General features: G+C 72.7%; 50 protein-coding genes and 1 pseudogene (2 of these 51 running past the window's edge). 29 read left to right on the top strand and 22 right to left on the bottom strand.

Features of this window, described 5'->3' with window-relative positions:
- A protein-coding gene (locus KV381_RS01265) for a M20 family metallopeptidase (RefSeq protein WP_218784269.1) crosses the window boundary here: on the top strand, positions 1-1,133 show its 3' portion. Its footprint begins 67 nt before the window's first position; the window shows 1,133 of its 1,200 coding nt (coding positions 68-1,200); the start codon falls outside the window, past its left edge; the stop codon is at positions 1,131-1,133.
- Positions 1,134-1,196: 63 nt separating this feature from the next.
- Here KV381_RS01265 and KV381_RS01260 read toward each other — a convergent pair whose 3' ends face one another.
- Positions 1,197-2,204 (bottom strand): ABC transporter substrate-binding protein, encoded by a 1,008-nt coding sequence (locus KV381_RS01260; RefSeq protein ID WP_218784268.1) that lies wholly within the window; start codon positions 2,202-2,204, stop codon positions 1,197-1,199.
- Positions 2,205-2,353: 149 nt separating this feature from the next.
- Between KV381_RS01260 and KV381_RS01255 the strand changes: the two genes are divergently transcribed.
- Entirely contained in the window at positions 2,354-3,142 is a 789-nt protein-coding gene (locus tag KV381_RS01255) for an ABC transporter ATP-binding protein (protein WP_098027272.1), read from the top strand.
- A gap of 158 nt (positions 3,143-3,300) precedes the next feature.
- On the opposite strand, the gene meaB is transcribed toward KV381_RS01255, so the two are convergent.
- The 3 genes from meaB to KV381_RS01240 are packed head-to-tail and all read right to left on the bottom strand — an operon-like array spanning position 3,301 to position 8,405.
- Entirely contained in the window at positions 3,301-4,305 is a 1,005-nt protein-coding gene (gene meaB / locus KV381_RS01250; RefSeq protein ID WP_218784267.1) for a methylmalonyl Co-A mutase-associated GTPase MeaB, read from the bottom strand.
- A gap of 12 nt (positions 4,306-4,317) precedes the next feature.
- On the bottom strand, positions 4,318-6,543 hold the full coding sequence (gene scpA / locus KV381_RS01245) for a methylmalonyl-CoA mutase (RefSeq protein ID WP_218784266.1): 2,226 nt from the start codon (positions 6,541-6,543) through the stop codon (positions 4,318-4,320).
- Positions 6,543-8,405, bottom strand: coding sequence for a methylmalonyl-CoA mutase family protein (locus KV381_RS01240; protein ID WP_218784265.1), 1,863 nt, complete (start codon positions 8,403-8,405; stop codon positions 6,543-6,545). Before KV381_RS01240 ends, scpA begins: the two co-directional genes overlap by 1 nt.
- A gap of 267 nt (positions 8,406-8,672) precedes the next feature.
- Between KV381_RS01240 and KV381_RS01235 the strand changes: the two genes are divergently transcribed.
- Both KV381_RS01235 and KV381_RS01230 read left to right on the top strand, forming a co-directional pair.
- On the top strand, positions 8,673-9,200 hold the full coding sequence (locus KV381_RS01235) for an SHOCT domain-containing protein (RefSeq protein ID WP_218784264.1): 528 nt from the start codon (positions 8,673-8,675) through the stop codon (positions 9,198-9,200).
- Positions 9,201-9,279: 79 nt separating this feature from the next.
- Positions 9,280-10,077, top strand: coding sequence for a tyrosine-protein phosphatase (locus tag KV381_RS01230; RefSeq protein ID WP_030088486.1), 798 nt, complete (start codon positions 9,280-9,282; stop codon positions 10,075-10,077).
- A gap of 68 nt (positions 10,078-10,145) precedes the next feature.
- Here KV381_RS01230 and KV381_RS01225 read toward each other — a convergent pair whose 3' ends face one another.
- Entirely contained in the window at positions 10,146-10,550 is a 405-nt protein-coding gene (locus tag KV381_RS01225; RefSeq protein ID WP_218784263.1) for a hypothetical protein, read from the bottom strand.
- On the bottom strand, positions 10,547-11,125 hold the full coding sequence (locus KV381_RS01220) for a hypothetical protein (protein ID WP_098026979.1): 579 nt from the start codon (positions 11,123-11,125) through the stop codon (positions 10,547-10,549). Before KV381_RS01220 ends, KV381_RS01225 begins: the two co-directional genes overlap by 4 nt.
- Before the next feature lie 220 nt (positions 11,126-11,345).
- On the opposite strand from KV381_RS01220, the gene KV381_RS01215 reads away from it, so the two are divergent.
- Positions 11,346-11,750, top strand: coding sequence for a DUF1992 domain-containing protein (locus KV381_RS01215; RefSeq protein ID WP_030088481.1), 405 nt, complete (start codon positions 11,346-11,348; stop codon positions 11,748-11,750).
- 32 nt (positions 11,751-11,782) lie between these two features.
- Positions 11,783-12,280 (top strand): GNAT family N-acetyltransferase, encoded by a 498-nt coding sequence (locus tag KV381_RS01210; protein WP_193463984.1) that lies wholly within the window; start codon positions 11,783-11,785, stop codon positions 12,278-12,280.
- Positions 12,281-12,365: 85 nt separating this feature from the next.
- Here KV381_RS01210 and KV381_RS01205 read toward each other — a convergent pair whose 3' ends face one another.
- The gene (locus tag KV381_RS01205; RefSeq protein ID WP_030086379.1) at positions 12,366-12,746 is read right to left on the bottom strand and encodes a VOC family protein; all 381 of its coding nucleotides are present in this window, start codon (positions 12,744-12,746) and stop codon (positions 12,366-12,368) included.
- Between the two features lie 188 nt (positions 12,747-12,934).
- Between KV381_RS01205 and KV381_RS01200 the strand changes: the two genes are divergently transcribed.
- Complete coding sequence (locus KV381_RS01200) at positions 12,935-13,468, top strand: DUF6328 family protein (protein ID WP_107407766.1); 534 nt, start codon at positions 12,935-12,937, stop codon at positions 13,466-13,468.
- 6 nt (positions 13,469-13,474) lie between these two features.
- Here KV381_RS01200 and KV381_RS01195 read toward each other — a convergent pair whose 3' ends face one another.
- The 3 genes from KV381_RS01195 to KV381_RS01185 form a co-directional block, all read right to left on the bottom strand.
- Positions 13,475-14,287, bottom strand: a complete 813-nt coding sequence (locus KV381_RS01195) for a VOC family protein (RefSeq protein WP_030086383.1) — start codon at positions 14,285-14,287, stop codon at positions 13,475-13,477.
- A 109-nt stretch (positions 14,288-14,396) separates the two neighbouring features.
- Positions 14,397-15,311: a cation diffusion facilitator family transporter gene (locus tag KV381_RS01190; RefSeq protein WP_030086385.1), complete on the bottom strand. Its 915-nt coding sequence runs from the start codon at positions 15,309-15,311 to the stop codon at positions 14,397-14,399.
- A 53-nt stretch (positions 15,312-15,364) separates the two neighbouring features.
- A complete protein-coding gene (locus tag KV381_RS01185; protein ID WP_030086387.1) occupies positions 15,365-15,706 on the bottom strand; it encodes a DUF6479 family protein in 342 nt (113 codons plus the stop codon).
- A 229-nt stretch (positions 15,707-15,935) separates the two neighbouring features.
- Here KV381_RS01185 and KV381_RS01180 point away from each other — a divergent pair, with 229 nt between their 5' ends.
- The 8 genes from KV381_RS01180 (at position 15,936) to KV381_RS01145 (ending at position 25,849) form a co-directional block, all read left to right on the top strand.
- A complete protein-coding gene (locus KV381_RS01180; protein WP_030629781.1) occupies positions 15,936-16,325 on the top strand; it encodes a hypothetical protein in 390 nt (129 codons plus the stop codon).
- A 62-nt stretch (positions 16,326-16,387) separates the two neighbouring features.
- The gene (locus tag KV381_RS01175) at positions 16,388-16,975 is read left to right on the top strand and encodes a (2Fe-2S)-binding protein (protein WP_030086391.1); all 588 of its coding nucleotides are present in this window, start codon (positions 16,388-16,390) and stop codon (positions 16,973-16,975) included.
- On the top strand, positions 16,972-17,973 hold the full coding sequence (locus KV381_RS01170) for a xanthine dehydrogenase family protein subunit M (RefSeq protein ID WP_030086393.1): 1,002 nt from the start codon (positions 16,972-16,974) through the stop codon (positions 17,971-17,973). Before KV381_RS01175 ends, KV381_RS01170 begins: the two co-directional genes overlap by 4 nt.
- A gap of 78 nt (positions 17,974-18,051) precedes the next feature.
- Entirely contained in the window at positions 18,052-20,151 is a 2,100-nt protein-coding gene (locus KV381_RS01165; protein WP_030086394.1) for a xanthine dehydrogenase family protein molybdopterin-binding subunit, read from the top strand.
- Positions 20,152-20,346: 195 nt separating this feature from the next.
- Entirely contained in the window at positions 20,347-20,805 is a 459-nt protein-coding gene (locus KV381_RS01160; protein ID WP_030086395.1) for an ATP-binding protein, read from the top strand.
- A gap of 162 nt (positions 20,806-20,967) precedes the next feature.
- Positions 20,968-22,380, top strand: coding sequence for an NADP-dependent succinic semialdehyde dehydrogenase (locus tag KV381_RS01155; RefSeq protein ID WP_086777331.1), 1,413 nt, complete (start codon positions 20,968-20,970; stop codon positions 22,378-22,380).
- Between the two features lie 45 nt (positions 22,381-22,425).
- Positions 22,426-24,804, top strand: a complete 2,379-nt coding sequence (locus tag KV381_RS01150; protein ID WP_218784262.1) for a phosphoketolase — start codon at positions 22,426-22,428, stop codon at positions 24,802-24,804.
- Positions 24,805-24,889: 85 nt separating this feature from the next.
- Positions 24,890-25,849 carry a D-2-hydroxyacid dehydrogenase family protein gene (locus tag KV381_RS01145; RefSeq protein ID WP_030629791.1) on the top strand — a complete coding sequence of 320 codons (960 nt, stop codon included), beginning with the start codon at positions 24,890-24,892 and terminating at the stop codon, positions 25,847-25,849.
- A 28-nt stretch (positions 25,850-25,877) separates the two neighbouring features.
- Here KV381_RS01145 and KV381_RS01140 read toward each other — a convergent pair whose 3' ends face one another.
- Positions 25,878-26,993 carry a chemotaxis protein gene (locus KV381_RS01140; RefSeq protein WP_193463988.1) on the bottom strand — a complete coding sequence of 372 codons (1,116 nt, stop codon included), beginning with the start codon at positions 26,991-26,993 and terminating at the stop codon, positions 25,878-25,880.
- Between the two features lie 117 nt (positions 26,994-27,110).
- Here KV381_RS01140 and KV381_RS01135 point away from each other — a divergent pair, with 117 nt between their 5' ends.
- The 4 genes from KV381_RS01135 (at position 27,111) to KV381_RS01120 (ending at position 30,624) form a co-directional block, all read left to right on the top strand.
- Positions 27,111-27,605: a DUF1269 domain-containing protein gene (locus KV381_RS01135; RefSeq protein ID WP_030629795.1), complete on the top strand. Its 495-nt coding sequence runs from the start codon at positions 27,111-27,113 to the stop codon at positions 27,603-27,605.
- 58 nt (positions 27,606-27,663) lie between these two features.
- Positions 27,664-28,227, top strand: a complete 564-nt coding sequence (locus KV381_RS01130; RefSeq protein WP_030629798.1) for a hypothetical protein — start codon at positions 27,664-27,666, stop codon at positions 28,225-28,227.
- 13 nt (positions 28,228-28,240) lie between these two features.
- Positions 28,241-29,590, top strand: a complete 1,350-nt coding sequence (glsA, locus tag KV381_RS01125; protein ID WP_218784261.1) for a glutaminase A — start codon at positions 28,241-28,243, stop codon at positions 29,588-29,590.
- A gap of 254 nt (positions 29,591-29,844) precedes the next feature.
- On the top strand, positions 29,845-30,624 hold the full coding sequence (locus KV381_RS01120; RefSeq protein WP_218784260.1) for an alpha/beta fold hydrolase: 780 nt from the start codon (positions 29,845-29,847) through the stop codon (positions 30,622-30,624).
- A gap of 212 nt (positions 30,625-30,836) precedes the next feature.
- Here KV381_RS01120 and KV381_RS01115 read toward each other — a convergent pair whose 3' ends face one another.
- Both KV381_RS01115 and KV381_RS01110 read right to left on the bottom strand, forming a co-directional pair.
- Positions 30,837-31,658: an endonuclease I family protein gene (locus tag KV381_RS01115; protein ID WP_030086419.1), complete on the bottom strand. Its 822-nt coding sequence runs from the start codon at positions 31,656-31,658 to the stop codon at positions 30,837-30,839.
- Positions 31,659-31,913: 255 nt separating this feature from the next.
- A complete protein-coding gene (locus tag KV381_RS01110) occupies positions 31,914-32,465 on the bottom strand; it encodes a GH25 family lysozyme (protein ID WP_030086421.1) in 552 nt (183 codons plus the stop codon).
- A 159-nt stretch (positions 32,466-32,624) separates the two neighbouring features.
- Here KV381_RS01110 and KV381_RS01105 point away from each other — a divergent pair, with 159 nt between their 5' ends.
- The 3 genes from KV381_RS01105 (at position 32,625) to KV381_RS01095 (ending at position 35,398) form a co-directional block, all read left to right on the top strand.
- Positions 32,625-32,837 (top strand): hypothetical protein, encoded by a 213-nt coding sequence (locus tag KV381_RS01105; RefSeq protein ID WP_030086423.1) that lies wholly within the window; start codon positions 32,625-32,627, stop codon positions 32,835-32,837.
- A 128-nt stretch (positions 32,838-32,965) separates the two neighbouring features.
- Entirely contained in the window at positions 32,966-34,120 is a 1,155-nt protein-coding gene (locus KV381_RS01100; protein WP_030629801.1) for a methyltransferase, read from the top strand.
- A 99-nt stretch (positions 34,121-34,219) separates the two neighbouring features.
- Positions 34,220-35,398 (top strand): acyl-CoA dehydrogenase family protein, encoded by a 1,179-nt coding sequence (locus KV381_RS01095; protein ID WP_030086427.1) that lies wholly within the window; start codon positions 34,220-34,222, stop codon positions 35,396-35,398.
- A gap of 51 nt (positions 35,399-35,449) precedes the next feature.
- Here the strand turns inward: KV381_RS01095 and KV381_RS36285 are convergent, their stop codons facing one another.
- Positions 35,450-37,048: a hypothetical protein gene (locus KV381_RS36285; protein ID WP_230543891.1), complete on the bottom strand. Its 1,599-nt coding sequence runs from the start codon at positions 37,046-37,048 to the stop codon at positions 35,450-35,452.
- A gap of 419 nt (positions 37,049-37,467) precedes the next feature.
- Here KV381_RS36285 and KV381_RS01085 point away from each other — a divergent pair, with 419 nt between their 5' ends.
- From KV381_RS01085 to KV381_RS01075, 3 genes and pseudogenes are all read left to right on the top strand, one after another.
- Positions 37,468-38,454 carry an alpha/beta hydrolase family protein gene (locus tag KV381_RS01085; RefSeq protein ID WP_103538363.1) on the top strand — a complete coding sequence of 329 codons (987 nt, stop codon included), beginning with the start codon at positions 37,468-37,470 and terminating at the stop codon, positions 38,452-38,454.
- 16 nt (positions 38,455-38,470) lie between these two features.
- Positions 38,471-39,976, top strand: a complete 1,506-nt coding sequence (locus KV381_RS01080) for a transglycosylase SLT domain-containing protein (protein ID WP_193463990.1) — start codon at positions 38,471-38,473, stop codon at positions 39,974-39,976.
- A gap of 309 nt (positions 39,977-40,285) precedes the next feature.
- A pseudogene (locus KV381_RS01075) lies at positions 40,286-41,235 on the top strand (hypothetical protein).
- A gap of 15 nt (positions 41,236-41,250) precedes the next feature.
- Here the strand turns inward: KV381_RS01075 and KV381_RS01070 are convergent.
- The 4 genes from KV381_RS01070 to KV381_RS01055 form a co-directional block, all read right to left on the bottom strand.
- Entirely contained in the window at positions 41,251-42,435 is a 1,185-nt protein-coding gene (locus KV381_RS01070; RefSeq protein WP_199786686.1) for an alpha/beta hydrolase, read from the bottom strand.
- A 116-nt stretch (positions 42,436-42,551) separates the two neighbouring features.
- A complete protein-coding gene (locus tag KV381_RS01065; RefSeq protein ID WP_030086441.1) occupies positions 42,552-43,703 on the bottom strand; it encodes an NAD(P)/FAD-dependent oxidoreductase in 1,152 nt (383 codons plus the stop codon).
- Between the two features lie 49 nt (positions 43,704-43,752).
- Positions 43,753-44,448 carry a TetR/AcrR family transcriptional regulator gene (locus tag KV381_RS01060; protein ID WP_030629814.1) on the bottom strand — a complete coding sequence of 232 codons (696 nt, stop codon included), beginning with the start codon at positions 44,446-44,448 and terminating at the stop codon, positions 43,753-43,755.
- A 91-nt stretch (positions 44,449-44,539) separates the two neighbouring features.
- Entirely contained in the window at positions 44,540-45,217 is a 678-nt protein-coding gene (locus tag KV381_RS01055) for a TetR/AcrR family transcriptional regulator (RefSeq protein ID WP_218784259.1), read from the bottom strand.
- 117 nt (positions 45,218-45,334) lie between these two features.
- Between KV381_RS01055 and KV381_RS01050 the strand changes: the two genes are divergently transcribed.
- Positions 45,335-46,261 (top strand): SDR family oxidoreductase, encoded by a 927-nt coding sequence (locus tag KV381_RS01050; protein ID WP_218784258.1) that lies wholly within the window; start codon positions 45,335-45,337, stop codon positions 46,259-46,261.
- Positions 46,262-46,268: 7 nt separating this feature from the next.
- Here KV381_RS01050 and KV381_RS01045 read toward each other — a convergent pair whose 3' ends face one another.
- On the bottom strand, positions 46,269-46,712 hold the full coding sequence (locus KV381_RS01045; RefSeq protein WP_218784257.1) for a hypothetical protein: 444 nt from the start codon (positions 46,710-46,712) through the stop codon (positions 46,269-46,271).
- 138 nt (positions 46,713-46,850) lie between these two features.
- Here KV381_RS01045 and KV381_RS01040 point away from each other — a divergent pair, with 138 nt between their 5' ends.
- The 3 genes from KV381_RS01040 (at position 46,851) to KV381_RS01030 (ending at position 51,742) form a co-directional block, all read left to right on the top strand.
- Positions 46,851-47,747: an oxygenase MpaB family protein gene (locus tag KV381_RS01040; protein ID WP_086779825.1), complete on the top strand. Its 897-nt coding sequence runs from the start codon at positions 46,851-46,853 to the stop codon at positions 47,745-47,747.
- Between the two features lie 48 nt (positions 47,748-47,795).
- Complete coding sequence (locus KV381_RS01035) at positions 47,796-50,024, top strand: serine/threonine-protein kinase (protein ID WP_218784256.1); 2,229 nt, start codon at positions 47,796-47,798, stop codon at positions 50,022-50,024.
- Positions 50,025-50,122: 98 nt separating this feature from the next.
- Positions 50,123-51,742, top strand: a complete 1,620-nt coding sequence (locus KV381_RS01030) for an NAD(P)/FAD-dependent oxidoreductase (RefSeq protein WP_086777126.1) — start codon at positions 50,123-50,125, stop codon at positions 51,740-51,742.
- A 9-nt stretch (positions 51,743-51,751) separates the two neighbouring features.
- On the opposite strand, the gene KV381_RS01025 is transcribed toward KV381_RS01030, so the two are convergent.
- The 3 genes in view from KV381_RS01025 to KV381_RS01015 are tightly spaced (at most 59 nt apart) and all read right to left on the bottom strand, a layout consistent with a single transcriptional unit that may run on beyond the window.
- The gene (locus KV381_RS01025; protein ID WP_030086455.1) at positions 51,752-52,726 is read right to left on the bottom strand and encodes an alpha/beta fold hydrolase; all 975 of its coding nucleotides are present in this window, start codon (positions 52,724-52,726) and stop codon (positions 51,752-51,754) included.
- 4 nt (positions 52,727-52,730) lie between these two features.
- Complete coding sequence (locus tag KV381_RS01020; RefSeq protein WP_230543894.1) at positions 52,731-55,148, bottom strand: polysaccharide lyase 8 family protein; 2,418 nt, start codon at positions 55,146-55,148, stop codon at positions 52,731-52,733.
- A gap of 59 nt (positions 55,149-55,207) precedes the next feature.
- Positions 55,208-56,244, bottom strand: the 3' portion of a protein-coding gene (locus KV381_RS01015; protein ID WP_030086459.1) for an SGNH/GDSL hydrolase family protein. It continues 115 nt past the right edge of the window; 1,037 of the gene's 1,152 nt are visible here — the last part of the coding sequence; its start codon lies off the right edge, out of view; it ends in the stop codon at positions 55,208-55,210.

The raw sequence follows: 56,244 nt of genomic DNA, 5'->3' as shown, positions 1-56,244 counted from the left end.
AGCGGATGCGCGCCCTCAGGACCGCCGTGCGGGAGACGGTCGGCGGCCACGCCCCGGCCCTGCTCGACCTGAGCCGGCGCCTGCACGCCGAGCCCGAGACCGCCTTCGAGGAGCACAAGGCCGCCGCGCTCTGCTCCGAACTCCTCGCCGCGCACGGTTTCGAGGTCACCGCCCCCGCCCACGGTCTGGACACGGCGTTCCGCGCCACGATCGGCTCCGGGCCCGTCACCGTGGCCATCGCCTGCGAGTACGACGCCCTGCCCGGCCTCGGTCACGCCTGCGGGCACAATCTGATCGCCGCCGCCGGAATCGGCGCGGCCCTCGGCCTCGCCCCCCACGCGGACGAACTCGGCCTGACCGTACGGGTCATCGGAACGCCCGCCGAGGAGCGCGGGGCGGGCAAGGCACTGCTGCTGGACGCCGGGGCGTTCGACGGGGTCGACGCCGCGATGATGGTGCACCCCTGCCCCTTCGAGATGGCCGACTTCCGCTCCTTCGCGCTCGGCACCCTCGACGTCACCTACACCGGCCGCGCCGCGCACCCGAGCCTCAATCCGCACGAGGGCCGCAACGCCGCCGACGCGCTGACCGTCGCCCAGGTCGCCCTGGGCCTGCTGCGCCAGCAACTGCCCCCGCAGTGGCGGGTGCACGGCATCACCACCGCCGCCGGGACCGCGCCCAACGCGATACCCGACCGGTCCACCGCCACCTACGAGATACGGGCGCTGGCCGCCGAGGACCTGCGCGAGCTGCGGCAGCGGGTCGAGGACTGCTTCCGCGCCGGGGCGCTCGCCACCGGCTGCGAAGTGACCCTGGAGCGGCCGGAGCCCGACTACCTGGACTTCCGCGGCGACCCGGAGCTGATCCGGCTGTGGACCGCCAACGCCCGCGAACTGGGCCGTGCCGAACCGGTCGAGCGCCCGCCGTTCGCCTGCACCGACATGGGCAACGTCTCGCACGTGGTGCCGTCCATCCACCCGGTGCTCGACATCAGCGGGGGAGCCTGCGGACCGCACGAGGCCGCGTTCGCCGATGCGGCCGTCTCCCCGGCGGCCGAACAGGCGCTGCTCGACGGGGCGGTGGGCATGGCCTGGACGGCGGCCGACTTCGCCGCCGCGCGCGGTTCCGCCTGACGGGGAGCGGCGAAGCCGTGCGGCCCGGCCGGGAACTCCCGGCCGGGCCGCACGGCGTGCGGATCACTTGGCGGAGAGCGCCTTGACGTAGTCGGCGAGGACGACGTCGGCCGCGAGCGGGCCGCCGCGCGTGGACCACACCGAGCCGTCGACGGTCACCGCGTGACCGTTCTTGACGGCGCCCAGCTCCTTGTAGGCGGGCTTGGACCGGACGTCCTTGAGGGCCTTCTCGCCGTCCGAGGTCAGCGTCGACAGGAACAGCCAGTCGCCGTCGATCTCGTTGATCTTCTCCAGGCTCAGCGACGGGGTGTGCGCGTTGCCGTCCTTGTTCTGGGACTCGGGCCGCTTCAGCCCCATCTCCAGAGCGACGCCGCTGGCGAACTGCTTGTTCTCCATCCAGCTGGGCCCGTCCGGGTTCCAGCGGACGATCGAGACCTCGGCGCCCTTGTTCTCGCCGAGCTTCTCCCCGGCGGCCTTGGCGGCCGCCTCGTGGTCGGTGATGAACTTGTTGGCGTCGTCGAGCTTGTTGACGGCGTTGCCGATGCCCCGGAAGAACAGCTTCCAGTCGTCGGTCGGCGCCATCGTCACCAGCGTGGCCGGGGTGATCTCGCGGAGCTGCTTGAGCACCTGCTCGTCCTGCATGTCACCGGCGAGGATCAGGTCGGGCTTCGCGGCGACGACCTTGTCCATGACCGGCTGGAGGAGGTTGCCCACGATGTCGATGCCCTCGACCTTGTCGGCGAGGTAGGCCGGCGGCTTGTCCAGGCCCTGGCCGTTGGTGATGCCGACCGGCTTGATGTCCAGCGCCAGGACCGCGTCCAGGTCCTCCTGGGTCAGGGTGACGATGCGCTGGGGCTCCGCCGGTATCTCCACGGCCTTGCCGGTGGCGTCCTTGACCGTACGGGTCGCGGAGGAGGCGGAGTCCGCCTTGCCGGCCTTGTCCCCGGAGGACTTGCCCGAGTCGGAGTCCGTTCCGCAGGCCGTCAGGAGGAGGGCCGCGGCCCCGAGCGTGGCGACGGCGCGCGCCGCTCTTCGGGCGACGGTACGGGCGGGGCGGTGGTGCAGGTTCATCAAGGGCTCCGGGTTCAACGGGACATGAAGCGGTGACGGCCGTACGGCCACACGGATGCGGCCGTCGGCTCGTGAGCGAGCTAAGGTTAGCCTTACTTTAGCGGCATCGGGCAAGATGATGCCCCATTCCTTCGGAAAGGCCGGTCCTCGTGGAAATCCGTGTCGAACAGCTCACCGCTGGATACGCCGGTCATACCGCCGTGGATCAGGTCGATCTGACGGTCCCCTCGGGGCAGGTCGTGGCGATCGTCGGACCCAACGGCTGCGGCAAATCGACCCTGCTGCGCTCCATGGCCCGCCTCCACCAGCCCCGTTCCGGCGCGGTGTTCGTCGGCGACGCCGACATCTGGCAGCTGCGCCAGCGCGATGCCGCCCACCGCATCGCCCTGTTGCCCCAGTCCCCGCAGGCCCCCGAGGCGGTCACCGTGGCCGGACTCGTCCGGTACGGACGCCACCCGCACCAGGGGCTGTTCCGCCAGTGGTCGCGGGAGGACGAGGAAGCCGTCACCCGCGCCCTGGAGGCCACCGGCACCGCCGCCCTGGCCGGACGCCGGATCGACCAGCTCTCCGGCGGTCAGCGGCAGCGCTGCTGGCTGGCCATGGCCCTCGCCCAGGAGACCCCCGTCGTCCTGCTCGACGAGCCCACCAGCGCCCTCGACATCGGCCACGCCGTGGAGGTCCTGGATCTGGTCCGCGAGGTCGCCGCCGAGGGCCGCACCATCGTCATGGTCGTCCACGACCTCGCCGCCGCCGCGCGGTACGCCGACACCCTGGTCGCCATGCGCGACGGGCGGATCATCGCCACGGGACCGCCCCGCGAGACCGTGGACGCGGCCCTGGTCCAGGAGCTCTACGGCATCGAGGCGGAGATCCTCACGGCGACCTCCGACGGGGCGCCCGTCGTCGTACCGACCGTGCGTACGCCCGCCGCCGCCTGAGCCGCGGGCACCCGCGCCGGGCGACCGCGCAAGCGCAGCCCTCCGCCCGAAAACGCCGAGGGGCCCCTCCGTCCGGGGGCCCCTCGGTCCATGTTCTCGCTACAGCTACAGCTACAGCTACAGCTACAGCTACAGCTACAGCTACCGCGCCGACGCGTTCAGGTGGACGTGCCCGCACCGCCGCCGCGGAACGCGCCGAGAATCTCCTCGGCGGCCATCGTCGCCGTCAACGTGCCCTCGCGGACCCGCTGTTCGAGCTCCGGCGCGAGCTTCCGCACCGCCGGATGGCTGTGGAGACTGTCCAGCAGATCGTCCCGGACCATGGCCCAGGTCCAGTCCACCTGCTGGTCGCGCCGCTTGGCCGCCAGCCGGCCCGTCGACTCCAGGACCGTACGGTGCTGCTCCAGCCGGTCCCACAGGGTGTCCAGCCCGAGCGACTCGCGGGCGCTGCAGGTGAGCACCGGGGGCGTCCAGGCCGCGTCCGCCGGATGCATCAGCCGTAGCGCGCCCGCCAGTTCACGGGCCGCCGAGCGGGCGTCGCGTTCGTGCGGGCCGTCGGCCTTGTTCACCGCGATGGCGTCCGCCAGCTCCAGGACACCCTTCTTGATGCCCTGCAACTGGTCGCCGGTACGGGCCAGGGTCAGCAGCAGGAACGTGTCGACCATGTTGGCCACCGCCGTCTCCGACTGCCCGACGCCCACCGTCTCCACCAGCACCACGTCGTAGCCCGCCGCCTCCATCACCACGATGGACTCCCGGGTCGCCTTGGCCACCCCGCCCAGCGTGCCCGCCGTGGGGGAGGGACGGACGAAGGCGGCCGGGTCCACCGCCAGGCGTTCCATCCGGGTCTTGTCGCCCAGGATGGAGCCGCCCGTACGGCTGGAGGACGGGTCGACCGCCAGCACCGCCACCCGGTGCCCGAGCCCGGTCAGCATCGTGCCGAGCGCGTCGATGAACGTGGACTTGCCCACGCCCGGCACCCCGCTGATCCCGATCCGCCGGGCCGCCCCCGCGTGCGGCAGCAGCCGGCTCAGCAACTGCTGGGCCAGCACCCGGTGTTCGGCCCGTGTCGACTCGACGAGCGTGATCGCGCGCGCCACGAACGCGCGCTTCCCGTCGAGCACTCCCTGCACATAGCCGTCGATGTCGATCTTCGCAGCCATCCGGTCAGCGGCTCACAGCTCGTGGCCGAGCGCGGCGCCGAGCCGCGTCACCAGGTCGTGGGCCGCGTCCGGGATCACCGTCCCCGGCGGGAAGACCGAGGCGGCGCCCGCCTCGTGCAGGGCCTCGATGTCCTGCGGCGGGATCACCCCGCCCACCACGATCATGATGTCCTCGCGCCCCTCGGCGGCCAGCTCCTCGCGCAGCGCCGGCACCAGGGTCAGATGCCCGGCCGCCAGCGAGGAGACGCCCACGATGTGCACGTCGGCCTCGACGGCCTGCCGTGCCACCTCGCCCGGCGTCTGGAACAGCGGGCCGACGTCCACGTCGAAGCCCAGGTCGGCGAAGGCCGTGGCGATCACCTTCTGGCCCCGGTCGTGGCCGTCCTGGCCCATCTTGGCGACCAGGATGCGCGGACGACGGCCCTCCGCCTCCTCGAACGCGTCGACCAGCGCACGGGTCCGGTCCACGGAAGGGGACTCTCCTGCCTCTTTGCGGTACACACCGGAGATCGTACGGATCTGCCCCGCATGCCTGCCGTACACCTTCTCCAGCGCGTCCGAGATCTCCCCGACCGTCGCCATCGCCCGCGCCGCGTCGACCGCCAGCGCCAGCAGATTGCCTTCCAGGCCCGGGCCCGGGTCGCGCTCGGCGGCGGCCGTCAGCGCCCGCAGCGCCTCCTGGCACGCCGTCTCGTCGCGCTCCTCGCGCAGCCGCCGCAGCTTCTCGATCTGCTGGGTGCGCACCGAGGAGTTGTCGACCTTGAGGACGTCGATCTGCTCGTCGGTCTCCACCCGGTACTTGTTCACCCCGATCACCGGCTGCCGCCCGGAGTCGATCCGCGCCTGCGTCCGCGCCGCGGCCTCCTCCACCCGGAGCTTGGGGATGCCCGCGTCGATGGCCTTCGCCATCCCGCCGGCCGCCTCCACCTCCTCGATGTGCTGCCAGGCCCGGTCCGCGAGGTCGCGCGTCAGCTTCTCCACGTACGCGCTGCCGCCCCACGGGTCGATGACCCGGCAGGTACCCGACTCCTGCTGGAGCAGCAGCTGGGTGTTACGGGCGATCCGCGCCGAGAAGTCGGTGGGCAGCGCCAGCGCCTCGTCGAGCGCGTTGGTGTGCAGCGACTGGGTGTGGCCCTGCGTCGCGGCCATCGCCTCCACGCACGTACGCGTCACGTTGTTGAACACGTCCTGCGCGGTCAGCGACCAGCCCGAGGTCTGCGAATGGGTGCGCAGCGACAGCGACTTGGGGTTCTTCGGGTCGAACTGCTCGACCAGCCGCGCCCAGAGCAGCCGGGCCGCGCGCAGCTTCGCGACCTCCATGAAGAAGTTCATGCCGATCGCCCAGAAGAACGACAGCCGGGGTGCGAACGCGTCCACGTCCAGACCGGCCTCCTGCCCGGCGCGCAGATACTCCACCCCGTCGGCCAGCGTGTACGCCAGCTCCAGATCGGCCGTCGCCCCGGCCTCCTGGATGTGATAGCCGGAGATCGAGATGGAGTTGTAGCGCGGCATCTTCTGCGAGGTGAACGCGAAGATGTCGGAGATGATCCGCATCGAGGGCGACGGCGGGTAGATATAGGTGTTGCGGACCATGAACTCCTTCAGAATGTCGTTCTGAATGGTCCCGGCCAGCATCGAAGGCGGTACGCCCTGTTCCTCGGCGGCCACGATGTACAGCGCCAGCACGGGAAGCACCGCGCCGTTCATCGTCATCGACACCGACATCCGGTCCAGCGGAATGCCGTCGAACAGCTGGCGCATGTCGTAGATCGAGTCGATCGCCACCCCGGCCATGCCGACGTCACCCGTCACCCGGGGGTGGTCGCTGTCGTAGCCCCGGTGGGTCGGCAGGTCGAAGGCGACCGACAGACCCTTCTGTCCGGCCGCGAGGTTGCGCCGGTAGAAGGCGTTGGACTCCTCGGCCGTGGAGAAACCGGCGTACTGACGGATCGTCCAGGGCTGGTTGACGTACATCGTCGGGTAGGGGCCGCGCAGATACGGGGCGATGCCCGGGTAGCTGTGCAGCGCGTCCAGACCCTCCAGGTCCTCACCGGTGTAGAGCGGCTTGACCGTGATCCCCTCGGGCGTCTCCCAGAGCGGGGCCTCGGCGCCGTCGGCCGCCTTGGTCACGGCCGCCTGCCACTCCTCGGCGGAACCGGCGGGCGGCGCGGTGGACGCCAACGGCAGGTCGGAGAAGTCGGGAACGGAGGTGGTGCGTTCCGTGGACGGTGTCGGCATCACGCCACTCCCATGCGGTCGAGTACGGAGGTGAGAACGGCGACCGCGTCGCAGCCCGCGAAGACGTAGGCGTCGACGTCGGCGTACTCGCCGGGGCGCCCCGCGAGGAACACCTGCGCCGCGCCCGCCGACTTCAGCGCACCGGCCACCGCGTCCGCCTGCTCGGCGTAGAGCGCGTCCGAGGAGCACAGCACGGCGACCGACGCCCCGGAGGCGGCCAGCGCACCGGCGGCCGTCTCCGCGTCCACGGAGACCGGATCGTGCACCGCCTCGATGCCGCCCGCCCCGAAGAGGTTGACGGCGAACGAGACCCGCGCGGTGTGCGCGGCGGCCGGGCCGAGCGCGGCGACGAACACCTTCGGGCGGCTTCCGGTCGCCGCGAGGTGCGCGTCCGACCGGGCGCGCAGCCCCTCGAACGCCTCGTCCCGCCGGACCCGGGGCAGACCGCCCGGAGCCCCGGCGTACGGGTCGGGGGCGGGCTCGCGCTCCACCGGGCGCTCGCCGGGCATCGGGAACTCGCTGACCCCGGTGATCGGCTCCTTGCGGCGCGCCAGCTTCGCACTGCGCGTCGCCCACGTGGCCGCCAGCCGCTCCGCGACCAGTCCGGAGCGCAGGGCGGCGGGCAGCCCGCCCGCCCGCTCGGTCTCCTGGAAGAACGCCCACGCGGCCGCGGCGAGTTCGTCCGTCAGCCGCTCCACGTACCAGGAGCCGCCCGCCGGGTCGATGACCCGCGCCAGGTGCGACTCCTCCATGAGGATCGTCGAGGTGTTACGGGCGATCCGCCGCGCGAACGCGTCCGGCAGGCCCAGCGCGTGATCGAACGGCAGCACGGTCACGGAGTCCGCGCCGCCGACGCCCGCGCCGAGCGTGGCCAGCGTGGTGCGCAGCATGTTCACCCACGGGTCGCGGCGCGTCATCATCACCGGCGAGGTGACGGCGTGTTGCCGCTGCGCCCCGGCGGCGGGAGCCCCGGAGGCCTCGGCGACCCGCGCCCACAGCCGGCGCGCCGCCCGGAGCTTGGCGATGGTCAGGAACTGGTCGGCGGTGGCCGCGTAACGGAACTCCAGCTGCCCGCAGGCCGCCTCCACGCTCATCCCGGCAGCGGTCAGGGCCCGCAGATGGGCGACGCCGGTGGCCAGCGAGAGCCCCAGCTCCTGGGCCGCCGAACCGCCCGCCTCGTGGTACGGCAGCGCGTCCACGGCGATGGCCCGCAGCCCCGGGTACTCCGCGTCGCACCGCTGCGCCCAGCGCACGGCGGGGGCGAGATCCGCCTCGACGCCCGTCCGGGCCTCGTGGCCGAGCGGGTCGGCGCCCAGCGTGCCGCGCGCCTCGTGCCGGGCGACGCCGCGTTCCTCGTACAGCCGCAGCAGCTCCGTCGCCGCGGCGTCCAGATCGGCCGGGGCGTCGAGCGCGATGGGCGCCAGATCGAGGTACACACCGTCCAGCGCCCGCGCGAGCCCGTCGACGGGGACGCCCGCCGGGCCGCCCACCGTGAGCCAGAGCGAGGTGACCCCGTTCTCCAGATCGCCGAGCAGCGCCTCGTTCAGCCGGGCCGGGTCGGACCGGGCGTGGCGCTGGCGCACGTCCCAGCCGCCCGCCGCGTTCCCCTCGGCCCTGCTGCCCCGGGTGAAGGGGGCGAAGCCGGGGAAACCGGTGTCCGGAGACTCGTCGCTCGCGGTGTAGAGGGGGCGGGTGGTGAGCCCGTCCTCCAGTGTGGTGGACAGCGCTTCCTCGGCGGCCGAGCCCGTGACTTCCTTGCCCGACTTGCGCAGTACGCCTTCGACGAGGCTCTGCCACTGGTCATGGGAAGGGTCGGGGAACGCGGCGGCCGGAGAGAGCCCGTCAGCAGGCTGGACCGTCATGCTCAGATGCTAGGCCAGTGCGCGGAATGAGCAGCAGGGGCACGTGCTGTGACCTTGCCCTCTCGGGTATGCACTTGATCCTTTACATGCGGTCGCGTAACCGGAGCGGCGGACGGCGGGCCGCAACACGACGGTCCTCGACATCGGGATGAATCGGGACAGAGGTGCATATTATGTGCGAAGTTTCCTGATTTGTTATGTCATCCCTGGAATGCCGTATCCACCCCGGCGCCGCTGTGGCCGCCGGGATACGGAGAGGACGCGACCGTGGCCGTCGGACCTGTGGAATACCTCGTCATCGCCTTCCCCGGCAGTCGCTTCACCGGGGCGGTCGCCCCCGCCCTCGCCGACGCCGTGTCGTCCGGCGCCGTACGCGCCGGTGACCTGGCCTTCGTCCGCCGGGCCGGGGGCGGCGCGCTGACCCCGGTGGGTCTGCGGGAGCTGGACCCCGGGGGAGTGGTTCCCGCCGATGCGGAGGAGGGCGGGGCGGCGGTGGTGCTGGGCGCGGAGGACGTCGAACGGCTCGACGGCGCGGTGCCCACGGGCGATGTCGTCGCGATCGTGGTCCGGGAGGACCTGTGGACCACCCGGCTCGCCCGCACGGCCCGCGAGGCGGGCGGCGCCTTCGTCGCGCACGAGCGCCTCACCGCGGGTGGCGCCGGCGAGGCCGGTGAGGAGAGCGCCGCGGGGGACGACATCATCACCCGACTGGAGCGGCTCGCCGAACTGTGGAAGCGGGACGTCCTCACCGACGACGAGTTCGTGGAGCAGAAGACGAAACTCCTGTCGGACTGACGTCCTTTCCTCGCTGCATGCGTCGTTGATCCTGATATACGGAATTCTTGGAATTCATCGGGGAAAGAGGCAGTTCATCGTGCAGACCGCCCGGACCGTTCCGGCCGCCACCGTTGTCAATCTGCGCGACCTGGGCGGCATCGCCCTGGGCCGTGACCGCCGGGTGCGGCAGGGCGTGCTGTTCCGCTCGGGGCAGCTGAGCGAGCTCGACCCGGCGAGCGACCGGGCGGTGTCGGCGCTCGGCATCCGCACCGTCGTGGACCTGCGCACCGCCGACGAGCGCCGGTGGGCCCCGGACCGGCTGCCGGACCGGGCCAGACTCTTCGTCGCCGATGTGCTGGGCGACCACCCGGGCGTGGCGCCCGCCCGGCTGCGGTCCCTGCTGGCCGACCCCGTCGAGGCGGAGCGGACGCTGGGCGGGGGCCGGGCCGAGGAACTGTTCGCCGAGACCTACCGGAAGATGGTCCTCTCGCCCGGCGCGGCGGCCGCCTACCGGGCCTTCCTGGAGACGGTGGCCGACTCCGGCGCCCGTCCGGTGCTCTTCCACTGCACGGCGGGCAAGGACCGTACGGGCTGGGCGGCGGCGGTCCTGCTGATGATCCTCGGAGCGGCCCGGGCCACGGTGCGGTCGGACTTCGTCGCGGTCAATCCCGCCGTACGGGCCGCCTTCGCCCCGTACGTGGCGAAGTTCCTGGACGGCGGCGGCGACCCGGCCGTGGCCGCGGCGATCATCGAGGTCCGCCCCCGCTATCTGGACGTGGCGCTCGACGCCATGGACGAGCGCTGGGGCGGCCTCGACGGCTATGTGCGCGACGGACTGCGGATGCCCGACGCGGTACTGGCGCGGCTGCGCGACGGCCTGGTGATCCACGGCTGAGCCGTAGCGACGCGAGCGCGGGAAGGGGCCGGTCCGGTGGGACCGGCCCCTTCCGTACGCGCTTCGGGCTAGAGGCGTACGAGGCGTTCCGTCAGGTCGCGGTAGTGCTGGAGGGCGATCCGCAGATCCTCGGTCTCCGCCCCCGCGGGCGCGTCGCGCTCGCCCTTGCCCGCCCGCAGTCGCCGCCCGCGTTCCGCCAGGGCGGCCCCGAGGCCCGCCACCACCTCCTCGAAGGTGGCGTCGGCATCCCGCACCGCCCGGTGCGGATCCGCCACGAACCCGGCCACCGCCTGCTGGATCCGGGTGGTGAACGCCTCCTGCTCCTCGGGGGCGAACAGCGGCCGCCCGGGGTGCGGGCCGCCCTCGGCGGGGCCCGGGTTCCGCACGGGCGTTCCTGTGTCCAGAGGCCCGGCGCCCACGGGGCGGTCCGTGCTGTCGGGCGTCTGCGTCGTTTCGTCCGTCGTCCGCGTCATGATGTGCCGCGTCCCTTCACCAGATGGCGGTTGCCGTGCTCACGCCCCGACGGGCCGTCCGTGAGCAGGGAGTCGAAGAGCCCGCGGGCATCGACCAGCGCCTCGCGCATCTCCTCGGTGCTCGCGTCCCCGCGTCGCGCGGAGTGCACCCGCCGATAGCCGTGGACGTGCGCGGCATGGTGGACGGAGAGCGCGTCCGTACGGTCCTCGAAGTCCTCGCCGGCCGGGAAGCCGCGCTCGCGCGACAGATCGGCCAGCAGCTCGTCGGCTTCGGCGAGCGACCGCTCGGGCGATTCGACGAAGAGTTCCTGGGCGCTCGCCCAGCGGGCGGCGTAGCGTGCGCGGGCCTCGTCGGTCAGCGGGTGCTTCTCCAGCCGCCCGTGCCGCTTCACCCGGTCGCCGAGCTCCCGCTCGGCCGCCGCGGTGTCGCCGTCGTGCCGGGCGACCACCCGCTCGTACTCCGGTCCGAAGCGGCTGCGCAGCCCCCGGCCGCCGACCGGGCGTCCACGGAGCAGGAGGAACGCGGCGATGGCCGCCACGACGACCACGGCGATGATGATGATCGCTGTCGTCACGGCTACCGCCCCCAACGTTCATCGGCCGGTACGTAGCTCTGCTGTCGCACAGTGGTCAACCCCTTTCGGTCCGGGCCCGGCGGCAATCGCCGGGCGGTGTGCAGGAGTTCGTGTACCCCCGGTTGTCCGTTCGAGGCCGCCGCCCTCCGGCGAAGGTCTCCGCGCGGCGCCCTGGGTAGGGTGAAGGAGTCGGATCGGCTGCGGGTCGGAGGGACACGTGATGACGGAGCGCAAACCACCGGGAGTCAGCTTCGAGTCCTGGGTCGACCGGCAGATCCACGAGGCGGAACAGCGCGGCGACTTCACCGCGCTCCCGGGCTTCGGCAAGCCGATCGCCGGTCTTGAACGCCCGTACGACGAGACCTGGTGGATCAAGCAGAAGATGCAGCGGGAAGGCGTGTCGATGCTGCCGCCCGCCCTGGCCCTGCGCAAAGAGGCGGAAGACGTTCCCGCCGCGGTCTCCGCCGCCCGCACCGAGGCCGAGGTGCGGCGGATCCTGACCGAGGTGAACGAGAAGATCGAACAGGCGATCCGGCGGCCGCCCGAGGGCCCGCCGCTGGGACTGAAGCCCTTCGACGTGGACGGGACCGTACGCCGCTGGCGCGAGGAACGCCGCCCGGCCTAGGGCTTGTCGTCACCGTGCCGCATACTCGCCGTATGGGATCGGGCGGAACAGGGCGGCGGCGCGGGCCCGCCGCACGGCGCGCCGATGTGGTGGTCCGCCGCGCCGAGGCGGGCGACGCGGGCCGCCTGACCCGGCTGGTCCGCACCTCACGCGCCTACGAGGGCCCGTACGCACCGATGGTCGAGGGCTACCGGGTCGGGCCGGACTACATCGCCGTGCACCGGGTCTTCGTCGCCGCGGACGGCGACACGGGACAGATCCTCGGCTTCTACGCGCTGCTCCTGGACCCGCCGGAACTGGACCTGATGTTCGTCGCCGACTCCGCCCAGGGCCTCGGCATCGGCCGGCTGCTCGTCGGCCATCTGTGCGAGGAGGCCCGGAGCGCCGGGCTGACGGGCGTCCGGATCGTCTCCCACCCGCCCGCCGAGGGCTTCTACCGCAGCATCGGCGCCGAACCCGTCGGCACGGTCCGCGCCGCCCCGCCCGCGGTGATGTGGGACCGCCCCGAGTTCCTGCTGCGGATCGGCTGAGGCGCGCCGCCCCGGGACGACCGGAGCCCGGCCGCACGGGTGCGCGGCCGGGCTCCGGGACCGGACGGGGTGGTGCGGGCGGTGATCAGCCGCCGTACGGGCGGGTGATCAGCTCCATCCCATGACCGTTCGGATCGGGGAAGTACACGCCCCGCCCGCCGTCGTTGTGGTTGATCTCGCCGGGAATCTTCTGATGGGGATCGGCGTAATAGTCGATTCCCTGCTCCCGGATCTTCGCGAACGCGGTGTCGAACTCCGCCTCCGAGATGAGGAAGGCGTAGTGCTGCGGGGTGATCGAAGCGGCGGGAATCGTCGCGAAATCCAGCGTGACGCTGTTCGCGAGAACGACCGGAATGAACGGCCCCCACTCTTCTCCGACCGGCAGGCCCAGCAGATCCGCCAGGAATTCCGCGGACTCGCGGTTGTTCCGGCAATGGACGATGGTGTGGTTCAACTCGACTGACACGGTGGAATGCCTCCAACGGGCATCTCACGGGCTACCTCCACGCCTCACCCGGCCGGTGACCGACGCGCGATGCCCTGCGGTGATCATAGGCGGGCCGCGTCCCGCCGGTCCACGGGGTTACGCCCGTGACCGCGGGGAACCCGTGGGATCCGGCCATGGGCGCGCCGCCACGCAGGAAGGGAGGTCACGTGACATTCAGCAGAGGCCGTCAGGAGACCCAGGAGGAGCGGGCGGACCGGCAGTGGGCCGAACTCCTCCAAGAACTGCGCGTCGCACAGACCGGCGTCCAGATCCTCTTCGGCTTTCTGCTCGCGGTGGTCTTCCAGTCGCGTTTCGAGGACCTGGGGGACACCGACCGGACCATCTACGTGATCACGGTCATGCTGGGCTCCGCGACCGCCGCGTCGCTGATCGGCCCCGTCTCGTACCACCGGCTCCTCACCGGCCGTCGGATGAAGCCCGAGACGGTCATCTGGGCCTCCAGGATGACGGTCCTCGGCCTGGTGCTGCTCTTCTGCACCATGTGCTCGGCGCTGCTGCTGATCCTCCGCGTCGCCCTGCACAACCAGCTGGCGCTGTGGCTGGTCGGTGCGATGGCCCTGTGGTTCCTGGCCTGCTGGTTCGTCTTCCCGGTGTGGGCCCTGGCCCGGGGAAGCTCGGCCCGGGACGAGAGCGAGGACGAGGACGAGTCGGAAGACGGTCCCGGGGCCGGGGCTTCCTAGGGCGTGTCAGGCCGGGCTGCGCAGATCGGTCACCGCGAACAGCGCGCCGTTCGGGTCCCGCAGCGTGACCTCGGTACCCCCGAAGCCGGTGCGCTCCTCGACGAGGGACCCGCCGTGCCGTTCGGCGGCGGAGACCGTCGCCGCGAGGTCCGTCACCGGGAACTGGACCTGCCAGTGCGGGCGCACCACCGGTTCGGCCGCACTCTCCTCGGCCCCGGAGCTGATCCGGGCCAGCGGATGCCCCCCGCACCGCACGATGACCTCGTCGCCCTCGTAGGCCACATCGCAGCCGCCCGGACGTCCGCTCGCCCAGTCGAGTACCTCGCCGTAGAAGATCGCCGCGTCGAAGGCGTTACGGGTCCGCAGCCGCAGCCAGGCATGCGCGTGGTCGGCCGGGGCCGGCGGCGAGGCGGAGGGTTCGGTGCGCTCCCAGAGGCCGAACGCCGCCCCGTCCCGGTCCGACGCCAGCACCCCGCGCCCCTTGCCGAGCGTCAGCGGCCCCACCGCCACCGTCCCGCTGCGCTCACGGATCCGGCCGGCGGCCACGTTCGCGTCCTCCACCGCGAAGTACGGCGTCCAGGCCACCGCGACCTGGAACGCCGTGGAGACGGCGAAGGCACCGGCCACCGGCACCTCGGCGCGGTAGGCCACGGCATAGTCCGACCCGAGCCGCCCGGGCCGGAACGACCAGCCCAGGACCTGTGCGTAGAACCGCTCGGCGGTCTCCAGGTCCCTGGTCATGAGGGTGACCCAGCACGGTGCGGCCGAGCCCGTCAGCGGGGCCGCCGATGAGGCCGTACGGGGATCGCTTCCGGTCATGGTCCACTGCCTTCTTCGGGGAGCGGCGTCCTGCCCGGCCGCTGTGGTCCGGCAACCAGCCTCGAACGGCCCGCCCGGTCCCGCAACGCGGGCCGTGGCGCCTTCCGGGTCACAGACCGGCGCGCGGCGGCGCGTTCGTGATGTCCAGGAAGACCTGGTCGGCCTGCGGCCACCGGTCGGCCATCGCCTCCCTGATCCGCATCGAGACCTCCTCCACCCGTTCGCTGTCGATACCGGGGGCGAGGTCGATCCGGGCGGCCACCAGGACCGAGTCCATGCCCAGCCGCATCGTGAGCAGCTCGGCGACGTTGTCGATCTCGCCCTGGCGCATCAGGAAGGCCACCAGATCGCGTCGCAGCCGGGGATCGACGGCCTCGCCGATCAGCTGGTCGCGGGCGTCCCGGCCGAGCCGGAAGGCCACGTAGACCAGCAGCAGCCCGATGCCCAGCGAGGCCGCCGCCTCCCAGACCACGCTCCCGGTGGCCAGATGCAGCCCCATGCCCGCCATCGCCAGGGTGACGCCCAGAACCGCCGTGCTGTCCTCCGCGATGACGGTGCGCAGCGCCGGATCCAGTGCCCCGCGCTTCTCGCCGCGCGCCTGGTGCAGGGCCCGGGTCAGCGAGGTGGCCTCGGCGACGAAGGCCACGCCGAGCACGATCAGTCCCGCCGTGTACCCCTCGGGCGGATCGTGGTCGCCGCGGCGGAGGGCGGAGAGACCTTGGTAGAACGAGAAACAGCCGCCCATCACGAAGATCCCGACAGCGGCGAGCAGCGCCCAGAAGAAGCGCTCCTTGCCGTATCCGAACGGATGACGGGCATCGGCGGGACGGCGGCTGCGCCGGAGCGCGGCGAGGAGGAAGACCTCGTTGAGGCTGTCGGCGACCGAGTGCGCGGCCTCGGACAACAGGGCGGGGGAGCCGGAGGCCAGCCCGCCCACGGTCTTGGCCGCCGCGATCACGAGGTTGGCGGCGAGCGCCACCAGGACGGTGAGCCGGGTACGTCGGTCGGCCGCCGAGCCGGCCATCACAACCTCCTGAGCAGAGGGGGCCGCCGGGACGCCCCCGCGGGACGGGCCGGTCAGCCGTTCGGCCGCTCCTCGTCGGGCGGCAGCGGGCCGTTGCCGTGGTCCTTGAGCTCGTACGGCGACAGGGCGTGGCCGTCCGCGGGGAACTGATCGGAGGAATGCGGGTCGCGCTGTTCGACGTGGGTGCGCCGCTCGGGCTTCTCCGGCTGCTCATGGGGCTGGGGTGGCGGCGGTTCGGCGTCGTGCTTGCGCTTGCTGAGGATGAAGCCGCCGATCAGCAGGGCGACGACGGCCAGCGCCACGATGGGCATGACGATCCCGAGGGCGCCCGTGGTCGCAGCGAGCGGGACCTCGGCGGACACCTCGGCCGCGGTGACTGCATTCAGAACATCCATGCAATGCGCATACCCCGAGAGGAGGGCATCAGTCAGCTATTCACATCAATTCATGTTTTATGGGTATCTCGCGGGAAACGCGTTTCAAGACCGGGGGCCAGGACAGCCCTCCTGCCCGCCCTCCAGGTGTTCCAGGCCTCTTTCGGGCGCTTCCCGTGTCGCCGTCGGCCGGATGCGGGGTCAGCCTGGAGTGGTCCCGAAGGCCGGCACCCCAGCGGAAGGAACCACGGTGAACAGCACCCCCGAGCAGAGCGGCGAGGATCACCCGGCGGGCCGGGAGGTGGTGGTCTCGCTCGGCCGCTGCGCCACCCAGGACGCGCGGACCGTGTTCGACGTGCTCGCCACCGCCTTCGCCTCCGACCACCCGATGGGCGAGACGCCCGCACCGGTCTCCGGCCCCCGCCCCACCGCCTGGGTCACCACCGTCGACGTGTCCGAACCGCGGGCGGACGTCACCCCCGCCCGCCTCACCGCACCGGTCACGGTGGACGCCCAGGGCGGCTACTGGGCCGTCGACCGGCTCCGGACCCACCTCACCGGAGCCTTCGCGGTGAGCGTCGTCGGCACGGCCGCCGGGGACCAGGAGCAGGAGGTCAGGCTGCGGCTGGAGAGCCGCTGACCGGGCCCGAACCAGACCCGGCCGGGGCGACCCGGCCGTACGGCGAAGCGAAAGGCGCGCGCATGGATTCCCTCGCTCTCGGAGCGGACCTCGAACCGGAACCGGTGGTCGACGAACACTCCGCCGTGACGCTGTACGTCAACGGCGAGGAGACGACGCTGACCGTCGACCACCGTGCCACCGTCCTGGAGACGCTGCGGGAGGACTTCGGACTCACCGGCGCCAAGAAGGGCTGCGACCACGGCCAGTGCGGAGCCTGCACGGTCCTCGTCGACGGACGCAGGGTGAACAGCTGTCTGCTGCTCACCGTCGCCCGGAACGGCGCCACGATCACCACCGTTGAAGGGCTCGCCGACGGCGAGAGCCTGCACCCGGTGCAGCAGGCGTTCGTCGAGCGGGACGCCCTCCAGTGCGGCTTCTGCACCCCGGGCCAGATCTGCTCGGCCGTGGGCATGCTCCGCGAGGCCGCCGACGGCCACCCCTCGCACGCCACCGCACCGGATTCCCCCGCCGCCGCCGGGCCGGACGGGACCGCCACCGGAGCGGTCGTGCTCGACGCCGACGAGATCCGGGAACGGATGAGCGGCAACCTGTGCCGGTGCGGGGCCTACCCCCGGATCGTCGAAGCCATCGAGGACGTGATCGAGTGAAACCGTTCGGCTATGCGCGCCCCGCCTCCACCGACGAGGCCGTCCGGCTCTGCGCGGCCGGCCCCGGCGCCCGCTTCCTGGGCGGCGGAACCAATCTGGTGGACCTGATGAAACTCGGCGTCGAGACGCCCCGGATCCTCATCGACGTCGCCGGGCTGCCGCTCGACCGGGTGACCCGGACGGCCGAAGGCGGCCTGAGCATCGGCGCCACCGTGCGCAACAGCGACCTCGCCGCCCACCCCGACGTCATCGAGAGCTACCCCGTGCTGTCCCAGGCGCTGCTGGCCGGGGCCTCCGGCCAGCTCCGCAACACCGCCACCACCGGCGGCAACCTGCTCCAGCGCACCCGGTGCCGCTATTTCCAGGACGTCTCCAAGCCCTGCAACAAACGGCTCCCCGGCTCCGGCTGCCCCGCGCGCGAAGGCGCCCACCGCGACCTCGCGATCCTCGGGCACTCGCCGGAGTGCGTGGCCACCAACCCGTCCGACATGGCCGTGGCCCTCGCCGCGCTCGACGCGACCGTGCTGCTGCTCGGCCCCGAGGGCGAACGGGCCGTCCCCCTCACGGAATTCCACCGTCTGCCGGGGGAGAACCCCGACCAGGACACCGTGATCAGGCCCGGCGAGCTGATCACCGAGGTGCTGCTGCCGCCGCCGGCGCCCGGCACGGCCTCCCGCTACCGCAAGGCCCGCGACCGCGCCTCGTTCGCCTTCGCGCTGGTCTCCGTCGCCGCCACCGTCCGGATGGACGCCGGCCGCGTCGAGCACGCCACGCTGGCGTTCGGCGGGGTCGCCCACCGGCCCTGGCGGGCCCGCCGGGCCGAGGCCGAGCTGCGCGGCGCGCCGGCCACGCCCGCCGTCTTCCAGCACGCCCTGATCGCCGAACTGGCCGAGGCCCGGCCGCTGCGCGACAACGCGTTCAAGGTGGACCTCGCCCGCCGCCTCGCCCAGGACGTGCTTGGCGAACTCACCGCCCGGCAGCCCGCACGGACCGGCTGAACCGCCGGGACCGGCCGAAACCGCCCGGGGCGGCCACCCGTGACCGCCCGCACCCCCGACCCCCGAGGACCCATCGCCATGACCACCCGAGCCCCGCAGTTCCCCGGTGCGCCCGTCGTCCGCAGAGAGGCCCGGGACAAGGTCACCGGCAGCGCCCGCTACGCGGCCGACCGCACACCCTCCGGCTGTCTGTACGCCTGGACCGTCCCGGCCACCGTCGCGGCCGGTCGCGTCACCGCCGTACGGGCCGTCGACGCCCTCGCCGTACCGGGCGTCCACGCCGTCCTCACCCATGACAACGCGCCCCGCCTCCAGGAGCCCGACGACCCGATCCTCGCCGTGCTCCAGGACGACCGGGTCCCGCACCACGGCTGGCCGATCGCCCTCGTGATCGCCGACAGCCTCGAAGCGGCCCGGACCGGCGCCGGGGAACTCCACGTCGAGTACGAACGCGACCCGTTCGACGTCACCCTCACCGAGGACCACCCGGGCCTCTACACGCCCGAGGAGGCCAACGGCGGCTTCCCCGCCGTCCGGGTCCGCGGCGACGTGGAACGGGCCCTGGCCGGGGCACGCGTCCAGGTCGACGCCACGTACCGGATGGGCGCCCTGCACAACCACCCCATGGAGCCGCACGCCGCCACCGCCGTCTGGGAGGACGGACACCTCACCGTCCACGACTCCAGCCAGGGCTCCGACAAGGTGCGCGGCAGCCTCGCCCGGGCGTTCGGCCTGGCCTCCGACCGGATCACCGTGGTCTCCGAGCACGTCGGCGGCGGGTTCGGCTCGAAGGGCACCACCCGCCCCCAGGCGGTCCTGGCCGCGATGGCCGCCCGGCACACCGGGCGGCCGGTGAAGCTGGTGTTCCCCCGAGCCCAGCTGGCGGAGGTCATCGGCCACCGGGCCCCCACCATCCAGCGGGTCCGGCTCGGCGCGGGCCTGGACGGGGTGCTCACCGCGGTCAGCCACGAGGTCGTCACCCAGACCTCCACCGTGAAGGAGTTCGTCGAGCAGGCCGCCGTGCCCGCCCGCACCATGTACGCCTCGCCGTACAGCCGCACCGCGCACCGGGTGACCGCTCTCGACGTGCCCAGCCCCTCCTGGATGCGCGCCCCGGGGGAGGCCTCGGGGATGTACGCCCTGGAGTCCGCCATGGACGAGCTCGCCTCCGCGCTCGGCCTGGACCCCGTGGAGCTGCGGCTGCGCAACGAACCGGAGACCGAACCGGACAGCGGCCGCCCCTTCAGCAGCCGCGGTCTCGCCGCCTGCCTGCGCGACGGCGCCGCGCGGTTCGGCTGGCACGACCGCGACCCCCGGCCCGCCGCCCGCCAGGAGGGCCGCTGGCTCATCGGTACGGGCGTGGCCTCGGCGACGTACCCCGTGCTCGTCTCCCGGTCCACCGCGAGCGCCCACGCCGCACCGGACGGCGCGCTGAGCATCGCCGTCAACGCCACCGACATCGGCACCGGGGCCCGCACCGTCCTGGCCCAGATCGCCGCCGACGCGCTCGGCGTCGAGCCCGAGGCCGTGCACATCGACATCGGCTCCACCGATCTGCCCACCGCCCCGCTGGCCGGCGGCTCCTCCGGCACCGCGTCCTGGGGCTGGGCCGTGCACAAGGCCGCCGCCGACCTGGCCGCCCGCCTCGCGGAGCACACCGGTCCGCTGCCGACCGACGGGATCACCACCACCGCCGACACCGAGCAGGAGACCGGCGAGGAGTCCCCGTACGCCCGGCACGCCTTCGGCGCCCACTTCGCCGAGACCGCCGTGGACGCCGTCACCGGCGAGGTGCGCGTACGCCGGCTGCTCGGCGTGTACGCCGCCGGACGGATCCTCAACGCCCGCACCGCGCGCTCCCAGTTCACCGGCGGCATGGTGATGGGCATCGGCATGGCGCTCACCGAGGACTGCGGCCTGGACCCGGACTTCGGCGACTTCACGGCCAAGGACCTCGCCGCCTACCACGTGCCCGTCTGCGCCGACACGGCCGACATCCAGGCGCACTGGATCGAGGAGGACGACCGCCACCTCAACCCGATGGGCAGCAAGGGCATCGGAGAGATCGGGATCGTCGGCACCGCGGCCGCCATCGGGAACGCCGTCCGCCACGCCACCGGCGCCCGGCTGCGCGAACTGCCCCTCACCCCGGACACCTTGCTGCCCTACCTGCTGTGATCGTCCTGAGTCAGGACACCGGCTCCGACCAGCACGGACGGCCCAGCTGTTGCGCGTCCGGCGTACCGGCCCCACCCTGAGGAGTGACCCAGAAGTGATCAGTGCTCACGCTTCGTGTTCGGGGGTCGTTCGTACGACGGGGTGAAAAGTACGACGGGGTGAAGCACGTGGGCCTCGTGGTGAGGAGCCTCGACGATGACCGTTCCACTCGACCGGCACTACTCGGTCGAACTGCAGGTGTCGGCAGAGCGCGTTTCCCAGCTGCGGCGGATCGTCGCCGCGCACCTGCGTCACTGGAGTCTCGATCTGCACGTCCGGCCGGTCTGCCGGGCCCTGGACGAACTCCTGACCAACGTCCACCGGCATGTCGGCGACGGCAACACCTGCGTCCTCGAACTCCGCTGGACCGGACGGCACGTGACCGTGTCCGTCGCCGACAACAGTGCCCGGATGCCCCGGCTGCTGCCGGCCGGCGGCGGGCTGAGCCGGGTGATGGCCCTGAGCGACAGCTGGGGCACCTGCCGGACCACGGACGGCAAGGTGGTCTGGTTCACCCGCTACGCCGAGGCGCCGAAGGCCGCGGGCCTGCTCCCGTACGCCCCGCTGCCCGGCGTCCGTACCGCCCGCGACCTGCCCCTGGCAGCGCTCGTATAACCGCCCCCGGCAGGGCGGACCGCACACCGGCCGACGCGGAACGTGCCCTCTCGGCACGCATGATCCGCGTCGGCCGGGTACGTGCGGAGGAGGGGAGGGCCGCGTTGCGCGGACCGGTGCGGCGCGGGACGGTCGAAGTACCGATGCTAGGAGGCCACTGCCATGCCCATCGCGACGGTCAACCCCGCGAACGGCGAACTGATCAGGTCCTTCGACGCCCTGGGCGAGGAGGAGACGCACCGCAGGATCGCCGCCGCCGCGGAGACCTTCCACCAGTACCGCACCACCCCCTTCGAACAGCGCGCCGGCTGGCTGAACCGGGCCGCCGACCTCCTCGACGAGGACCGCGACACCATCGCCCGCACGATGACCGTCGAGATGGGCAAGCCCGTCACGGCGGCCCGCGCCGAGGCAGCCAAGTGCGCGAAGGCGATGCGCTGGTACGCCGCCCACGCCGAAGGGCTGCTCGCCGACGAACACCCGGACCCCGCCGACGTGAAGGACTCCGGCGCCGCCCGCGCGCTGGTCCGCTACCGTCCGCTCGGCGTGGTCCTCGCCGTGATGCCGTGGAACTTCCCGCTCTGGCAGGTGGTGCGCTTCGCCGCCCCCGCGCTGATGGCGGGCAACGTCGGACTCCTCAAGCACGCCTCGAACGTCCCGCAGACCGCCCTCTACCTGGAGGACCTCTTCCACCGGGCCGGATTCCCGGCGGGCTGCTTCCGTACGCTGCTGATCGGCTCCGGTGCGGTCGAGGCGGTCCTGCGCGACCCGCGCGTCGTCGCGGCCACCCTCACCGGCAGCGAACCGGCCGGGCGCGCCGTCGCCGCCACCGCCGGAGACGAGGTCAAGAAGACCGTGCTGGAACTCGGCGGCAGCGACCCCTATCTCGTGCTGCCCTCGGCGGACGTGGAGAAGGCCGCCGCCACCGCCGTCACCGCCCGGGTCCAGAACAACGGCCAGTCCTGCATCGCCGCCAAGCGCTTCATCGTGCACGCCGACGTCCACGACGCGTTCGCCGAGCACTTCACCGCGGGCATGCGCGCCCTGACCGTCGGCGACCCGCTGGAGGAGGCCACCGACATCGGCCCGCTCTCCACCGAACAGGGCCGCACCGACCTGGAGGAACTCGTCGACGACGCCGTCGAGCGGGGCGCCGAGGCGCTGTGCGGCGGACGCCGGCCCGACAAGCTCGGCGGCGGCCTGGAGAACGGCTGGTTCTACGAGCCCACGGTGCTCGCCGGCATCACCACCGCCATGCGCGTCCACCGCGAGGAGACCTTCGGACCGGTCGCCACCCTCTACCGGGTCGCCGACCTCGACGAGGCGATCCACCTGGCCAACGACACGCCCTTCGGCCTCAGCTCCAACGTCTGGACCCGCGACCCCGGCGAGCAGGAGCGCTGCGCCCGTGACCTGGAGGCGGGCGGGGTCTTCTTCAACGGGATGACCGCCTCGCACCCCGCCCTGCCCTTCGGCGGGATCAAGCGCTCCGGTTACGGGCGTGAGCTCGCCGGACACGGCATCCGCGAGTTCTGCAACGCCACCACGCTGTGGTACGGCCCCGAGGCGTCCTGAGGACACCCCGCCCGTGCGCCGTCACCCGACGAGGAGACCTGCCCCGTGAGCGACACACCTGCCCCTTCCTCCCTCTCCGACGATGAACTCGCCGCGCTCGACGCGCACTGGCGCGCGGCCAACTACCTCGCCGTCGGCCAGATCTACCTGATGGCCAACCCCCTGCTGACCCGGCCGCTCGTCCCCGAGGACATCAAGCCCCGGCTGCTCGGCCACTGGGGCACCTCACCGGGGCTCAACCTCGTCCACACCCACCTCAACCGCGTGATCAAGTCCCGCGAGCTGAGCGCCCTGTGCGTCTGGGGCCCCGGTCACGGCGGACCGGCCGTCCTCGCCAACTCCTGGCTGGAGGGCAGCTACTCCGCCACCTACCCGGACGTCGGCCGGGACGCCGCGGGCATGGGCGCGCTGTTCAAACAGTTCTCGTTCCCCGGCGGTGTGCCCAGCCACGTCGCCCCCGAGACCCCCGGCTCCATCCACGAGGGCGGTGAACTCGGCTACGCCCTCGCCCACGCCTACGGAGCCGCCTTCGACCACCCGGACCTGCTGGTCGCCTGTGTGATCGGCGACGGCGAGGCCGAGACGGGACCGCTCGCCGCCTCCTGGCACGGAGACAAGTTCCTCGACCCGGTCCACGACGGGGCCGTCCTGCCCATCCTCCACCTCAACGGCTACAAGATCGCCAACCCGACGGTCCTCGCCCGGATCCCCGAGGAGGAGCTGGGCCACCTGCTGCGCGGCTACGGCCACGACCCGCTGTTCGTCACCGGCGACGACCCGGCCGCCGTCCACCGGGCGCTCGCCGCCGCCCTGGACACCGCCCTGGACCGCATCGGCGCGTACCAGCGGGCGGCCCGCGAGGGCGGCGCGACCGAACGCCCCCGCTGGCCCATGATCGTACTGCGCACCCCCAAGGGCTGGACCGGCCCCGAAGAGGTCGACGGACAGCCCGTCGAGAACACCTGGCGCTCCCACCAGGTCCCGCTCTCCGGCGTCCGGGACGACCCCGGGCATCTGCGGCAGCTGGAGGACTGGCTGCGCTCCTACCGCCCCGCCGAACTCTTCGACGCCGACGGCCGCCCCACCGAACAGGTCCTCGCCTGTGTGCCCGAGGGGGAGTCCCGGCTCGGCTCCACCCCGTACGCCAACGGCGGGCTGCTCCTGCGTGACCTCCCGCTGCCCGACCCGGCCGACCACGCCGTACGGGTCGACCGGCCCGGCACCACGCTCCACGAGCCCACCAAGGTGCTCGGCGGCCTCCTGGAGAGCGTCATGGCCGCCACCACCGACCGCAGGGACTTCCGGGTGGTCGGTCCCGACGAGACCGCCTCCAACCGGCTGGACGCGCTCTACCGGGCCACCGGCAAGGCCTGGCAGGCCGAGACCCTGCCCACCGACGAACACCTCGCCCACGACGGCCGGGTGATGGAAGTGCTCTCCGAACACCTCTGCCAGGGCTGGCTGGAGGGCTATCTGCTCACCGGACGGCACGGGCTCTTCTCCAGTTACGAGGCGTTCGCCCACATCGTCGACTCCATGGTCAACCAGCACATCAAGTGGCTGCGCACCTCGCGCCGGCTGCCCTGGCGGCGGCCGATCGCCTCGCTCAACTACCTGCTCACCTCGCACGTCTGGCGCCAGGACCACAACGGCTTCTCGCACCAGGACCCGGGCTTCGTCGACCACATCCTCAACAAGAGCCCCGAGGTCGTGCGCGTCTACCTCCCGCCGGACGCCAACACCCTGCTCTCGGTGGCCGACCACGCGCTGCGCAGCCGCGACTACGTCAACGTCATCGTCGCCGGGAAGCAGCCGACCTTCGACTGGCTCACCCCAGAGGAGGCCCGCGCCCACTGCGCGCGCGGGGCCGGAGCCTGGACCTGGGCCGGGACCGAGGACGGCGCACGCGAACCGGACGTGGTCCTCGCCTGCGCCGGGGACGTACCCACCCAGGAGACGCTGGCCGCCGCCGATCTGATCCGCCGCCATCTGCCGGAGCTGGCCGTCCGGGTCGTCAACGTCGTCGACATCGCCCGCATGATGCCCGACACGGAACACCCGCACGGTATGCCGGACTCCGAGTACGACGCCCTGTTCACCCGCGACAAGCCGGTGATCTTCGCCTACCACGGCTACCCGTGGCTGATCCACCGGCTCGCCTACCGCCGGACCGGCCACGCCCACCTCCATGTGCGCGGCTACAAGGAGGAGGGCACCACGACCACGCCGTTCGACATGGTCGTCCGCAACGACCTCGACCGCTACCGGCTGGTCATGGACGTCATCGACCGGGTGCCGGGGCTCGGCGTCCGCGCCGTCGCCGTACGCCAGGAGATGGCGGACACCCGTACCCGCCACCACGCCTGGATCCGCGAGCACGGCACGGATCTGCCGGAGGTCGTGGACTGGAAGTGGGGCGGCTGACAGGGGCTTTCACCGGCCGCCGTTCCACCGGAACGGCCGATGAGCGATCATGGACGGCGACCCGCCACCCACCGGAGAGGCCGCCATGAAGCCGCGCTGTGCTGTGATCGAGGACTTCCAGTCCGTGGCCACCACCGTCGTCGACTGGTCGGCCGTCACCGCCGATGTCGAGGTGGTGTCGTTCACCGAGCACCTCGCCACCGAGGACGAAGCTGCCGCCGCCCTGGCCGGGTTCGACATCGTGGTCACCCTGCGCGAGCGGGTGCCGTTCCCGGCGGAGCTGTTCGCCCGGCTGCCCCGGCTGCGCCTGCTGATCGCCTCCGGCATGCGCAACTCCGTCATCGACTTCGACGCCGCGAAGCGGCACGGCGTCGTCGTCTGCGGCACCGCCAGCTCCTCCACCCCGCCCGTCGAGCACACCTGGGCGCTGCTCCTGGGCCTGGCGCGCGGGGTCGTCCCCGAGGCGGAAGCGCTGCGCACGGGCGGGCCCTGGCAGTCCACCCTCGGGGCCGATCTGCACGGCAGGCGGCTCGGCCTGCTGGGGCTCGGGAAGATCGGCGCCCGGGTGGCGCAGGTCGGCCTGGCCTTCGGCATGGACGTGGTGGCCTGGAGCCAGAACCTCACGAAGGAACGTACCGACGAGGTCGGCGTGGCCCTGGCCGCCTCCAAGGAAGAACTGCTGGCCGACAGCGACTTCGTCTCCGTCCACCTGGCGCTCGGCGACCGGACCCGCGGCCTGATCGGCGCGGCCGAACTCGCCCGGATGCGCCCGACCGCGTATCTGATCAACACCTCCAGGGCGGCCATCGTCGACACGGACGCCCTGCTCGCCGCGTTGCGCGCGGGCTCCATCGCCGGGGCCGCGACCGATGTCTTCGACATCGAGCCGCTCCCGGCCGGCGATCCGGTGCGCACGGCCCCGCGCCTGCTGGCCACCCCGCACCTGGGCTATGTGTCGCGCGCCAACTACGAGACCTACTACGGCCAGGCCGTGGAGAACATCAGGGCGTTCCTCGACGGGCAGCCCGTCCGCCGCCTGGGCTGACGGCCGGGCCCCGGGTGGGCGGTCCCGGTCAGTAGCGCAGCGCCGCCGCGATCCGGCCGTACTCCGCCAGCGAACCGTCCTCGACGAACACCACGTCGGCGCCGCTGTCCAGCGCCGCTTCGACCAGCTCGTCGACGATGTCCTCGCGGATCGTGCCGTCGGCGGTCTGCGTGCTCCCCTCGGGCACCGGCTCCAGATGCTCGTCGGTCACTTGCACGGCCGCCTGGAAGTGCTCCTCCACCGCGACCAGACCGGCCCGGCCCTCCCGGACGGCGGCCCACACCTCGTCGAGACCTCCGGCGAAGGAGTGCGCGCCCCGGGCGTGGTCGAGCCGGGTCTCCACCTCGGCGGCCGCCAGGCGTACGCCCTCGTCGAGGGCGGGCCGCAGCTCCCGGAGCACCTCGGCGGGCGACAGATCGGCCGGCGCGCCCTTGGCGACCCGGCCGAGGGCGGACCCGGAGCCGGTGCCGACCTCGTCCAGCAGGGCGAGCGCGGGGGCCAGGCCCATCAGATACAGCGGACGCGGATCGTCGGCGAGCACCGCGCGCAGCTTCTCGTCGACGTCACGGAAGAAGTTCCGGGTCTCCTCGTCGGTGAAGGTGCTCGGGGTGTCGCCGATCCGCTCCTCGCGCTGCGGGTTCGGCGCCTCCTTCGGCGCGGTCAGCGGGAAGCCGCCCGTCTTCTCGGGCCGGATGCCGTCGCCCGTGCCGATCCACAGCGTGGCGTGGTCGGCGGCGACGGTCAGCGCCCGGAACGGCCGGGTCTGGGCCTTGGCCGCGACGAGGTTGCGGGTGAGGTAGGTGTCGCTGAGCACCACCCGTTCGGGTGCGGTACGCGGAAGCTGCCAGATCCCGTACTCGTCGGTGGTGGCCAGGATCACCAGGGAGTCCAGCGCCCCGCGCGGGTCCACCTCGGCCGCCGCCCGCTCCAGCTGGGCCCGGAGAGCCGCCGCGACCTCGCGGCTGACCTCGGGGTCGGCGTCGAGGCGGTGTCCGGCCTCGGCCACCAGGTTCCGCAGCCGGACCGGGTCCTGGGCGTTGTCCGGGGCCTTGCGGTGGGTCGGCATGGTCAGGGACAGGGCCGGATAGGGCCGGGTCGCCCGCAGCTCCCGCAACAGGTCGGCGGTCAGGGCGTCCGTATCCATCGTTCCCTCCCGGGGCTCGAACCCGCTCCGTCTGAGCGGATGCTTCGACGAGTCAATTCATACCTTTTGATCCTAATATGAGCGAGTTGTTGCTCCTGGAGTGCGGGAGGTTGCGCGATGTCCACCCTCACGGTGTGGAAGTTCCGGACGGCCGAAGGCGCCGAGAGCGTCGAGGAGGCGCTGAAAGCCCTTCAGAAGGAAGGGCTGATCAAGATCCTCGACGCGGCGGTGGTCAGCTGGCCCGCCGACCGGGCCAAGCCGCGCACGAAACAGCTGCTCAACCTCGTCGGCGCCGGGGCCCTCAGCGGGACCTTCTGGGGCATGCTCTTCGGGCTGATCTTCCTCATGCCGCTGCTGGGCGCCGCCATCGGGGCAGCCGCCGGAGCGCTCGGCGGGAAGCTCGCGGACGTCGGCATCGACGACGACTTCATCGCCGAGGTCAAGGAGAAGGTGACGCCCGGAACCTCGGCGCTGTTCCTGCTGACCACGGACGAGGTGCCCGAGCGGATCGGCGCGCAGCTGCCCGGCGACGGCGCCGAACTCCTCCACAGCAACCTCGACACCGAGCGCGAGGCGAAGCTCCGCGACATCTTCGGCGACGAGACGGCATGACCCGCGCACACCCCCTTTCCTCACCCGGATCCCCTCTCTTGGATTGGACGGACCGTCCGTGAAAGCGAACCTCCCTGTGCGCCGGGCGCGCGGCCGCCTCGCCGCCCGCACCCTGGCCCCCCTCGCGGCGGCGGCCCTGCTGTTCGCCGGTGCGACGGCCTGCGACTCCGACACCAGCAGCGAAGGCACCGACCAGGGCGTCCACACGCTCACACCCGAGCCGGAGGAGTCGCCCGCCGAGTCACCGAGCCCGCGCACCCAGCAGAGCTTCGCGGCCTCGGTGTCCGCCGAATCCGAACGCGTACGCCAGGAGGCCGCCAAGCGGCTGGACGAGGTCGAGGGCCGGGGCAACGCGGTCGGCGACGTCTCGGTCAACGGACTGCCGGTCACCGCGTCCGAGGAGGTCCGCAGCGCGCTCGTCCGGGTCACCAACCCCACCGACAAGGCCGCGTTCTACGCCGTGAAGGTCGAGTTCGTCGACGCCGAGGACAAGGTCCTGGACACCGTGGTCGTCGGCGTGGAAGACGCGCCGCCGGACCGCACGGTCAACGTCCAGGCCAACAGCCGCAAGGCCGCAGGGGTGAAGACCTTCCCCCGGGTCGCCCAGGCCGAGCGCGGCTGAGGGGCCGGCGCCCATGAGTGCCGCCGACGCGGTGACCGACTCGCTCCAGAACCTGCGCGCCCGGTTCATCGACGTACGGGAGGGGAAGCCGGCCGACTACATTCCCCAGCTGGCCCTCGCCGACCCGGACGCCTTCGGGCTCGCGCTGGTCAGCATGGACGGACACCGCTACAGCGCGGGCGAGGCCGAGACCCCCTTCACCCTCCAGTCCGTCTCCAAACCGTTCGTCTACGCCCTCGCGCTCTCCCTCCTCGGCCTCGACGAGGTGAGCCGGTGGGTGGGCGCCGAGCCGAGCGGCGAGGCGTTCAACGCCATCAGCCTGGAACCCGATACGGGCCGGCCCGCCAACGCCATGGTCAACGCCGGAGCGATCGTCACCACCGCGCTGATCCCCGACACCCCGGACGAGCCCGCCTTCGACCGGATCCTGCGCTGCCTGAGCCACTTCGCCGGACGTGAACTCGACGTCGACGAGGAGGTGTTCAGCTCCGAATCGATGACCGGGGACCGCAACCGGGCACTGGCGTATCTGATCCGCTCCACCGGCACGATGCCCGTCGACCCGGTCCTGGCGGTCGACCGCTACTTCCGTCAGTGCGCGATCCGCGTCACCGCCGTCGACCTCGCCACGATGGCCGCGACCCTCGCCTACGGCGGCGTCAACCCGGTCACCGGCGAACAGGTCGTCTCCGCCGAGGTCGCGGCCCGGGTCCTCGCCGTCATGGCGACCTGCGGCATGTACGACGGCTCCGGCGAATGGCTGCTGCGCGTCGGGCTGCCCGCCAAGAGCGGAGTGTCCGGCGGCCTCATCGCGGTGGGCCCCGCCCGCTTCGGGGTCGCCACGTACAGCCCGCCGCTGGACGCCACCGGCGGTTCGGTACGCGGCCACGCCGCACTGGAGACGCTGTCGCAACGGTACGGACTGCACCTCATGCTCAACCCGGCGCTGCCCGGCTCCACCGTCACCCTCGTCACGACCGCCGACGATCTGCCGTCGGCGCCGTCGGCCGAGCACGAACGGGCCCTGCACGAACAGGTCGGCGTCGTCGTCGCCCAGGGGTCCATCGACTTCACGGCCGCCGAACGCGTGCTGTACGCCCTGGACGAGTCCGGTCCGAACGGCGGCTCCGTGGTGCTCGACCTGCACGACGTCACGGCCATCGACTCGGTGGCCCTGGCCATGCTGCACACCGGTCTCGCGCGGCTCACCTCCGACGGGCGGCGCGCGGCGGTCGTCGATCCGCGCGATCTGCTGGGTCCGCCCGATGTCGTCCGGCGGGGGACCGGTCAGGACCTGCCGCGCTTCGCCACCCGAGAGGCTGCCGTCGAAGGCTGCGCACAGGCCCTGGCCGGGGAGGGCTGAGCCGGCTCCACCGGTGCGGGCTCCCGCCGCACGTGGCGCTGGCCGTGATTGCTGGCCGGCGGTTCTTCCGCTCCGAGGCCGACGACGTCATTCACGTCGAGAAACCGGCTGGCGGTCAGTCTCCTCGCGTCGGGGTCGGGGGCGCTCGGTTCGTTCCGTCATAGAGTCCTTCCCGTCGTAGGAGACGGCCGGGTCTGCCGGGAGCCCCGGTGCCACGACACGCTGGTGTCCCACCATGAGGAGTGACGACCTGTATGCCGCGCACGACGACGCCCGACGGGATCGATATCGCCTATCAGGTCCAGGGCGGGGGGACGGCGCCGCTGGTCCTGCTGGCGGGCCAGGCGAACAACCACCGCTGGTGGGACGGGGTGCGTGAGGACTTCCACGCCGATCGCAGCACCATCACGCTCGACTACCGCGGTACGGGGCAGAGCGACAAGCCCGACACCCCGTACAGCACCGAGCTGTTCGCCCAGGACGTGGTCGCGGTGCTCGACGACCTCGGCATCGACCGGGCCGACGTCTACGGCACCTCCATGGGCGGGCGCGTGGCCCAGCAGCTCGCGGCCCGCCATCCGGACCGGGTGCGCGCCCTGGTGCTCGGGTGCACGTCGCCCGGCGGACCGCATGCGGTGGAACGCACCGGCGAGGTGCGCCGGTCGCTGGTGCAGACGCAGCCGGGTGCGGCGCGGCGGGCCCTGCTGGAGCTGATGTACACCCCGGCCTGGCTGGAGGCGAACCCCGGGCCGTACCGGACGCTCGGCGACCCGGGCATGCCCGCGCACGCCCAGCGCCGCCACCTGGTGGCGAGCAATGAGCACGATGCGTGGCATCTCCTGCCGGGCATCGACGCCCCCACGCTGGTCGTGCACGGCAGCGACGACCTGCTCAACCCCGCCGCCAACGCCCCTCTGCTCGCAGGCCGTATCCCCGGCGCCCGCCTGCACATGATCCCCGGTGCGCGGCACGCCTTTTTCGAGGAGTTCCGCGTCGTCGCGAGCCCGCTCGTCCTGGACTTCCTCATCTCGTAGACGGCACGGGACGTGCTCGCGGACTCCACCCGCGGCTCGTAGATCACGTGGTCACGCGTGTTCACGGGGTCACGCGTGTTCACGGGGTGAGGGCCGGAGAAACCGACCCCCACCACGCGTCAGAGCGCGCCTTGTCCGCGGATCTCAGCAAGAACCCGTAAGTGGTGCTCATATGCAGGTGGCACCGAGGACGTGGCGCGGCTTTCGAGAACCTACGACCAGATGGAGCCGACCCACTCGGGGTGGTCGATGAACGGGTTCCGGTTGTGCTGGAACTGCTCGAATATGACGTCGTTGCGGCGCTTCTCGAAGGTGTCCGGCGGGTCCTCCTGGCTCCACTGCTTCAGGACGGACAGCTTGCCCATCTTCGGGGCGGAGCCGTTGTTCACCTGGTCGTTGGGTTCGAGGTCGGCGAAGGAGTCGTCGCCCTCGTAGCGCACGGCCATGTAGAGGATCATGCGGGCGACGTCGCCCTTGACCTCGTCGCGCGGTTCGAAGGAGTCGCTGTCGGTGAAGTTGCCGGGCGCGTTGGACAGTTCGCTTCCGCCGTTGTCGAAGTCCTTGTTGCCGCGCGTGGAGTTGACCTGGACGTCCGTGGGCCGCAGATGGTGGACGTCGGTGCCCGGGCCCGTCGCCGTGCCGAAGTCGCCGTGCGACTTGGCCCAGACGTGCTCCCGGTTCCACTGGCCCGAGTTGCCGCCGTTGTCGTTCTTGGACTGGGAGCGCCCGGTGTACAGCAGAACGACGTTGGAGGAGTTGGCGGGATCCTCGTCGGTGGCCTTGAGGGCGTCCCACACCTGGCTGTAGGAGAGCTTGGTCTGGTCGCTGATGATCGTGTGCAGGGCGGATTTCAGCTCGGCCCCGGTCTTGCCGAGCGCGTCCTGGTAGTACGTGTCGTCGAGGGCGGCGGAGACGGCGGTGTGACGGTCGGGCGCGTCGTCCGCGGGCGCCGCGGCGGCGGTGCCGGTGAGTACGGTGACGGCCGCCGCGGCGGCCAGCAGTGGACGCGCGTAGAACGAATGACGACGGGACATGTGGGGTGTCCTCTCCGGAACGCGGGCGTCGCGACGGGCCCTGGGTGGGGGCCTGTGCGGCGGCCGTGCGGTAGGTGGTCAGCCGGGAGCCTTCCACACGCACCGTGCTCCAGGAGTGAACACTCTGTATCCATCATGTGCAGGTCAAGAGAGGGTTGGTCGGAACCGGTCGCGGACGGCACTCCGCCCCCGGCGGAAGGGCTCCCGGGGGCGGACGGGACAGCTGTGACCGATGGGGTCCGGCGCTGTCCGGTGCTATCCGGCGGCCCAGTCGCGCAGCGCCCGCACCGACGCGAAGTCGGCAACGTTCCGGTCGAGCGGATCGTCGGTGTACTGGTGGATGCGCCAGTCCGCCTCGATGCGGGGCTTGCCCGCGGCGACGTAGTCGGCGATCCACAGGCCGTCGCCCGCGTAGCCGGTGGTGTCGTGGTTGAGCCAGAAGGAGCGGTTGCAGTAGAGCAGGACCCGGTGATCGGGCCGCTGCCGCTTCACCTCGCGGATGAACCGGTCCTTCTCCGCGTTGCTCGCGCGCGTGCCGCCGCCGGTCTGCTCCCAGTCGACCGCCAGCAGATCGCCCGCCTTCTCCGGCGTCTTGGCCAGGAAGTACGCCACCTGATCCGTCACGTCCCCCGGCCAGAGGAAGTGGTAGAAGCCGACGACGCACTCGGCGTCCCGGGCCCGCTTCACCTGCGCGTCCATGCGCGGATTGACATAGGTGCGGCCTTCGGTGGACTTGACGATGACGAAGTCGAGACCGTCCGTGTCGTAGGAGGGCTGATAAGCGCTGACATCGACGCCGTGGAGCATGGGCACCGCCTCGGGAGATGGAGCAGGAACGTCCCTCTCCTGCCCACTCCCCGGGGGTGCCAAGGGCTGATTCACCCTTCCGGGGAAGAGCCCGCGGGCCCCCTCGGATGCGGTCGGGTCCGTGCGGCGCGAGAATTGCCGCAAGGACGAGGAGGCGGCATGAGCGAAGAGCCCGAATCCGTATCCGCGCCGGTGTCCGGGCCGGGGGGCGTCACCCCCGACCGGTTCCTGCACACCGGCGCGAGCGACCGACCGAGCGCGGAGGACCTGGTGCTCGCCTCCGGGCGGGACCTGACGCCCGAGACCCTGGAATGGGCGCGGCGCAAGCTGGCCGCCGAGGGGCGGTCGGCCATCGACAAACAACTGCCCTGACGGTTCCCGAGGGCCCGTGGGAGCACCCGGCGGGCGGTGCGCGGAGCCGTGACGCCGAGGTGACGGCGGCCGAGGAGCCGGGGAGCGTGTGGGGCGCCCCCGGTTCCCTCGGCTAGCCTGAGTGACATATGAACCGTTTGACGACCTCGCAGGGCGCTTTTGACCTCGCCCGCTTCCCCGAGCACCCGCGCGACCCCTTCCGGGCGTGGGACGCCGCCGACGAATATCTGCTCCGGCAGCTGACGGACCCCGAGACGGGCCCGGTCGACCTCTCGGGGACGGTGGCCGTCGTGGGGGACCGGTGGGGGGCGCTCGCCACCGCGCTGGCCACCCACCGGCCGGTCCAGATCAGCGACTCCTACCTGGCCCGGCGCGCCACCCTCGCCAACCTCGCGCGCAACGGCCTGGACACCGACGCCGTACGTCAGCTGTCCTCCCGCGACACCCCGCCGGACCGGATCGACGTCCTGATCGTCCGGGTGCCCAAGTCCCTGGCGTTCCTGGAGGACCAGCTGCACCGGCTCGCCCCGGCCGTCCACCCCGGCACCGTGGTCATCGGCACCGGCATGGTCAAGGAGATCCACACCTCCACGCTCAAGCTTTTCGAGCGGATCATCGGCCCGACCCGCACCTCCCTCGCGGTGCGCAAGGCGCGGCTCATCTTCAGCACCCCGGACACCGGGCTCCCGCGTACGCCGAGCCCCTGGCCGTACCGCTACGAACTGCCCGCCGACGTGGGCCCCGTCGCGGGCCTGACCACCGTCAACCACGCGGGAATCTTCTGCGCCGAGCGCCTCGACATCGGCACCCGCTTCTTCCTGAAGCACCTGCCCACCCGCGGCGGGGCCGTCCGGATCGTCGACCTGGGTTGCGGCAACGGCGTCCTCGGGCTCTCCGCCGCCCGAGCCAACCCCGACGCGCACCTCACCTTCGTCGACGAGTCCTACGGGGCGGTCGCCTCCGCCGAGGAGACCTTCCGGGCCGGCGCGCCGGACGGCGCGAAAGCCGACTTCCTGGTCGCCGACGGCCTCGGCGACCTCGAACCGGGCAGCGTCGACCTGGTGCTGAACAACCCGCCCTTCCACTCGCACCTGGCGACCACCGACGCCACCGCCCGCACGATGTTCGCCGGTGCGCGGACCGCGCTGCGGCAGGGCGGCGAACTCTGGGTCGTCGGCAACCGGCACCTCTCGTACCACACCCAGCTGCGCCGGATCTTCGGCAACTGCACCACGGTCGCGGGCGATCCGAAGTTCGTGGTGCTGCGCGCCGTCAAGCGCTGACGCCGGTCCCCGCGTCCCGGCCCTTCCGGATTCTTGCAACAGGTTCTACTGTGTGCGCCGCCGCACACGGGGACGCCGACGCGAGACTCTGGAGGGGCCGTGCACCTCGAATACACACCTGAGCAGCAGCGGCTGCGTACCGAACTGCGCACCTACTTCGCGACCCTGGTGCCCGACAACGCCTACGCCCGCTACGCGGAACCCGCCGCCCAGAAGCGCTTCTACCGCGAGACGGTCCGCAGGCTCGGCGCCGACGGCTGGCTGGGGGTCGGCTGGCCGAAGGAGTACGGCGGCCGGGGGCTGACCCCGATGGAACAGTTCATCTTCTTCGACGAGGCCGCCCAGGCCGGCGTTCCGCTGCCGCTGATGGCCCTCAACACCGTCGGCCCCACGATCATGCAGTTCGGCACCGACGAGCAGAAGGCCCACTTCCTGCCCGGCATCCTGGCCGGCGAGATCGACTTCGCGATCGGCTACAGCGAACCGGACGCGGGCACCGACCTCGCCGCCCTCAAGACCCGCGCGGTCCGCGAGGGCGACACCTACGTGGTCAACGGCCAGAAGATCTGGACCACCAACGGCGACACCGCCGACTGGGTCTGGCTCGCCGTCCGCACCGACCCCGACGCCCCGCCGCACAAGGGCATCACCATGCTCCTGGTCCCCACGAGCGACCCGGGCTACTCCTGCACCCTGATCAACACCCTCGCCTCGCACGACACGACCGCCAGCTACTACGAGAACATCCGCGTCCCGGTCTCCCGTCGCGTCGGCGAGGAGAACAAGGGCTGGCGGCTCATCACCAACCAGCTCAACCACGAACGCGTCACCCTCGCCGCCCACGGCACGATGGCGGTCCGCGCCCTGCACAACGTCCAGCGCTGGGCCGCCGACACCAAGCTCGCCGACGGCCGCCGGGTCATCGACCTCGGCTGGGTCCGCGCCCTGCTCGCCCGCACCCACACCCGCCTCGACGCGATGAAACTCCTCAACTGGCAGATGGTCGCCGCCCTCCAGGACAACACCCTCACCCCCCAGGACGCGTCGGCCGTCAAGGTCTACGGCTCCGAGGCCCGCCGGGACGCCTACGCCTGGCTGATGGAGATCGTCGGCTCCGCGGGCGCGCTGAAGGAGGGCTCGGCCGGTGCGGTGCTCCACGGCGAACTGGAACGCGGCTACCGCTCGGCCGTGATCTTCACCTTCGGCGGCGGCAACAACGAGATCCAGCGGGAGATCATCTCGTGGATCGGGCTGGGGATGCCACGCGTGCGGCGGTGACCACGGGCCGGAGCACCGAGCGGCGCCCCGGCCCGGCCGGCCCCGTCGCCGTCAGTTGATCGCCGGACCGGAGCCGTTGAGCCACACCCACGGGGCCCAGTCGGAGAAGCCGGTCTGCCAGGTGTGGTAGACGCCCGCATGGCTGGTCCCGAAGACCTCCAGGCGGCCGTCGGCGTTGGTGGCGGCGGTGATGTCCGTGCCGCCGGTGCCGATGGGCGCCCAGTCGCTGAAGGGGGCGTTGATCCCGGTCTGCCAGGCGTGGACGGCGGTCTCCCCGCTGATCGCGAAGACCTCCACCCGGCCGTCGGCGGTGCGTTCGCTGGTGAGCTTCGCGTCGGCCGGGCCGCCGGTCCCCACCCACCTCGACCAGGAGGTCGGGCTCTCCTGGTACCGGTGGAAGATGCCCTCCGGTCCGGAGGCGAACACCTCCAGGCGCCCGTCGGCGTTGTGGTCCACCGTCAGATCGTGGCCGCCCTCGCCGAAGCCTTCCCAGGCGGACCAGCCGCCACTGGGGGCGAGCTGGTACTGGTGCTCGAAAACGGTGCCGTTGAGCGCGAACACCTCAAGGCGGCCGTCGGGGGACTTCTCCATTTCCAGACGCGCGTCGACGGGACCGCCACCGGTGAACTCCCAGCCCGACCAGCCGGCGTTCGGTTCGGTCTGGTACCGGTGGTACACGCCCTTCGGGCCCGAGGCGAAGACCTCGATACGGCCGTCGGCGTTCGTTCCGGCGGCGATGTACCGTCCGGCGGTGCCGAATTCCTCCCAGCCTGACCACTCCTTGGACGGGCCGGTCTGATAGATGTGCTGGGCCGTCTCGCCGTTGATCGCCAGCAGCTCCAGCCGGCCGTCCGCGTTGGGCGCGATGGCCATCTGCGCGTTGCGCGGTCCGCCGAGCGGCCGCCAGGCCGACCAGCCGCCGTTCACCTCGGTCTGCCAGGCGTGATGGACCCCGTCCGCGCCGGCCGCGAAGGTCTCCAGCCGGCCGTCGGCCGACCGTGCGGACACCACCCGGCCCGTCTCGGAGGGGCTGACGACGCGGTGGGCGGGAGCCTCGACGACCTTCCTGTAGCGGAACGGCTTGGCGACGAACCGGCCCCCGCTCGTGGTGTAGTTGATCGGCCGCTCGTAGCGGACGGACCCGGCCCCGCCCATCTCCTCCATGGTGAAGAAGCGCGTGTGCTGCTGGTTGGCCCAGCCGGCGAACAGCACGACGTGCCCCGCGTCGCCCCCGGTTCCCGGCCCGAGCGTGCCGACGGCGTCCCCGGGCTTCAGATCCTCCCAGCCGATCGGGTCCATGAACTCGGGCAGGGTGACCGTACTGGGGGACGAGGCCAGGTGCAGGGCCATGGAGACGAAGCCCGAGCAGTCGGTGCGGTAGTGCCTGCCCTGCAGGTCCGGGTGGGAGTCGTTCTGGTTGTAGTAGACGTTCAGATCCACCCAGTGCTGGGCCCGGAGAAGGATCTCGTCGCGGCTGATCGGGCCGCCCACGTCCGAGCGGACGCGCTGGGCGGAGCGGAGGCCGTCGCGTCCGGTGGCACCGGCCGCGGATCCGGTCGCGAGGACGCCCGCGCCGGCGAGGGACAGCGCGGCCGAGAATCCACCGGCGGCTCTGAGCAGTGCTCTGCGGGAGGGATGGTGTGCGCTCACAACGGGCTCCTGGTCGGTAGCGGTACGAGGCACGTACGAGAGGGGGACCGCCGTGATCGTGCCGGGTCGCCGAGTGATCGCGCCGGGTCACGGTGTGGTCGCGCCGAAGGTAGCCGAGAGAGGGGCGGCCCGGGGATCCGGAGAATTGCGGATGGACGGCCGCGGCCCGTCCGGCTAAGGCCGGTGACGCGAAGCCTGTCGGGCCGTCAAGCGCGATGCCCCTTTGCGTCTTTGGCTCGCCGGGCCTAGGCCCGTCAGGTCCGTCAGGCCCGCCGGACACGCTCTAGAGGACATGAGCCGGTTCTGTCAGTCCGTAAGGTTCCGGATACTCCTCCCGGGCGTGGCTCGCTAGCTTCCGAACGCCGGTGTCGCTGTGAAGGCAGCCGGGTCCTCAGCCAGCCCGCCCACAGGAGGTCACCTTGACCGCGCAGCACCCCACCCGCAGAAGCATCCTCAAGTCCGCCGGCGGACTCACCGCCGCGGCGGCCCTGGGCGCCGGCGGCGTTCTCGCGTCGGCGTCGCCGGCCGCGGCGGTCGGCGACGGCTTCGGCCTGCGTATCACGGAGCGCGGCGAGCAGGATCACCGGATGTGGTACTACCGGTTCCAGACCTCCGCCATCGGCGGCTGGACCCCGGCCGTCAACGTCCTGCTGCCCGACGGCTACCACACCAGCGGGCGCCGCTACCCCGTCCTCTATCTGTTCCACGGCGGCCTGGAGGACTTCATCACCTTCGACGCGCATCACGACATCCGGGGCCTGACCGCCTGGAAGGACCTCATCGTCGTGATGCCCGACGGCGGGCGCGCCGGCTGGTACTCCAACCCGGTGAACACCAACGTCGGGGCCCGGGACTGGGAGCACTTCCACATCGCTCAGCTCCTCCCGTGGGTCGACGCCAACTTCCGTACGTACGCCGAGTACGACGGCCGGGCCGTCTCCGGCTTCTCCATGGGCGGCTTCGGCGCCCTGAAGTACGCGGCCAAGTACTACGGCCACTTCGCCTCGGTCAGCGCCCACTCCGGCCCGGCCAACCTGCGCGGGGGCAACGGCGACCTGGTGACCCACTGGGCCAACGCCTCCTCCGCCGCCGTGGAGCTGGGCGGCGGCACCATCTACGGCGTGCCCTTCTGGGACCAGGCCCGGGTCAGCGCGGACAACCCGTGCGAGCGCGTCGAGAGCTACCGCAACAAGCGGGTCTTCCTGGTCGCCGGCACCAGCCCCCAGGACATCCAGGGATACGCCAACGAGACCGTGGTGCTCGCCACCCAGCGGGAGTTCAGGTGGCACCTCGACCGCGCGGGCATCCCCCACGAGCCCCACGAGGTGGACGGCGGCCACTGGGTCCGCCGGGACCTGCTGGAGCGCGACATCAACGGTGTCATCGCCCGCCTGCGCAAGGCATGACGGGGGGCCTCGGGTGATGTCCGTCGTTCTCCGAGGCATGTCCGGGCGGGTGCTCGGGCTGCTTCTCGCGCTGACCGTGATCCTTCTGCCGGGGCTCGCCGCCGGCTCACCCGCCGGGGCGCAGACCCTTTCCTCCCCGGTCCCGGCCCGGGCAATAGGCGCCGCCGACGCGAGCGACCTGTGTGCCCAGGTCGGATACCACGCCGGCTTCCGGGGCGAGAGCCTGGTGACCGCCGTCGCCGTCGCCCTGGCGGAGTCCAGCTGCAATCCGCAGGCGTACAACCGCACGAACAACACGCCCCCGTCCACCGACCGCGGACTGTGGCAGATCAATGACTACTGGCATGCCGAGGTCAGCGACGCCTGTGCCTATGACGCGCAGTGCAATGCGAACGAGGCCTTCCGTATTTCCTCCAGGGGTACGGACTGGAGCCCCTGGTCCACCTACAACCAGGGCCACCATCAGCGGCACATGGGCACGGCGCGTGGAGCCGTGGACCGTCTCGACCATCCCGGGCCCGGTCCCGCGCCGCTGGTGTATCCGGCGGAGTCGGGCCGTGTGGTGTCCGCGCGGTCGGCGGACGGGCGTCTCGAGGTCTTCGCCGCGGGGGCCGACGGCGTGCACCACGCATGGCAGGAGAACATCAACGGCACCTGGTCGGAGTGGGAGTTCATCGCCGGGCCCGCAGGAGCGGAGCTGGCGATCGGGCCGAACGCCGACGGCCGGCTGGAGGTGTTCGCGATCAACGACCGGATCCTCCAGCACCGCTACCAGGACCGGCCCTCCGGCGGCTGGTCCGGCTGGGAGGACTTCGGCGAAGGCGGCCACGACCTCGCTGTGGGCTCCAACAACGACGGCCGTCTTGAGGTCTTCGCCTCCGGCCCCGAGGACGTGTTCCACCGGTTCCAGACGGCCCCCAACAGCGGCTGGTCGGGCTGGGAAGGGACCGGCGGCGGTCCGGGGAGGAGCCGTATCGAGCTGGCGAAGGCGCCGGACGGCCGGCTGGAGGTGTTCGCCCTCAACGCCGAGGTCTTCCAGCATCTGTACCAGACGGCCGTGAACGGCGGCTGGTCAGCCTGGGAGGACTTCGGCACCGGTGGTCATGACCTGACCGTCGACCACAACCAGGACGGCCGGCTCGAAGTGTTCGCCTCCGGGCCCGTCGGCGTCTTCCACAGGTACCAGACCGGCCCCACGAGCTGGTCCGGCTGGAAGGAGACCGGTGGCCTCGCCGACTCCCGGCTGACCAGTCAGCGCACCGTGGACGGGCGGGTCGAGGTGTTCGCGATCAACGCGAGCGAGGCCCAGCACATGTGGCAGACCGGGGTGAACGCCTCGTACAGCCCGTGGGAGTCCTTCGGTACCGGCGGCACGGAGATCACCGCCGCGGCCAACGCCGACGGCCGGATCGAGGTCTTCGGGACCAACCCCACCGGGGTCTACCACCGCTGGCAGACCGGCTTCTCCACCTGGTCCCGGTGGGGCTGGCTCAAGGAGACCGCCGGACCCGCGGTCACCTGACGGCGGCGTACCTCTGGAGCGTTCTCGTGCATCCGTTCAGCGGACGCCACGTGCTGCGCGCGGCCGGAGCGGGAGCCCTCGTGCTCCCGCTCACGGGCCGTGCCCCGGCCGCGGCCTCCGTCCCGGGCCTCGCGAGGGCCGGGTGCGGACGCGCGTGCAGGCCCGCCCGGGCGGTGGCCGGCAGCCCTGGACCTCCTTCGGTGACCGTGCCGTGGACCCCTGGGCCTGACGCGTGCCGTAACCGGGTCCGCGGGGTCCGCCGTCCTGGCTCTGATCAACAGGGAGCACGGCGGGCCTTATCCTCGGCGGATGAACTCCGCGCCACCGCCCAAGGTCATCACGCGCCACCACGACGGGCGGATCCATGCCTACGTGATGGACTCCGGCGCCCACGGGACGCTGGAGCCCGCCGCGGTGTTCCGGCCACGGGCCGGTGACGAGGTCGTGGAGTCGGCGGTCCGGCACGACCTGGAGCGGGTCGTGTACACGACGCTGAACGGTGTCGTCTGCCTCACCCGGGCCGGTGACCCGGTGTGGGCCTCGGACTTCGAGCCCCGCTCGGACGTCAGGCACGGCCACCGGCCCGGCTGCGCGCTGTCTCCGGACGGCCGGACGGTCTGGGTCTACCGGCCCGACGCGATGGCGCGACGCGCGGGCACGGACCAGTGGGTCGTGCACGACGCCGACAGCGGAGCGGTCCTCGCCCGCCGGGAGCTGGAGACGGTCGGGCACGGCGGCGGCCACCATGCGCACCCCGTGGACGGCAGCGTCTACCTCGACATCGGCGAGGGGCAGGACGGTGCCGTGGTTCTCCGGGGCACGGTCGGGGCGGACGGGGCGGCCGCGTTCACGACGTACCCGTGGCACGACCGCTGCCTGATCGATCTGGCCCCGTGCGGGCGGCAGTTCATGACCGTCGACCACGAACAGGCGGATGTGGCCTTCCACCGCCACCCCGACGGGGAGGTGCTCTTCACGCTCCCGGTCGAGTCCTTCGGATACGACCCGGAGGACACCTTCCTGGAATGGAGCGGCGGCTACCTGACCGAGGACACGGCCGTCGTCACCCTGGGCGGTGAGAGCGAGGACGAGGAGGAGTGGTTCCGCCACCATCTGGTCGACGTGCGCACGGGCACGCCGGCGGCCCGATCACCGTCGAGGCGACCGGCCCGTACGAGATGGTGCCCCTGGGCGACGGTTCCTGGCTCACCGACGGTCCGGGCGGCCACCCCGTCCGCCGGTCCCGCGCCCGGTCCTGACCTGCCGGCCAGGCACTAGGGGGTGTCGGCGGACGACCGCCCCGGATCGGCCAGCACCCGGGCGGCGAAGGCCTCGACGCCGTCCACGACCGCTTCGAAGCGCGGGGAGTGGAAGACGTCGAACGAGTGCTGTGCGCCGGGCAGTTCGGCGTAGACCACGGTGTCGTCCGAGATCCGGCGCAGCCGGCCGACGAAGTGACGGGCGGCCTCCACGGTCGCCAGCGCGTCCTTGGCGCCATGGACGACGAGGACCGGTGGCGCACCGGAACGGAGGTAGCCCTGCGGCTGGTTCGGGGACGGCTCCTCGTCGGGCCGGTCGCCGAAGTAGTGCCCGTAGTAGCCGTAGAGGCAGATCGCGGCGGTGACCGAGGTGTCGGCGGACTCGAATCCCGGCTGGAACCGCGGGTCGTTCTGGGTGAACGCGCACAGACCCGCCAGGTTGGATCCGGCGGAACTGCCCGCCACGAACAGCTTCGACGGATCGCCGCCGTGGTCGGCGGCGTGCTCGCGGGCCCAGGCGATGACCTTCTTGGCGTCGATCTGGTGACCGGGGAAAGAGGTCTCCGGCCGGAGCCGGTAGTTCGCGCTGACGCACACCCACCCCTGGCTCGCGAGCCGGTACAGCAGGGGCCGCGCCTCGCGGTTCTTCGCTCCGCCGGTGAAGTGGCCGCCGTGGAAGTAGACCAGGACCGGCCCGCCCCGCGGTGCGCCGCGGTGGCGGTAGACGTCGAGGAGATTCCGCCGCCCGGCCGGCCCGTAACGGATGTCGGGGATCCGCTCCACGTCGCGGCGCCACATGAGCGCCGGCAGCAGCAGGATGCGGGCCCAGGGGCGGTGCCGGCGCAGCGGTACGCGCACCCGCTCCCGCCAGTCGGCCCCCAGCCCCTGCCGGAGTGCCGCCCCGACCACCCGGTCCGTCCGCACGCCCCGCCAGGCGGAGACCGCCAGACCGGCGGCGGCGACGGCGGCCACCGCGGCCGTCACCTTGGCGCCCGGCGACCGCAGATCGCCCTCGGCGCCGGCCAGCACCGTGGAGCCCACCAGGAGGTAGAGCCCCATGAACGGCACCTCGTTGATGCCCAGGCCGAACCAGAAGCTCATGCTCGCCAGCGGCCGGGGCCGGCGCGGTGCGACCACGGCGAAGAAGGTGCACCAGGTGAGGACCGCCGTCGACGCCACGTACCCCATCGGCATACTCATGACCGTTCCCCCGTCATCCGAGCAGACTTCCGGTGCTGCCCCGCCCCGGCGCGCCTCAGTCTTCCCGTGCCCCCGCCGCGCGGCAACGACGAAACCGGTGTCGATCCCGGTCGTGGTCAGTGCTGTTCGCCGTCGAACCGCGCGAACATGTCGACCAGCGGCTGCGGGGCGCGAGGGTCGAAGATGACGTCGAGTCCCTCGGCGGACTCCCGGGCCGTGTCCTCGGCGCGCGGGAACATGATCTCCTCGTAGGCGGTGAGCGCCGCCTCGGTGTCGCCGGGGTGCGTGGCCAGGCAGCGTCCGAGGTCCGCGCCGTCGATCAGGGCCAGGTTGGCGCCCTCTCCGGCGAACGGCGACATCAGATGGGCCGCGTCGCCGAGGAGCGTGACGCCCGGGATCCGGGGCCAGCGGTGACCCGCGGGCAGGGCGTGGATGTGGCGGGGCACGAGCCGGCCGTCCGCCGCGTCGATGAGATCGCGCAGGGCGGGCGCCCAGCCGTCGAAGTGCTTCGCGAGCATCGCCTTCGCCGCGTCGGTGTCGGTGAAGTCGACGGTGCCCAGCCAGCTTTCGTCCGCGCGCAGCGCCACATAGATGTGCAGGCTGCCGTCCGTCTCGCGGTGGCCGAGGAAGCCCTTCTCCTCGCCGAGTGCGAAGAACATACCGCCGCCGATCAGCCCGGCCGCCCCGGGATGGCGTACGTCCGCGTCGTTCAGGTCGAGTTCGACGAACGAGACACCGGTGTACGCGGGGGTCGCGGGGGACACCAGAGGGCGGACGCGTGACCACGCGCCGTCGGCGCCGACGAGCAGGTCCGTGGTGAACACCGAGCCGTCGGCCAGCACGACCTCGTGCCCGCCGCCGTCCAGCGGACGGCAGGACACCGCCTTCGCGTTCCAGCGCACGGCGCCGTCCGGGAGCGAGGAGAGCAGCAGGTCCCGCAGGTCCCCGCGGTCGATCTCGGGGCGGCCGCCGCTGCCGTCGTCCGGCTCCTCGCGCCGGACGACGCCGTGCCGGTCGAGGACGCGCATCGCCTGGCCGCCGGGGTGGACCCGGGCGGTGAACTCCTCGTACAGGCGGGCTTCGCGCAGGGCCGCCTGGCCGGTCTCCTCGTGGATGTCGAGCATGCCGCCCTGGGTCCGCGCCGCCGGGGACGCCTCCAGGTCGAAGACGGTCGCGTGGACGCCGTGCACGTGCAGGACGCGGGCGAGCGTGAGACCGCCGAGTCCGCCGCCGATGACGGCGATCGGGTGGTGGGGGGTGGTGGTCATGGTGTCGGTCCTTTCGCGGGGGCGACCGCCGTCCGGTGGGGGAGCCGGGTCAGGCGGGGTCGCGCGGGGTGGTGAGGGCGCCGTTGACGACCGCGTGGAACAGCCAGCGCAGACGCTGTGCCGGGGTTCCTGACATCAGGTCGTCGCCGAGGGCGGCGATCCGGGGATGGGTGTCGGCCGGTGCTGAGCGCAGGGCCTCGGCCAGGGCGTTCCACTCCTCGCCCGCCGAGGCGCTCTCGTCCCGGGCGGAGTGCTCGGCGGCGGTCGCGGTGGCCACCTGGAGCAGCAGGTCGACCCCCCACGCCGCCTGCCCGTCGGGGACGCCGCCCTCGTGGAGGAGGGACAGGATCCCCTCGACCAGGCCGAGATAGTGGGTGCCGGACGGGCGCACCACGAGCGCGGAGTGCGCGAGACTCGGGTGCTCGAACAGGACGCCCGTGTACGAGACGAGCACCGAGGCGAGCCGGTCGCGCCAGTCGCCCGGACCCGTCACGGGGCCCAGATCGACCGCGCCGAGGAACTCCTCCAGGATCGCCGCGTGCAGATCGGCGGTGCCGGAGAAGTAGACGTACAGCGAGGCCGGTCCGGTGTCGAGCTCCTTCGCCAGCCGCCGCACGGTGACACGCCGCAGCCCCTCGGACCGCATGATCCGTACGGCCGCCGTGACGATCGCCCCGTGACTCAGGGCGGGCTTCGCCGGACGCTCCCGGCGGCTCCGGGGGGCGGGAGAGGAGGAAGGGCTCATGCCACCACCGTAACGAACATGTTCGTTACGAACAAGTTCGTTCACCGTCGTCGGGCGGTGCGGCGCGGCGCGAGTGGAGCGCCTGCCGGGTTCAGGGGCGGGCGAGGATCCCGGTGAGCAGGACGGCCAGCGTCTCTTCGAGCGTGGCGGTGAAGTCGAGCCGCAGGGCCGCCAGCGAAGGATCCGCTTCGTAGGCCGCCAGTATCGCGGCCGAGGGCTGGGCGTGCGTCCAGATCGCGCCGGTCACCAGAAGCACCCCGGCGGCGAACCGCCCCGCGCGGTGTTCGTCCAGCTCCGGCACGCGCTCGCGTACCAGCCGGGCCAGCTCGGCGACGTTCGCCAGGGCGGCACGCTTGTAGGCCGCGGCCACCTCCGGGGACACGTTGCGCTCCAGGACCGCCGCCTGCGCGCTGATCAGATCGCAGAGCACCGGGCGGGCGGCGAGCGACGCGGCCAGGGTCGCGGCCACCCGGTCCGTGCGCTCGGCGGCCGGGGCCCCGGCGTCCACCGTCGCCGCGAACTCCGCGTCCAGACCGGCCAGCCAGTCGCGCTGGGCGCTGCCCAGCAGCTCCAGGAGCACGGCCTCGCGGGACTCGAAATAGCGGAGCACGTTCGACTTCGCCAGCCCCACCCGCCGGCTCAGCTCGTTCAGGCTCACCTGGGCCACGGGCAGCTCCGTGAGCATCGCCGCCGCGGTGTCGAGGATCGCTCGGCGGCGCACCGCGCGCTGCTCCTCGCTGCGGGCGCGCTGGAAGGGCGTCTCTGTCATGAGGACACCTTACAGACCCTCGGTCTGTTGTTATCGGACCGACGGTCTGCTAGCGTTTTCATCAAGAGACCGCCGGTTCTTTATTGGCGGGTCCAGTCTGTCGTGAAGGAGTCCGCCATGTACGCCGTTCCGGATCAGAGCGGGAAGACCGCCGTCGTCACCGGAGCCAACAGCGGCACCGGAAAGGAGGCCGCCCGCCGGCTCGCCGGGGCCGGGGCACACGTCGTGATGGCGGTCCGCACCCCCGCCAAGGGCGAGCGGGCCCGCGCCGAGATCCTCGCCGAGCACCCCGCGGCCCGGATCGAGGTCCGCCGCGTCGACCTCGCGGAGCTGGCATCCGTCCAGGCGTTCGCCGACGGGCTGATCGCCGACGGCACCCCCGTCGACCTGCTGCTCAACAACGCCGGAGTGATGGCCCCGCCGACCCGGATGACCACCGCCGACGGCTTCGAGCTGCAGTTCGGCAGCAATTACCTGGGCCCGTTCGCGCTCACCGTCCGGCTGCTCCCGCTGCTGCTCGCCGCCCCCGCGCCCCGGGTCGTCACGATGAGCAGCGGCACCGCCGCCTACGGCCGGATCCGGTTCGACGACCTCCAGTGGGAGCGCCGCCGCTACAGCGCCCATCTGTCCTACGCGCAGTCCAAGCTCGCCGACCTGATGATGACCCGGCAGCTGGCGGACGTGGCCGCCGAGCGCGGCTGGGAGCTGCTGAGCACCGGCGCCCACCCCGGGTACACCCGCACCAACCTCCAGACGGCGGGCGCGAGTCTGGGCCGGGACAGGCCCAAGCGCTCGATGCTCAACTCGATGAAGATCCTGCCGTCCCAGCTCCCCGAGCAGGGCGCCGAACCCCTGCTGTACGCGGCCACCGCCGCCGACGTCGCCCCCGGCAGCTACTACGGCCCCGGCGGACGCTTCGGACTCGTCGGGCCCACCGCCCCCGCCCGCATCACCCGCCGGGCCCTCGACCCGGCCGCCAACGCCCGGCTCTGGGCCGCGTCCGAACGGCTCACGGGAGTGTCGCTGCCCGCCCACGCCGCCTGACCGTACGTCAGGACAGGTCCTCGCGGCCGAACCACGAAGGAACCTCCGGCACATCGGCGTCCCACGCCTTCGGCGGTTCGGGCGGCGGAGGCGTCCGGCGGCGCACCGGGTCCGGTGCGGACGGTTCCGGTTCCTCCTCCGGGGCGGGCTCCAGCGGGGAGGACGGCTCCGGGGCCGCACTGTCCAGGAGCTGCTCGGCCACCGTGAACCGGCAGTGGAAGCTCTGCCAGGACCCGTCCAGGACCAGCAGAAAGCCGTCCTGCTCCCGGTAGATCCGCCGACGCCGGGGACTGAACGGATGGGTCGGAGCGTAGGTCTCGGCGCGCACCCGCAGGGCCTCCAGCGCCTCCTCGCGCGTGCCGTCCACATGGCCCAGCACATCGGCCGTCCACATCCGGCGCTGCCCCCCGAACCCGAGATTCTGCTCCACGACCAGCCCCCACCTGGGCATCGTCCCCCCGATCGTCGTCCGCCCCGCCTTGCCGGAAGCGCCCTGCCGCAACCACGGCTCCCCGGCGTACCATTGTTCCCGATCTTGTACGCGTACCGGCACCGCCCCCGTGCACCGCTGAGCCGGAGGTACCCGCGGATGAACGACGCCCCGCCCGGACGCCCCGATCCGGGGCTCTTCGGGCCCCGGTCGGTCACCTGGCAGCTGCACGGCGACCCGATGATGTGGATCGCGGGCATCCGCGCCCTCTACCTCCAGGCGCTCCACCCGCGCGCCGTGCGCGGGGTCACCCAGAACAGCGACTTCCGCCGGGACGCCTGGGGGCGGCTGCTGCGGACGGCCTCCTTCGTCGGCACCATCACCTACGGCACCACCGACGCCGCCGAACGGGCCGGCGCCCGGGTCCGCCGGATCCACCGCGGCCTCAAGGCCACCGACCCGGACACCGGGGAGACGTACGGCGTCGACGAACCGGAGCTGCTGCTCTGGGTGCACTGCGCCGAGGCCGACTCCTACCTCCAGGTCCAGCGCCGCTCCGGCTTCCCCCTCACCGACGCCCAGGCCGACCGGTACATCGACGAACACCGCACCGGCGCCCGCCTCGTCGGCCTCGACCCGGACCGGGTGCCCGCCACCACCGCCGAACTCGCCGCCTACTTCGACCGCGTACGCCCCGAACTCGCCGCCGGGGCCGAGGCGGCCGACGTCGACGACTTCCTCCGCCGACCGCCCGTGCGCCCCTGGCTCGTCCCGGCGCGCGCCCTGCTGTGGCGGCGCGTCGCGGCCCTCGCCTACCAGTCCCTGCCCCCGTACGCCCACGAGCTGTACGGCAGACCGGCCCCGCCGCCGGCCACCGTCGACCGGCGGCTGCGCGCCACCGGCGCCGTGCTGCGCGCGATCCCGGACCGGGTGCGCTGGCAACTGCCGCCCGGTCATATCCTCGGAGCGATGGCACGGCTGGGACCCGGCAGCCGCCCCGCCGCGTACAAACTCCGCGGACCGGCCGCCATACTGGACGGGCCGGGGAGGGCATAGCACCAGCAGCGGGAACAGCGGGGAACAAACGGGGGCGGGAAGCGGCAGATGGCGGACACCAGGCTGATCCAGAGCCGGTACCGACTGCTCGAACTCATCGGGCGTGGCGGCATGGGCGAGGTGTGGCGCGCCCGCGACGAGTCGCTGGGCCGTCAGGTCGCCGTGAAATGCCTCAAGCCCATGGGCCCCCAGCACGACCGGGCGTTCACCCGGATCCTGCGCGAACGCTTCCGGCGCGAGGCCCGGGTGGCCGCGTCCCTCCAGCACCGGGGCGTCACCGTCGTCCACGACTTCGGCGAGCACGAGGGCGTGCTGTACCTCGTCATGGAACTGCTCGACGGGCAGAACCTGAGCCAGCTCCTGGCGGACAACCAGCAGCACCCGCTGCCCGTCGACCATGTCGTCGACATCGCGGAACAGGTCGCCGACGCCCTCGGCTACACCCACCGCCAGGGCATCGTCCACCGCGACCTCAAGCCCGCCAACATCATGCGGCTGACCGACGGCACGGTGAAGATCTGCGACTTCGGCATAGCGCGCCTCGGCCACGACATCGGCATGACCTCCCGGCTCACCACCACCGGCCTCGCCATGGGCACCCCGCACTACATGTCACCCGAGCAGATCAGCGGCAAGGAGGTCGACCACCGCAGCGACCTCTACTCACTGGGCTGTGTGCTGTACGAGATCGCCACCGGGGTACCGCCGTTCGACCAGGAGGACGCCTGGGCCGTGCTCGTCGGACACCGCGACACCCCGCCGGAACCGCTGCGCACCCACCGGGCCGAGCTGCCCGGCTTCCTCGACCGCGTCGTCCTCGACCTGCTGGCCAAGGCCCCCGACGAGCGGCCCGTGGACGCGGGCGACCTGCGCCGCCGCATCGTCCTCGGCCGGACCGGGGAACAGCCCGCGCTCGGACCGGGCCCCCTCGCGCACTCCGGGCCCGCACAGCCACCGGCCCTGCCCGCCTGGACCCGGACCATGACCGCCGGTCACCGCGCGTTCGGCGCGAGCGACCCCGTCGCCGAACCGCCCGACCCGGCCGCCGCCCTGACGGGCCAGTGGACCACGGCGGCCTCCGGCGCCACCGCCCCGCACGCCCACACCTTCGTCTCGCTGACGGCCCCGCAGCCCGCCCCGGACCTCCTCGCCGCACTGGAGGGCCGGCACAGCGCGGGCATCGACCTCGGCCGGCTGGGCCGCTGGGAGGAGGCGGGCGAGGTGCACCGCGAGGTCGCCGCCCAGCGCGACCGCGTCCTCGGCCCGGACCACCCCGACACCCTCGCCAGCCGTTACGAGATCGGCCTCACCCTCAGCCGTACGGGCCGGGCCGAGGAAGGGCTGCGCGAGTTCACCCGGGTCGCCGAGGGCCGCGAACGGGCCCTGGGCGCCGAGCATCCGCAGACGCTCGCCGCCCGCCAGGCGACCGCCCACGCCCTGGGCCGCCTCGGCCGGCACGCCGAGGCCCACCAGGTGTACGAGGCGGTCTTCGCCGTCCGCGAACGCGTCATGGGCCCGGACCACCCCGACACCCTGCGTTGCCGCCACAACCTGGCGTTCAACCTCTGCCGGCTGGGGCGGCCCGAGGAGTCCTGGCGGGTGGCCCGCGAGGTCGCCGAGGCCCGCGCCCGGCTGCTCGGCCCGACGCACCCCGACACCCTCGCGACCCGCTACGAAGTGGCGTACACCCTGGGCAGGCTGGGCCGCTGGGCGGAGGCGCTGGAGACCTACCAGGACGTCGCCCGGGCCCGGGCGAGCACCCTCGGGTCCGACCACCCCGACACCTTCGCCGCCCGCTACGAAGCAGGCATCAGCCTCGGCCGGCTCGGCCGCGACGCGGAGGCCCTGGAGCTGTACCGGTCCCTGGTCGCCGACCGCACCCGGACCGCCGGGGAGGCCGACCCGGAGACGCTGCGCGCCCGCCACGGCCTCGGGGTCAACCTCGGGCGGCTCGGCCGCTGGGAGGAGGCCCTCGCGGAGGCGCGCGAGGTCTGCGCGCTGCGGGAACGCACCCTGGGGCCCGACCACCCGGACACGGTGATCAGCCGCCGGGAGGTCGCCGCCGGGCTCGGCTGGCTCGGCCGGTGGGGCGAGGCGCTGGTGGCGTACCGCCAGGTCGCCGAGGCGCGCGCCCGGGTGCTGGGCCCCGACCACCCCCAGACGCTGGCGGCCCGCGACGACGAGGCGCACTGCCTGGCGCGGCTCGGACGGCCGCCGGAGGCCTCCGGCGGCGTCCCGTCGATCGCGGCCGGGGCCGACCGGCCGGAAGCCGTCTAGGGAGACCGCCTGCCGCCGGACGGCCTGCCTCCGCTTCCACCGGCGGCAGCCGTCCGCCGCCTCTGGCCGGAACGGACGGCGGCGTGCTACGAAGGTGCATGCCCGCACCCCAGACACCCGCATCCCGCACATCCGCAGGTCAGCCCGCCACCCGGGGATCCTCCGGGCCCGGCGCGCCCGCCCGGGACCGCTACGACGCGGTGATCGTCGGCGGCGGCCACAACGGTCTGGTCGCCGCCGCCTACCTCGCCCGCGCCGGACAGTCGGTCCTCGTCCTGGAACGTCTCGGCACCACCGGGGGAGCGGCGATCTCGACCCGGCCGTTCGCCGGGGTCGACGCCCGGCTCTCGCGCTACTCGTACCTGGTGTCCCTGCTGCCCGACAAGATCGTCCGCGATCTCGGTCTGGACTTCGCCGTCCGCAAGCGGACCGTCTCCTCCTACACCCCCGCAGTCCGCGACGGCCGCCCCACCGGGCTGCTCGTGGCGGGCGAGGGCACCCGGGAGTCGTTCGCGGCGCTGACCGGCGGCGAGCGGGAGTACGCGGCCTGGCAGCGGTTCTACGGGATGACCCGGCGGGTCGCCGAGCGCGTCTTCCCCACGCTCACCGAACCACTGCCCGGCCGCGACGCGCTGCGCGCGCGGATCGACGACGCCGACGCCTGGCGGATGCTCTTCGAGGAGCCGCTCGGCGTCGCCGTCGAGGAGAACTTCACCGACGACCTGGTGCGCGGGGTCGTCCTCACCGACGCCCTGATCGGCACCTTCGCCGACGCCCATGACGCCTCGCTCCTCCAGAACCGGTGCTTCCTCTACCACGTGATCGGCGGCTCCACCGGCGACTGGGACGTCCCCGTCGGCGGCATGGGCGCGCTCACCGACGCGCTGGCCGGAGCCGCCCGCGCGGCGGGCGCCGAGATCCGCGTCCAGCACGAGGCGACCCGGATCGAGAGCGACACGAGCGCCGCCGAGGTCACCGTCCGCACCCCGGACGGCGAACACGTCGTCGCCGCCCGCCGGGTGCTCGTCAACGCCTCCCCGCAGGCGCTCGCCGCCCTCCTCGGCGAGACCCCGCCGCCGCCCGCCGAGGGTGCCCAGCTCAAGGTGAACATGCTGCTCACGCGGCTGCCGAAGCTCCGCGACCGGTCCGTCGACCCCCGGCAGGCGTTCGCCGGGACCTTCCACATCGCCGAGGGGTACGGGCAGCTCGCCGACGCCTACCGGGACGCTGCGGCCGGCCGGCTGCCCGCCGCCCCGCCCTCCGAGATCTACTGCCACTCGCTGACCGATCCCTCGATCCTCGGCCCCGACCTCGTCGCGCGCGGCTACCAGACCCTCACCCTCTTCGGCCTGCACGCCCCGGCACGCCTGTTCGCCGCCGACAACGACGCCGCCCGCGCGGCCCTGCTGAAGGCGACCCTGGCCGAACTGGACGCACACCTGGAGGAGCCGGTCACCGACTGCCTGGCCCTCGACGCGAACGGCGAACCCTGCATCGAGGCCAAGACCCCGCTCGACCTGGAGCGCGATCTGCGGCTGCCCGGCGGCCACATCTTCCACCGCGACCTCTCCTTCCCGTACGCGCAGGAGGGCACCGGGCGCTGGGGTGTGGAGACCGCGCACGCCAACGTGCTGCTCTGCGGGGCGGGCGCGGTGCGCGGCGGCGGTGTCAGCGGCGTCCCCGGCCACAACGCGGCGATGGCCGCGCTGGGCCGGTGACACCGTGGCTCAGGCCCCGAACACCCCCCGCAGCGCACCCAGCTTGCGCGGCAGGTCGTACTCCGCCCCGCCCTCGTGCCCGTTGTACGGGAACACCTCGATCTCGGCCGGCCCCGCGTAGCGGTGGTAGGCGGCGAACACCGTGGAGGACGGGCAGACGCGGTCCATCAGCCCCACCGAGAACCATGCGGGAGCGCTCGCCCGGGCGGCGAAGTTGACCCCGTCGAAGTAGGACAGGGTCTCCATCGCCTCCTCGATCCGGAAGCGGTGCCCCGAGAGCCAGCGGGCTATCTCCGCGTACGGTCCGGAGTCCGTGATCTGCGAGGCCCGCCGGTAGTGGCAGAGGAACGGCACATCGGCGACGGCCGCCGACACGTCGTCGCGCAGCCCGGCGACGGCCAGCGCGAGCCCGCCGCCCTGGCTGCCGCCGAGGACGGCGACGCGCCCGGCGTCCACCGCTTCATGGGCCCTCGCCGCGTCCACGGCCCGGACCGCGTCGGTGATGAGCCGCCGGTAGTAGTGCCGGTGGGGGTCCTCGATGCCCCGGGTCAGAAAGCCGGGCGAGGACGAACCGTGGCCCTCGGGCCCGATGTCCGGGGTGTCGGCGGTGTTCTTGCCGCCGCCGCCCTGCCCCCGGTTGTCCATCACCAGGTGCGCGTAGCCGAACGCGCTCCAGGTCAGCCACGCGTACGGGATGCCCCGGCCGCCGTTGTACCCGATGTACTGCACCACGGCGGGCAGCGGCCCGGAGCGCTGCTTCGGCAGCATCAGCCACGCCTTGACCGGCTGCCCCTCCCAGCCCCTGAACGTCACATCGAGTACGTCGACGGTCGCCAGACCCGTCTCGTACGGGACGAACCGGGCGTCCACGTCGTGCCGGGCCGCCTCCGCGAGGGTCTTGGCCCAGAAGGCGTCGAAGTCGGCCGGTTCCTGCGGCTCGGGGCGGTACTCCCGCAGCCGCTCCAGATCCATGTCGAACAGCAAGGCTCTAGCTCCTCTTCAGGGTGAGGTCGAGGGTCGCGCCGTTCAGCCCCGAGGTGTCGGCGGTGATCCGGATGCCGCCCGGTGTGCGCGCCGCGCTCACCCGGGGGCCGCCCGAGGCGAGCGTCAGACCGCGCCCGGCCAGTTCGACCACCACGGTGGACCGCAGCTGGGTGGGATCGGACAGGGCGATGGCCACGGTCCGCCCCTTCGGGCGCACCAGGACGGACGCCGGACCGTCGCAGCGCAGCTCCCGCGCCGAGCCGGCCCGCCAGAAGTTGGCCGCCAGCAGCCCGTCCGCGCCGCGCCGCACCGCGTGCACGGCGGTCGAGTCGGCGACCAGCTCCACCGGCGGCGCGGCCGCCAGCAGCCGGGTGCGCGCGGCGGAGGCGGCGGGGAGCTGGAGGTAGTGGTAGCCGGCGCCGCTCGGGGCCGGGCCGTGGTCGTGCCAGAGCGTCAGGTACGGACGGGTGACCGGGGTGTCGGTGCCGTACTTGAGGTTGATCTCCCGCCAGGTCGCGGTGCGCTCCTCGCGCACGGCGCGCACGGATGCGGGCCTCGGGAAGACGTATCCGCCGGTTCCGGCCAGGTGCAGCCACCGGACGTCCGTCAGCCCGGCGGACCAGCCGGGAGCGTCCGGGGCCGCCGCGCCGTTCACCAGGAGCGCGGCCCGCGGGTCGCGCAGCTTGCGGTTCTCCACCACGGTCTCCGCGGTGCCCGCATCCGCGGTGATGCCGGAGCCGACACAGGCGATGACGTCGTCCAGGCAGAACCAGCTCTTGAGCCCGTGCAGCGTGCTGCCGAAGGCCCGCAGCTCCATCCCGTACGCGCCCAGCGTCGTGCCCGGGAGCGCGGTGCCGCCGGCCCAGTCGGCGGTGCTGGTGGTGCGCTGCCCCGCCGCGTCGGCCGGACGCCCGGCGAGGACGGTGGTGCCGGGCAGCCTGGTCGGGTCGACGGTGGGCCAGTAGTCCTCGCTGTAGTGGCCGAGATCGTCGGTGTACAGCAGCACCATCCCGTCCGAGAGGTGCCAGCCGCGCAGGTTCTCGTTCTGGATCGACTCGTAGTTGTAGATCCGGGTCGAGTACGCGGAGATGCCCAGTCCGAACGCGGGGCGGTGGTGGGCCGCCTTGTCCATCATCGGGTGCTGCTTGTGGGCGACCAGCGGGCCGCGGGCCGGGACGGCGGAGGCGATCGCACGCTGCGCGGCGACCAGGGACGCGAGGTCGGTGACCGCGAGGAAGTCGCGGTAGCCGTCCTCGGCGATCCACTGCTTCACCAGCGCCGTGAACCGGTCGGCGGGCTCACCCGGGAAGCACGGGATCAGCCGCAGCACCGCCTCGATGACGGTCTGCGCCGACGCGTGCCCCTGCTTGCTCGGCCGGGCGATCTCCCGCCCGCACACCGACGCCATCACATCGCCCCGGAACATCAGCGGGTCGAAGCCGTCGTCCACCCAGCCCCGCACGTTGTCGAGATCGGGATCGGTCACCGTCCACGCGGTTCCGGCCAGCAGATTGAGCAGCCGGGACAGGTTCCCCAGCAGTTCCTTGCCGTAACCGCCGTTGTACGGGTGCTTGTAGTGCTGGAGGAACGAGCCGTCGGACGAGAAGCCCTCGCCCGTGCCGGCCGCCGCGCCGCCGGTGTCGTTGAAGGCCAGGACGCTGTTGGCGCCCGAACCCTCGACGTCCGAAAGAGCGTCACGCACCCGGGCCAGCGCGTCGCCGTCGCCGCGCAGCACCGCGTTGACGGCGACCACGGTGGAGACCCACACACGGTTGGCGCCGGTCGCGATCTGCCGGTTCACCCGCCACAGGTTCGGGTCCGGCGTGTAGTGGTGCACGGCGGCCGTGACCCGTTCCAGGCGCTCCGCGCCCAGCTCGTCGTGGAGCAGCACCGCCGTGTCGTTGAGCGCGAGCGCCGCGCCTATCTCCCAGTCCCAGTCGTTGTCGAAGCGGGTGTGCTCGGGGCCGTAACGGTGGGTCAGCATCCAGTCGACGCCGCCCAGCAGCTTCGCCAGCAGCGCCGCGTCGCCGTGCTGCGGGGTGCCGGGGACCGCCCAGGCGGTGGCCGCCGTCGCCAGCCGTTTGAACGAGGTGGTGACGTGGTTGGAGAGCGTCGTGCTGGTCAGGTCGGGGAACAGCCCGTCCGTCCGGGTCGGGTCCAGGCCGGTGGCGGCGGTGGCCCCGGCCCGCCCCACCCGGGCGACGGCGGCGGCGATCCGCTCGTCGTCCCGGTCGAGGTCCGGGCCACCGGTCAGCAGCGTGTGCCAACGGGCGCGCAGCGCCGCCGCGTCCGGCGCCCCGGTCCGGGCGGTGCCGGAACCGGCATGGGCCGGGCCGGCGAGGGGCAGGGGCAGCGTGGCCGCCGCGCCCAGGGCGGCCGCACCGGTCAGGACGGTGCGCCGGGTGGTGCCTCGGTTCGTCATGTCGCCTCTCACGGAAGGTGTCGGCTCACAGGAGGTGCCTGCTCACGGAAGGTGTCGGCTCACAGGAGGTGTCGGCGGTCGACGGCGGCGGCCAGCGCGGCGTGACCGGACGGGCCCGGATGCAGTCCGTCGCCGCTGTCGTGGGCGGGGAGCATCCGGGAGGGGCGGTCCGGGTCGCGCAGCGCGGCGTCGAAGTCGGCCACGCCGTCGAAGATCCGCCCGGTGCGCACGGCCCGGTTGATCCGCTCCCGGACCGCGTCCAGCTCCGGCGACCAGCGGGTCCACCCCTCGAACGGGGTGATGGTGGCGCCCACGACCCGCAACCCGGCGCCCCGGGCACGCAGTGCCAGCTGCCGGTAGCCGGACAGCACCGGGTCAGGACCGCTCTGGCCGGGCGGCTGCTGGAGGTCGTTGACGCCCAGGTGCACGAGGACCGTCCGCAGTCCCGGCAGCCCGAGCACGTCGCGGTCGAAGCGTGCCTGGCCGCCGGGCCCGAATCGGACGTCGTCGAGCAGCAGCCGGTTGCCGCTGATCCCGAGGTTGGCGACGGCCGAACCGGGCAGACGCCGCGCCAGTTGGTCGGGCCACCGCAGATCGGCGTCGTCGGGGGTGCCGACGCCCTCCGCGATGGAGTCGCCGAACACCGCGACGACCGGGCCCCGCGCCCCGGTGGTCTCCACCCCGGTCAGCAGCAGGACCGACCGGGTGCGCACCCCGTCGACGGTGTGCCAGGCATGGGTGTTGCGGTGGAAGGAGAGCGGACCGGTCGGGCCGGGGACCCGCGTCCGCACTTCCAGCCGCGCCCCGTCCGCCACCCGCAGCCCCGCGACGGGGTCGCTGGTCAGACTCGCGCCCGCCGCCAGCCACTCCTGGCTCCGCCCGGCGAAGGTCACCGGCCGGCCGTCCGCCGTCACCGGGCCGACCAGCACCGGCGCGGTCCCGAAGGTGTTCGCGTACCGCAGCCGGACCGCTCCGCCGGCCGACAGCCGCAGCACGGCCGTGCAGTCGCCGTCGGTGAGCCCGTTGTACGCCACCGGATCGGTGGGGGTCGGCGCGGTCTGGGCGGTGGCCCAGGACGTCGTCCAGCGGGAACGAG

It is taken from the genome of Streptomyces sp. WY228, from assembly GCF_019287315.1.
GTDB lineage: Bacteria > Actinomycetota > Actinomycetes > Streptomycetales > Streptomycetaceae > Streptomyces > Streptomyces caviscabies.
Note: the sequence above shows the minus strand (reverse complement) of the source record. Positions and strands in the feature narration are given on the sequence as shown.

Excerpts from the sequence above, each read along its gene's own strand:
- KV381_RS01260 (WP_218784268.1), bottom strand. The coding sequence starts at position 2,204 with ATGAACCTGCACCACCGCCCCGCCCGTACCGTCGCCCGAAGAGCGGCG.
- meaB (WP_218784267.1), bottom strand. The coding sequence starts at position 4,305 with ATGGCTGCGAAGATCGACATCGACGGCTATGTGCAGGGAGTGCTCGAC.
- scpA (WP_218784266.1), bottom strand. The coding sequence starts at position 6,543 with ATGCCGACACCGTCCACGGAACGCACCACCTCCGTTCCCGACTTCTCC.
- KV381_RS01240 (WP_218784265.1), bottom strand. The coding sequence starts at position 8,405 with ATGACGGTCCAGCCTGCTGACGGGCTCTCTCCGGCCGCCGCGTTCCCC.
- KV381_RS01225 (WP_218784263.1), bottom strand. The coding sequence starts at position 10,550 with ATGACGCGGACGACGGACGAAACGACGCAGACGCCCGACAGCACGGAC.
- KV381_RS01215 (WP_030088481.1), top strand. The coding sequence starts at position 11,346 with ATGACGGAGCGCAAACCACCGGGAGTCAGCTTCGAGTCCTGGGTCGAC.
- KV381_RS01210 (WP_193463984.1), top strand. The coding sequence starts at position 11,783 with ATGGGATCGGGCGGAACAGGGCGGCGGCGCGGGCCCGCCGCACGGCGC.
- KV381_RS01195 (WP_030086383.1), bottom strand. The coding sequence starts at position 14,287 with ATGACCGGAAGCGATCCCCGTACGGCCTCATCGGCGGCCCCGCTGACG.
- KV381_RS01190 (WP_030086385.1), bottom strand. The coding sequence starts at position 15,311 with ATGGCCGGCTCGGCGGCCGACCGACGTACCCGGCTCACCGTCCTGGTG.
- KV381_RS01185 (WP_030086387.1), bottom strand. The coding sequence starts at position 15,706 with ATGGATGTTCTGAATGCAGTCACCGCGGCCGAGGTGTCCGCCGAGGTC.
- KV381_RS01175 (WP_030086391.1), top strand. The coding sequence starts at position 16,388 with ATGGATTCCCTCGCTCTCGGAGCGGACCTCGAACCGGAACCGGTGGTC.
- KV381_RS01165 (WP_030086394.1), top strand. The coding sequence starts at position 18,052 with ATGACCACCCGAGCCCCGCAGTTCCCCGGTGCGCCCGTCGTCCGCAGA.
- KV381_RS01160 (WP_030086395.1), top strand. The coding sequence starts at position 20,347 with ATGACCGTTCCACTCGACCGGCACTACTCGGTCGAACTGCAGGTGTCG.
- KV381_RS01155 (WP_086777331.1), top strand. The coding sequence starts at position 20,968 with ATGCCCATCGCGACGGTCAACCCCGCGAACGGCGAACTGATCAGGTCC.
- KV381_RS01145 (WP_030629791.1), top strand. The coding sequence starts at position 24,890 with ATGAAGCCGCGCTGTGCTGTGATCGAGGACTTCCAGTCCGTGGCCACC.
- KV381_RS01140 (WP_193463988.1), bottom strand. The coding sequence starts at position 26,993 with ATGGATACGGACGCCCTGACCGCCGACCTGTTGCGGGAGCTGCGGGCG.
- KV381_RS01135 (WP_030629795.1), top strand. The coding sequence starts at position 27,111 with ATGTCCACCCTCACGGTGTGGAAGTTCCGGACGGCCGAAGGCGCCGAG.
- glsA (WP_218784261.1), top strand. The coding sequence starts at position 28,241 with ATGAGTGCCGCCGACGCGGTGACCGACTCGCTCCAGAACCTGCGCGCC.
- KV381_RS01120 (WP_218784260.1), top strand. The coding sequence starts at position 29,845 with ATGCCGCGCACGACGACGCCCGACGGGATCGATATCGCCTATCAGGTC.
- KV381_RS01115 (WP_030086419.1), bottom strand. The coding sequence starts at position 31,658 with ATGTCCCGTCGTCATTCGTTCTACGCGCGTCCACTGCTGGCCGCCGCG.
- KV381_RS01110 (WP_030086421.1), bottom strand. The coding sequence starts at position 32,465 with ATGCTCCACGGCGTCGATGTCAGCGCTTATCAGCCCTCCTACGACACG.
- KV381_RS01105 (WP_030086423.1), top strand. The coding sequence starts at position 32,625 with ATGAGCGAAGAGCCCGAATCCGTATCCGCGCCGGTGTCCGGGCCGGGG.
- KV381_RS01100 (WP_030629801.1), top strand. The coding sequence starts at position 32,966 with ATGAACCGTTTGACGACCTCGCAGGGCGCTTTTGACCTCGCCCGCTTC.
- KV381_RS01080 (WP_193463990.1), top strand. The coding sequence starts at position 38,471 with ATGTCCGTCGTTCTCCGAGGCATGTCCGGGCGGGTGCTCGGGCTGCTT.
- KV381_RS01070 (WP_199786686.1), bottom strand. The coding sequence starts at position 42,435 with ATGAGTATGCCGATGGGGTACGTGGCGTCGACGGCGGTCCTCACCTGG.
- KV381_RS01065 (WP_030086441.1), bottom strand. The coding sequence starts at position 43,703 with ATGACCACCACCCCCCACCACCCGATCGCCGTCATCGGCGGCGGACTC.
- KV381_RS01060 (WP_030629814.1), bottom strand. The coding sequence starts at position 44,448 with ATGAGCCCTTCCTCCTCTCCCGCCCCCCGGAGCCGCCGGGAGCGTCCG.
- KV381_RS01055 (WP_218784259.1), bottom strand. The coding sequence starts at position 45,217 with ATGACAGAGACGCCCTTCCAGCGCGCCCGCAGCGAGGAGCAGCGCGCG.
- KV381_RS01050 (WP_218784258.1), top strand. The coding sequence starts at position 45,335 with ATGTACGCCGTTCCGGATCAGAGCGGGAAGACCGCCGTCGTCACCGGA.
- KV381_RS01045 (WP_218784257.1), bottom strand. The coding sequence starts at position 46,712 with ATGCCCAGGTGGGGGCTGGTCGTGGAGCAGAATCTCGGGTTCGGGGGG.
- KV381_RS01040 (WP_086779825.1), top strand. The coding sequence starts at position 46,851 with ATGAACGACGCCCCGCCCGGACGCCCCGATCCGGGGCTCTTCGGGCCC.
- KV381_RS01035 (WP_218784256.1), top strand. The coding sequence starts at position 47,796 with ATGGCGGACACCAGGCTGATCCAGAGCCGGTACCGACTGCTCGAACTC.
- KV381_RS01030 (WP_086777126.1), top strand. The coding sequence starts at position 50,123 with ATGCCCGCACCCCAGACACCCGCATCCCGCACATCCGCAGGTCAGCCC.
- KV381_RS01020 (WP_230543894.1), bottom strand. The coding sequence starts at position 55,148 with ATGACGAACCGAGGCACCACCCGGCGCACCGTCCTGACCGGTGCGGCC.